The 57671-nt window shown below is 55.1% G+C and carries 52 protein-coding genes and 4 pseudogenes (1 of these 56 running past the window's edge); 40 read left to right on the top strand and 16 right to left on the bottom strand.

Translation table 11 applies throughout. The features are described 5' to 3' along the window. From ALO80_RS19965 to ALO80_RS19955, 3 genes and pseudogenes are all read left to right on the top strand, one after another. Positions 1 to 6789: pseudogene (locus ALO80_RS19965) on the top strand (amino acid adenylation domain-containing protein); its annotated part reaches 1869 nt to the left of the window's first position; the annotation flags it as partial. Between the two features lie 163 nt (positions 6790 to 6952). Then, on the top strand, positions 6953 to 7207 hold the full coding sequence (locus ALO80_RS19960; RefSeq protein WP_055010256.1) for a hypothetical protein: 255 nt from the start codon (positions 6953 to 6955) through the stop codon (positions 7205 to 7207). 111 nt (positions 7208 to 7318) lie between these two features. Further along, positions 7319 to 8173: a helix-turn-helix transcriptional regulator gene (locus ALO80_RS19955; RefSeq protein ID WP_055010255.1), complete on the top strand. Its 855-nt coding sequence runs from the start codon at positions 7319 to 7321 to the stop codon at positions 8171 to 8173. A 321-nt stretch (positions 8174 to 8494) separates the two neighbouring features. Here the strand turns inward: ALO80_RS19955 and ALO80_RS19950 are convergent, their stop codons facing one another. Continuing rightward, positions 8495 to 9325, bottom strand: coding sequence for a helix-turn-helix transcriptional regulator (locus ALO80_RS19950; protein WP_055010254.1), 831 nt, complete (start codon positions 9323 to 9325; stop codon positions 8495 to 8497). A gap of 365 nt (positions 9326 to 9690) precedes the next feature. Next, positions 9691 to 9840: pseudogene (locus ALO80_RS29890) on the bottom strand (tyrosine-type recombinase/integrase); the annotation flags it as partial. 426 nt (positions 9841 to 10266) lie between these two features. Here ALO80_RS29890 and ALO80_RS19945 point away from each other — a divergent pair. Continuing rightward, positions 10267 to 10719, top strand: coding sequence for a hypothetical protein (locus ALO80_RS19945; RefSeq protein WP_162491687.1), 453 nt, complete (start codon positions 10267 to 10269; stop codon positions 10717 to 10719). 364 nt (positions 10720 to 11083) lie between these two features. On the opposite strand, the gene ALO80_RS19940 is transcribed toward ALO80_RS19945, so the two are convergent. From ALO80_RS19940 to ALO80_RS19915, 7 genes are all read right to left on the bottom strand, one after another. Beyond that, positions 11084 to 11710 (bottom strand): LysE family translocator, encoded by a 627-nt coding sequence (locus tag ALO80_RS19940; RefSeq protein ID WP_055010252.1) that lies wholly within the window; start codon positions 11708 to 11710, stop codon positions 11084 to 11086. A 523-nt stretch (positions 11711 to 12233) separates the two neighbouring features. Further along, the gene (locus ALO80_RS19935) at positions 12234 to 13427 is read right to left on the bottom strand and encodes a glycoside hydrolase family 10 protein (protein WP_055010251.1); all 1194 of its coding nucleotides are present in this window, start codon (positions 13425 to 13427) and stop codon (positions 12234 to 12236) included. 219 nt (positions 13428 to 13646) lie between these two features. Next, complete coding sequence (locus ALO80_RS19930; protein ID WP_055010250.1) at positions 13647 to 14942, bottom strand: glycoside hydrolase family 68 protein; 1296 nt, start codon at positions 14940 to 14942, stop codon at positions 13647 to 13649. Between the two features lie 11 nt (positions 14943 to 14953). After that, positions 14954 to 15139 carry a Com family DNA-binding transcriptional regulator gene (locus ALO80_RS19925; protein ID WP_003317600.1) on the bottom strand — a complete coding sequence of 62 codons (186 nt, stop codon included), beginning with the start codon at positions 15137 to 15139 and terminating at the stop codon, positions 14954 to 14956. 354 nt (positions 15140 to 15493) lie between these two features. Continuing rightward, complete coding sequence (locus ALO80_RS31325) at positions 15494 to 15667, bottom strand: hypothetical protein (RefSeq protein ID WP_159420673.1); 174 nt, start codon at positions 15665 to 15667, stop codon at positions 15494 to 15496. Between the two features lie 49 nt (positions 15668 to 15716). Further along, positions 15717 to 16952 (bottom strand): lipase family protein, encoded by a 1236-nt coding sequence (locus tag ALO80_RS19920; protein ID WP_055010249.1) that lies wholly within the window; start codon positions 16950 to 16952, stop codon positions 15717 to 15719. A gap of 155 nt (positions 16953 to 17107) precedes the next feature. After that, positions 17108 to 18070: a tyrosine-type recombinase/integrase gene (locus tag ALO80_RS19915; protein ID WP_055010248.1), complete on the bottom strand. Its 963-nt coding sequence runs from the start codon at positions 18068 to 18070 to the stop codon at positions 17108 to 17110. Positions 18071 to 18370: 300 nt separating this feature from the next. Here ALO80_RS19915 and ALO80_RS19910 point away from each other — a divergent pair, with 300 nt between their 5' ends. Continuing rightward, positions 18371 to 19000 (top strand): hypothetical protein, encoded by a 630-nt coding sequence (locus ALO80_RS19910; protein ID WP_055010247.1) that lies wholly within the window; start codon positions 18371 to 18373, stop codon positions 18998 to 19000. 47 nt (positions 19001 to 19047) lie between these two features. On the opposite strand, the gene ALO80_RS19905 is transcribed toward ALO80_RS19910, so the two are convergent. After that, the gene (locus ALO80_RS19905; RefSeq protein ID WP_055010246.1) at positions 19048 to 19710 is read right to left on the bottom strand and encodes an RES domain-containing protein; all 663 of its coding nucleotides are present in this window, start codon (positions 19708 to 19710) and stop codon (positions 19048 to 19050) included. Positions 19711 to 20086: 376 nt separating this feature from the next. Next, positions 20087 to 20348: pseudogene (locus ALO80_RS32085) on the bottom strand (IS3 family transposase); the annotation flags it as partial. Between the two features lie 73 nt (positions 20349 to 20421). On the opposite strand from ALO80_RS32085, the gene ALO80_RS32080 reads away from it, so the two are divergent. After that, on the top strand, positions 20422 to 21249 hold the full coding sequence (locus ALO80_RS32080) for a TIR domain-containing protein (protein ID WP_055010245.1): 828 nt from the start codon (positions 20422 to 20424) through the stop codon (positions 21247 to 21249). A gap of 161 nt (positions 21250 to 21410) precedes the next feature. On the opposite strand, the gene ALO80_RS19895 is transcribed toward ALO80_RS32080, so the two are convergent. Both ALO80_RS19895 and ALO80_RS19890 read right to left on the bottom strand, forming a co-directional pair. After that, the gene (locus ALO80_RS19895; RefSeq protein ID WP_055010244.1) at positions 21411 to 22520 is read right to left on the bottom strand and encodes a hypothetical protein; all 1110 of its coding nucleotides are present in this window, start codon (positions 22518 to 22520) and stop codon (positions 21411 to 21413) included. A 51-nt stretch (positions 22521 to 22571) separates the two neighbouring features. Next, entirely contained in the window at positions 22572 to 23345 is a 774-nt protein-coding gene (locus ALO80_RS19890; RefSeq protein ID WP_055010243.1) for a helix-turn-helix transcriptional regulator, read from the bottom strand. 108 nt (positions 23346 to 23453) lie between these two features. On the opposite strand from ALO80_RS19890, the gene ALO80_RS19885 reads away from it, so the two are divergent. Then, complete coding sequence (locus ALO80_RS19885; RefSeq protein WP_055010242.1) at positions 23454 to 24554, top strand: polyamine ABC transporter substrate-binding protein; 1101 nt, start codon at positions 23454 to 23456, stop codon at positions 24552 to 24554. Between the two features lie 98 nt (positions 24555 to 24652). Continuing rightward, positions 24653 to 24850 carry a hypothetical protein gene (locus tag ALO80_RS19880; RefSeq protein ID WP_003436803.1) on the top strand — a complete coding sequence of 66 codons (198 nt, stop codon included), beginning with the start codon at positions 24653 to 24655 and terminating at the stop codon, positions 24848 to 24850. 11 nt (positions 24851 to 24861) lie between these two features. Here the strand turns inward: ALO80_RS19880 and ALO80_RS19875 are convergent, their stop codons facing one another. Then, positions 24862 to 25167: a helix-turn-helix domain-containing protein gene (locus ALO80_RS19875; RefSeq protein ID WP_375233006.1), complete on the bottom strand. Its 306-nt coding sequence runs from the start codon at positions 25165 to 25167 to the stop codon at positions 24862 to 24864. Between the two features lie 306 nt (positions 25168 to 25473). On the opposite strand from ALO80_RS19875, the gene ALO80_RS19870 reads away from it, so the two are divergent. From ALO80_RS19870 to ALO80_RS19755, 24 genes are all read left to right on the top strand, one after another. Further along, positions 25474 to 25986, top strand: coding sequence for a transcription termination/antitermination NusG family protein (locus ALO80_RS19870; protein WP_055010240.1), 513 nt, complete (start codon positions 25474 to 25476; stop codon positions 25984 to 25986). Between the two features lie 88 nt (positions 25987 to 26074). Continuing rightward, positions 26075 to 26317: a hypothetical protein gene (locus ALO80_RS19865; RefSeq protein ID WP_017279420.1), complete on the top strand. Its 243-nt coding sequence runs from the start codon at positions 26075 to 26077 to the stop codon at positions 26315 to 26317. Positions 26318 to 26329: 12 nt separating this feature from the next. Continuing rightward, positions 26330 to 27037 (top strand): lytic transglycosylase domain-containing protein, encoded by a 708-nt coding sequence (locus ALO80_RS19860; RefSeq protein WP_055010239.1) that lies wholly within the window; start codon positions 26330 to 26332, stop codon positions 27035 to 27037. Continuing rightward, positions 27037 to 27372 carry a hypothetical protein gene (locus tag ALO80_RS19855; protein ID WP_055010259.1) on the top strand — a complete coding sequence of 112 codons (336 nt, stop codon included), beginning with the start codon at positions 27037 to 27039 and terminating at the stop codon, positions 27370 to 27372. Before ALO80_RS19860 ends, ALO80_RS19855 begins: the two co-directional genes overlap by 1 nt. 12 nt (positions 27373 to 27384) lie before the next feature. After that, positions 27385 to 27873 (top strand): VirB3 family type IV secretion system protein, encoded by a 489-nt coding sequence (locus ALO80_RS19850; protein ID WP_055010238.1) that lies wholly within the window; start codon positions 27385 to 27387, stop codon positions 27871 to 27873. Then, positions 27776 to 30274: a VirB4 family type IV secretion system protein gene (locus ALO80_RS19845; RefSeq protein WP_235812499.1), complete on the top strand. Its 2499-nt coding sequence runs from the start codon at positions 27776 to 27778 to the stop codon at positions 30272 to 30274. The genes ALO80_RS19850 and ALO80_RS19845 overlap by 98 nt, the downstream gene beginning before the upstream one ends. Then, positions 30271 to 30957, top strand: coding sequence for a P-type DNA transfer protein VirB5 (gene virB5 / locus ALO80_RS19840; protein WP_055010236.1), 687 nt, complete (start codon positions 30271 to 30273; stop codon positions 30955 to 30957). Before ALO80_RS19845 ends, virB5 begins: the two co-directional genes overlap by 4 nt. Positions 30958 to 30989: 32 nt before the next feature. Next, positions 30990 to 31343: a hypothetical protein gene (locus tag ALO80_RS19835; RefSeq protein WP_055010235.1), complete on the top strand. Its 354-nt coding sequence runs from the start codon at positions 30990 to 30992 to the stop codon at positions 31341 to 31343. 10 nt (positions 31344 to 31353) lie between these two features. Further along, on the top strand, positions 31354 to 32286 hold the full coding sequence (locus ALO80_RS19830) for a type IV secretion system protein (protein ID WP_055010234.1): 933 nt from the start codon (positions 31354 to 31356) through the stop codon (positions 32284 to 32286). A gap of 67 nt (positions 32287 to 32353) precedes the next feature. Further along, entirely contained in the window at positions 32354 to 32656 is a 303-nt protein-coding gene (locus tag ALO80_RS19825) for a hypothetical protein (RefSeq protein ID WP_055010233.1), read from the top strand. A gap of 37 nt (positions 32657 to 32693) precedes the next feature. Next, the gene (locus ALO80_RS19820; protein ID WP_055010232.1) at positions 32694 to 33482 is read left to right on the top strand and encodes a virB8 family protein; all 789 of its coding nucleotides are present in this window, start codon (positions 32694 to 32696) and stop codon (positions 33480 to 33482) included. Further along, positions 33472 to 34281, top strand: coding sequence for a P-type conjugative transfer protein VirB9 (locus ALO80_RS19815; protein WP_055010231.1), 810 nt, complete (start codon positions 33472 to 33474; stop codon positions 34279 to 34281). The genes ALO80_RS19820 and ALO80_RS19815 overlap by 11 nt, the downstream gene beginning before the upstream one ends. Then, positions 34268 to 35638, top strand: coding sequence for a TrbI/VirB10 family protein (locus tag ALO80_RS19810; protein ID WP_055010230.1), 1371 nt, complete (start codon positions 34268 to 34270; stop codon positions 35636 to 35638). The genes ALO80_RS19815 and ALO80_RS19810 overlap by 14 nt, the downstream gene beginning before the upstream one ends. A gap of 9 nt (positions 35639 to 35647) precedes the next feature. Next, the gene (virB11, locus tag ALO80_RS19805; RefSeq protein WP_055010229.1) at positions 35648 to 36679 is read left to right on the top strand and encodes a P-type DNA transfer ATPase VirB11; all 1032 of its coding nucleotides are present in this window, start codon (positions 35648 to 35650) and stop codon (positions 36677 to 36679) included. Positions 36680 to 36688: 9 nt separating this feature from the next. Further along, a complete protein-coding gene (locus ALO80_RS19800) occupies positions 36689 to 37045 on the top strand; it encodes a hypothetical protein (protein ID WP_055010228.1) in 357 nt (118 codons plus the stop codon). A gap of 125 nt (positions 37046 to 37170) precedes the next feature. After that, on the top strand, positions 37171 to 39585 hold the full coding sequence (locus ALO80_RS19795; protein WP_055010227.1) for an ATP-binding protein: 2415 nt from the start codon (positions 37171 to 37173) through the stop codon (positions 39583 to 39585). 117 nt (positions 39586 to 39702) lie between these two features. Beyond that, a complete protein-coding gene (locus ALO80_RS19790) occupies positions 39703 to 39933 on the top strand; it encodes a hypothetical protein (protein ID WP_055010226.1) in 231 nt (76 codons plus the stop codon). Next, positions 39933 to 41585 (top strand): type IV secretory system conjugative DNA transfer family protein, encoded by a 1653-nt coding sequence (locus ALO80_RS19785; RefSeq protein ID WP_055010225.1) that lies wholly within the window; start codon positions 39933 to 39935, stop codon positions 41583 to 41585. The genes ALO80_RS19790 and ALO80_RS19785 overlap by 1 nt, the downstream gene beginning before the upstream one ends. A 40-nt stretch (positions 41586 to 41625) precedes the next feature. After that, positions 41626 to 41988: a TrbM/KikA/MpfK family conjugal transfer protein gene (locus ALO80_RS19780; RefSeq protein WP_055010224.1), complete on the top strand. Its 363-nt coding sequence runs from the start codon at positions 41626 to 41628 to the stop codon at positions 41986 to 41988. 27 nt (positions 41989 to 42015) lie between these two features. Then, entirely contained in the window at positions 42016 to 44175 is a 2160-nt protein-coding gene (locus ALO80_RS19775) for a type IA DNA topoisomerase (RefSeq protein ID WP_055010223.1), read from the top strand. Between the two features lie 26 nt (positions 44176 to 44201). Next, a complete protein-coding gene (locus ALO80_RS19770; RefSeq protein ID WP_055010222.1) occupies positions 44202 to 44486 on the top strand; it encodes a hypothetical protein in 285 nt (94 codons plus the stop codon). A gap of 27 nt (positions 44487 to 44513) precedes the next feature. Continuing rightward, positions 44514 to 45119, top strand: coding sequence for a single-stranded DNA-binding protein (locus ALO80_RS19765; protein ID WP_055010221.1), 606 nt, complete (start codon positions 44514 to 44516; stop codon positions 45117 to 45119). A gap of 307 nt (positions 45120 to 45426) precedes the next feature. Further along, the gene (gene stbB, locus ALO80_RS19760; RefSeq protein WP_055010220.1) at positions 45427 to 46170 is read left to right on the top strand and encodes a StbB family protein; all 744 of its coding nucleotides are present in this window, start codon (positions 45427 to 45429) and stop codon (positions 46168 to 46170) included. Further along, entirely contained in the window at positions 46167 to 46739 is a 573-nt protein-coding gene (locus tag ALO80_RS19755; RefSeq protein WP_054073153.1) for a hypothetical protein, read from the top strand. The genes stbB and ALO80_RS19755 overlap by 4 nt, the downstream gene beginning before the upstream one ends. A 25-nt stretch (positions 46740 to 46764) precedes the next feature. Here ALO80_RS19755 and ALO80_RS19750 read toward each other — a convergent pair whose 3' ends face one another. Continuing rightward, on the bottom strand, positions 46765 to 47187 hold the full coding sequence (locus tag ALO80_RS19750) for a hypothetical protein (RefSeq protein ID WP_055010219.1): 423 nt from the start codon (positions 47185 to 47187) through the stop codon (positions 46765 to 46767). Positions 47188 to 47517: 330 nt separating this feature from the next. On the opposite strand from ALO80_RS19750, the gene ALO80_RS19745 reads away from it, so the two are divergent. The 8 genes and pseudogenes from ALO80_RS19745 to ALO80_RS19705 form a co-directional block, all read left to right on the top strand. Further along, positions 47518 to 47865 (top strand): plasmid mobilization protein, encoded by a 348-nt coding sequence (locus tag ALO80_RS19745; protein ID WP_055010218.1) that lies wholly within the window; start codon positions 47518 to 47520, stop codon positions 47863 to 47865. A 983-nt stretch (positions 47866 to 48848) separates the two neighbouring features. Then, positions 48849 to 49268, top strand: a complete 420-nt coding sequence (locus ALO80_RS32075; RefSeq protein ID WP_055010216.1) for a hypothetical protein — start codon at positions 48849 to 48851, stop codon at positions 49266 to 49268. A gap of 323 nt (positions 49269 to 49591) precedes the next feature. After that, complete coding sequence (locus ALO80_RS19730) at positions 49592 to 51589, top strand: LPD7 domain-containing protein (RefSeq protein WP_055010258.1); 1998 nt, start codon at positions 49592 to 49594, stop codon at positions 51587 to 51589. A 129-nt stretch (positions 51590 to 51718) separates the two neighbouring features. Next, entirely contained in the window at positions 51719 to 52369 is a 651-nt protein-coding gene (locus ALO80_RS19725; protein ID WP_003407061.1) for an AAA family ATPase, read from the top strand. Further along, the gene (locus ALO80_RS19720; protein WP_055010215.1) at positions 52360 to 52713 is read left to right on the top strand and encodes a hypothetical protein; all 354 of its coding nucleotides are present in this window, start codon (positions 52360 to 52362) and stop codon (positions 52711 to 52713) included. Before ALO80_RS19725 ends, ALO80_RS19720 begins: the two co-directional genes overlap by 10 nt. A 545-nt stretch (positions 52714 to 53258) precedes the next feature. Then, complete coding sequence (locus ALO80_RS19715; RefSeq protein ID WP_003436848.1) at positions 53259 to 54572, top strand: replication initiation protein; 1314 nt, start codon at positions 53259 to 53261, stop codon at positions 54570 to 54572. 138 nt (positions 54573 to 54710) lie between these two features. Beyond that, entirely contained in the window at positions 54711 to 55136 is a 426-nt protein-coding gene (locus ALO80_RS19710) for a LexA family protein (protein ID WP_003436849.1), read from the top strand. Then, a pseudogene (locus ALO80_RS19705) lies at positions 55114 to 55452 on the top strand (Y-family DNA polymerase); the annotation flags it as partial. The gene ALO80_RS19710 and the pseudogene ALO80_RS19705, both read left to right, overlap by 23 nt. Positions 55453 to 55694: 242 nt before the next feature. On the opposite strand, the gene ALO80_RS19700 reads toward ALO80_RS19705, so the two are convergent. Beyond that, on the bottom strand, positions 55695 to 57671 hold a 1977-nt coding region (locus ALO80_RS19700; RefSeq protein ID WP_055010213.1), incomplete at its 5' end, for an AAA family ATPase.

Here is a 57671-nt window from a genome sequence, read left to right as displayed (position 1 = left end):
GTGGCGATTCTGCTGTTTCACCATATGGTGCTGGACCATACGGCGCTGGAAGTGGTGCAACATGAGGTACAGGCGGATCTGCTGGGGCAGGCAGCCGGACTGCCGGATTCGGTACCCTATCGCAACCATGTGGCGCAGGCGCGACTGGGCGTAAGCCAAGCGGCGCATGAAGCGTTCTTCCAGGAAATGCTCGGTCGGGTGACGGAGCCGACGCTGCCATTCGGTTTGCACGATGTGCAGGGTGACGGTCGGGACATCAAGCAATCCAGGCAGGCGGTGGCCGCAGAGCTGGCGGGCAGGATCCGCCGGCAAGCCAAGAGTCTGGGCGTAAGTGCTGCCAGCCTGCATCATCTGGCCTGGGCGCAGGTGCTGGGGCGCACGTCGGGCCAGGAAGACGTGGTGTTCGGTACGGTGTTGCTGGGACGCATGCAGGGTGGCGATGGTGCCGACCGCTCGTTGGGGATGTTCATCAACACCTTGCCGTTGTGCTTGAACGTCGGTGAGCAAGGCGTGCGAGAGGGGGTGAAGGCCACGCATGCCCGCCTGACCGCGCTGCTCGGTCACGAACATGCGTCGTTGGCGCTGGCGCAACGCTGCAGCGCCATTGCTCCGCCGTTGCCGCTGTTCAGCGCGCTGCTGAATTACCGCCACAGCGCCGAGCCGCAAGTCTCGGACCAGGGAGACCGCGCTTGGGGCGGAATCGAGGTCCTGGGCTGGAATGAGCGAACCAACTATCCGCTGACACTGGCTGTGGACGATCTGGGCGAGGGCTTTGCACTGACCGTTCAAGCCACGGCGGGGATCGATCCGCAGCGGGTATGTGCTTACATGGAGACGGCGCTGGAGAGTCTGGTCGACGCGCTGGAACACTCACCTGAGTCGTTGCTGCGCAGTCTGGAGATGCTGCCGCGATCCGAGCGTCAGTTGCTGCAGGAGTGGAATGCGACGGCCGTGGATTATCCGCAAGGCACCAGCGTCCATCAGTTATTCGAAGCGCAAGTAGAAAAAACGCCAGAAGCGATTGCGCTGGTATTTGAGGCGCGCACATTCACTTATGCGCAACTGAATGCGCGCGCCAACCAGTTGGCGCATCATCTGATCGGCCTGGGCATCGGGCCGGATGGCCGGGTGGCGATCTGCGTAGAGCGAAGCCCGGAAATGGTGGTGGGCTTGCTGGGGATCCTGAAGGCGGGTGCTGCCTACGTGCCGCTGGACCCGGCGTATCCGGAGCAGCGGTTGCGCTACATGCTGGAAGACAGCGCGCCGGCGGCGGTGCTGGTACAGAGCGCGACCCGGGCGTTGCTGGGAGAGTTGGCCGTGCCGCTGCTGGACCTGGAAGGCGGGTGCTGGGAAGCTGAGGCTGACCATGATCCAGTGGCGCGAGCCGTCAAGCCGGATCATCTGGCCTATGTGATCTACACCTCAGGCTCGAGCGGCCAACCCAAGGGCGTGTTGATCGAGCAAAGGGGCTTTCTAAACCTGATGCACTGGTATCTGGCCGAGCTGAACCTGGCGTCCGATGATGCCGTACTGCTTGTTTCCTCCTATAGCTTCGATCTGACGCAAAAAAATATTCTCGGTCCGTTATTGGTCGGTGGAACACTGCACCTGGCAAGAGAGGCTTTCATTCCCGAGGTGCTGCTGGAGCAGATTCAACGCGAGCGTATTACCCACATCAATCTTTCACCCAGTGCGTTCAACACGCTCATCGATGCAAACGATTCAAGGCAACTTGACAGCATTCGCCGGGTGGTACTGGGCGGAGAGCCTATTCAAGTCGCCAGGCTGGAAATGCTTCCCGAGCCGAGGCCCGAATTCATTAACAGTTACGGGCCCACGGAGTGTAGCGACGTGGTGGCCTGGCATAGACTGGTTGACGATATCGACTGTTATCGGTCTTCGGTATTTCCAATCGGCCGTCCGATCGCGAACACACGGATTTACCTGCTGGATACACACGGCCAGCCGGTGCCCATTGGGGTCAGCGGCGAGATCCATATCGGCGGTATTGGCGTTGCCCGTGGCTATCTGAATCTGCCGGAACTGACGGCGGAGCGTTTTCTGGAAGACCCGTTCAGTGCCGAGCCGGCGGCGCGGATGTACAGGAGCGGCGATCTGGGGCGCTGGCTGGCAGACGGCAATATCGAGTACCTGGGGCGTAACGACGATCAGGTCAAGCTCCGGGGCTACCGTATCGAGCTGGGCGAGATCGAGTCGAAACTGTCTGAGTGTCCCGGGGTCAGGGAAGCGGTGGTGCTGGTGCGCGAGCACCGTCCAGGCGACAAACGCCTGGTGGCGTACCTGACGGCGCAGGAAGGTGTCGAGTTGTCGGCGGCGCAGTTGCGCGAGCAACTGTCGCAAGGGCTGGCGGAGTACATGATCCCGAGTGCCTTTGTAACGCTGGCGCGTTTCCCGCTAACGCCAAACGGCAAGCTGGATCGTCGGGCATTGCCGGCGCCGGAGGACGACGCTTATGCCAGTCGTGATTACCAGGCGCCGGCAGGTGAAATCGAACATGCGCTGGCGGAGATCTGGCAGGCATTGCTGGGGCTGGAGCGTGTCGGTCGCCACGACCACTTCTTCGAACTGGGTGGCCATTCGTTACTGGCGGTGCAACTGGTGTCGCGTCTGCGTCAGCGCTTCGAAGTCGAGGTGGCACTGCGGGATGTGTTTGCCGAGCCGACACTGCAAGGTCTGGCACGCCAGGTGGCGAACGCCCGGTTCTCGGCGCAGACGCCGTTGACGTTGACGTTGTTGACGCCGGTGGATCGCAATCTGCCATTGCCGCTGTCGTGGGCGCAACAACGCTTGTGGTTCCTCGATCAACTGGACCGTGCGGCAGGGGCTGCTTATCACATCCCGGCGGGACTGCGCTTACGCGGCCGATTGGACAGCGAGGCCTTGCAGGCCACGCTGGACCGGATCGTGGCGCGCCACGAAACCCTGCGCACCCACTTTGCCTTGCACGAGGGCCAAGCGATCCAGATGATCGCGCCGGCGACTCAAGGGTTCGCCCTGATCACCCATGACCTGTGCGCTCTGGACAGCGCGGCGCAACACGAGGCGGTGGAGCGGCTCGCTGGCGAGGAGGCGCTGGCGCCATTCGACTTGTCGAGCGGTCCGCTGATTCGCGGGCGGCTTGTGCAACTGTCGCAGACGGAGCACATCCTGTTGGTGACGCAGCACCATATCGTTTCGGACGGTTGGTCGACGGGCGTTCTGCTGCAGGAAATCGGTACGTTGTACCGGGCCTTCAGCCAGGGGCTGCCCGACCCTCTGCCGGCACTGGCCTTCCAGTATGTCGACTACGCGGCGTGGCAGCGGCAATGGTTGCAGGGCGAAACCCTGCAAACGCAGGTCGAGTTCTGGCGGCAGCACCTGAGCGGTGCACCAGCCTTGCTGGAGCTGCCAACCGACCACCGTCGCCCACTGTTGCGCAGTTATGCCGGCGGGCGTGTGAGCCTGGCCCTGAGCCCGGCATTGACGGCAGGGTTGCGGCAGTTGGGTCAGCGTCACGGTGCGACGCTGTTCATGACCTTGCTGGTGGGCTGGTCGAGTCTGCTGAGCCGCTTCAGCGGGCAGGACGATGTGGTGATCGGCACGCCGGTGGCAAATCGTCCGCGCAGCGAACTGGAGTCGCTGATCGGCTTCTTCGTCAACACACTGGCGCTGCGCATCAGGCCGCAAGGGCACCTGAGCGTGGCGGCGTTGGTGGAGCAGGTCAAGGCGGTCATGCTGGCGGCGCATGCGCATCAGGACCTGCCGTTCGAGCAGGTGGTGGAGGCGCTGCAGCGCCCGCGCAGCCTGGGCCATAGCCCGATCTTCCAGGTCATGCTGGCGCTGAACAACACCCCGGGCGGCGGCGAACTCAGTCTGCCAGAGCTGAGCCTGGAGCCGCTGCAAGCGCCGCACACGACGGCCCAGTTCGACCTGTCGCTTGCGCTGGTCGAGGCGGATGGCGGGTTGATCGGCTCTCTGGAATACGCGAGTGATCTGTTCGAGCGTGCGACGATCGAGCGGATGGCGGGGCACCTGCAAGTGCTCCTGGAAGGCATGGTGGCGGATGATCAACAGTCGGTCGGAGAACTGCCGCTGCTGTCCTGCGAGCAACGTCGGCAGGTGTTGGAGTCGTTCAACGATACGGCAGCGGCCTACCCGTCGGACAAGTTGATTCATCAACTGTTCGAGGAGCAGGTGGCACAACAGCCGGATGCCCTGGCGGTGGTTGATGAAACCGGAAGCCTGACCTATGGCGAACTCAACGCCCGGGCGAATCGACTGGCACATTATCTGATCGGCCTGGGTATCCAGCCGGATGATCGGGTTGCGATCTGTGCGCAGCGCAGCCTGGAAATGGTGGTGGGCTTGCTGGGTATTCTGAAGGCGGGCGGTGCGTATGTGCCGCTGGACCCTGGGTATCCGCCTGAGCGGTTGCGCTACATGCTGGAAGACAGCGCACCGGTGGCGGTGCTGGTGCAGGCCGAGACCCGGAGGTTACTGGGCGAGTTGGCGGTGCGGACGCTTGATCTGCAAGAGGGCGACTGGGAGGTTGAGGCTGACCACAATCCCGTGGTAACGGCCATCACGCCGCAACACCTGGCCTATGTGATCTATACCTCGGGTTCCACTGGTAAACCCAAAGGCGTGGCTAACCAGCATGACGGCGTCGTCAACCGGTTGTGGTGGGCGCAGAGCGAATACCGGATTGGAGCCGACGATCGTGTCTTGCAGAAGACGCCCTTCGGCTTCGATGTATCGGTCTGGGAGATCTTCCTGCCTCTGCTGGCCGGGGCACAACTGGTCATGGCCCGCCCCGGCGGGCATCAAGACCCTCACTACCTGATGGAGGTGATCGAGCGCCGAAGCATCAGCATGCTGCACTTTGTTCCTTCCATGCTGCAGGCCTTCGTCAATCAGACGCCAGCAGGGCGGTGTTCGACGCTCAAGCGAGTACTTTGCAGTGGTGAAGCGCTGCCGCATGCTTTGCTATTGCAAGGCCAGGCACATTTCCCGAAAAGCGAGTTGCACAATCTGTACGGCCCCACCGAAGCAGCCATTGACGTTACTGCATGGCATTACGTGGCAGAGCAGGATATCGGTATCGTTCCGATCGGCCGTCCGATAGCGAATACACAGATTTACCTGTTGGATGCGCACGGCCAGCCGGTACCCATCGGGGTCAGCGGCGAGATCCATATCGGCGGTATTGGGGTTGCTCGTGGTTATCTGAATCGACCGGAATTGACGGCGGATCGTTTCTTGGAGGATCCGTTCAGTGCCCAGCCGGCGGCGCGGATGTACAGGAGCGGCGATCTGGGGCGCTGGCTGGCAGACGGCAATATCGAGTACCTGGGGCGTAACGACGATCAGGTCAAGCTCCGGGGCTACCGTATCGAACTGGGCGAGATCGAGTCGCAGCTTGCGGGTTGCCTCGGGGTCAGGGAGGCGGTGGTATTGGCGCGCGAGCACTGTCCCGGAGACAAACGCCTCGTGGCGTATTTGACGGCGCAGGAAGGCGCCGTGTTGTCGGCGGCACAGTTGCGCGAGCAACTGTCGCAAGGGCTGGCGGAGTACATGATTCCGAGCGCCTTTGTAACGCTGACGCATTTCCCGCAAACGCCGAACGGCAAGCTGGATCGACGGGCATTGCCAGCACCGGAGGATGACGCTTATGCCAGTCGTGGTTACGAGGCGCCGGTAGGTGAAATCGAACATGCGCTGGCGGAGATCTGGCAGGCATTGCTGGGGCTGGAGCGGGTGGGTCGCCATGACCACTTCTTCGAACTGGGCGGGCATTCGCTGCTGGCAGTGCAACTGGTTTCGTGCCTGCGTCAGCGCTTCGAGGTCGAAGTGGCGTTAGGCGATCTGTTCATGCACCCGACAATCTGTGAACTTGCCGCGTCTTGCCATAGCGGTTTGAACAAGGCCCTGCATCCGAATCTAACCACCATTCGCAAAGAGGGAGCTCAACATCCGTTGTTCCTTATTCATGAAGGCTCAGGGGATATCGGCTATGCCCAACAGTTGGCAAAGCAAATTCCCTCTGACATTCCGGTGTATGGATTTTCGGCGAGCGGACTGCAAAGTGGAGAGGAACACCTCACCACTATCGAGGCAATGGCCTCACGCTACATTGAGGGTATCCGCCAGATACAGCCACAGGGGCCGTATCGCGTGGCCGGGTGGTCTGCCGGGGGAACGATCGCCTATGAAATTGCCCATCAACTGATAGGGGCCGGTGCTACGGTAGAATTCCTCGGGCTTGTCGACACCACCAGCGAGTATCGGCATTTGTTTGATGCGCAGGAGGGTGGGTACGCTCATCTTGATGAGAAGCCGGATTTCGACGAGATCGAAGCCTTGTTGAGACTTCTGCCGCCTGATGTACGACAGGGGCCTGTCAGACACTTGGCTGCTGCTCGGGATTTCGAGGCCTTGTTGGCTTTTACGCAAGTTCAAGGTTTGCTTCCTGAAGGTATAGAGAGTGATCTTGCAAAAAGATACCTGGCACTGATCCGCAGTATCGGTCTGGCGCTCTACCGTTACAGGGCGCCTGCGCTACCGGTGCGTGTCACTTTATTCTCAGCAATGGGAGAAAACCGTAGTGATATCAGCATTGGTTGGGAGGCGCTGATGCCCAAGGAGCAGTTGCAAGTCATCTCTATCATGGGAACTCATCACTCCATTGTGAAAGAGCCCGACATTCGCCAGCTGGGGCGGGCGATCCTTGAGGCAGTTACCAATAATGGGAGGGTCAGCCAAACCAGATTGCCTTTGGAAACCGTTTAGTTTCGTTTGACCTTCCCTCTGCCATCACCCGTCGTCCTGGTCTTTGCCGTACGGGATGATGGCCGATAGGAAGGTCAGGCAAGACAAAAACAGGCGAGGCCCGGCCGGAGTCGCGTTCGACCAGAATTAAGCGAGTCACACAACGCCCAGGAGGGCAAAGCAAATGGCTGTGGTTATCGATATCCAATCATTGCTCCCGCGCATTGCTGCCGTTGGTTCTGCGCTTGATGTGTTGGCCAGCGTCACTGATGCGAGTGAGCGTGTGGCAGAAGGCGCACGTGTTAAGCGACTGGGTGTACCCCAGCTTGAAATTGAGGCCACCTATCACTATGCCAAAGGCTTCGTGCAGGCGTTAGCACATGTCGAACTGTGCTCAACGACAGAAGCTGAAAGGCTTTCCAAACAGGTAGGACAATAGGGGCGATTCACTTAATGTAAAAAAAATGTAATAAAAGATCTGGAAGATCTTTATATGCTAATTCAAGGCTGCGCCCTGTGTGTTTTTTTATAGGTAGAAAATGGAATCCCGATGAAAATGCAACAGCTCTTTCAGCATCTCGGCAAACTGATCTCTGGTATTGGAAGCCGCCAGTTTGCCCGCTTGCTCCACGAGATTATCACCGCTTCGCTACCAGTGGACGCGACCCATGTCATTCAGGGAGTCAGTCGATCTAGGAATGAAGTAACCGGCACTCCTACCCTTGGTGCCTTTGGTGAAAGTCTACAAAAGGTGCTCAACCCGGGGATCGAAAGGAGACGTCTGGTGCCGGTTCTATTGAGCCCGACAGAACTGGCAGATAAGCGTGTCGACAGATCCATCAGGTTTGAGTCGTCCGCCTACAACGGGCCAGAAAAGCCAAGTCATTCGCTCCCTCATACATCTCTCCTTCAGATACATATCGCCCACCCGGGAAAAAGTGATTACGTACTGTCGGTCTATCGATCACCTTCAGCCAAGGCATTCACCTGTCAGGAGCGCGCCCGGCTCAAGGAACTGTCTTTGGTCGTATTGCCCATCGTGAAACAGCATATCGCTACCGTGACACCTACCCTTGTTTCGACAAGCCCACCGCCTGTCGCGATAAGCCTTAAAAACATAGAGACCATGGAAGGAATGCGTCAGCGTTTCCTTGGCCGCCTAGATGCATTGGCGCTGAGCCTGTCTTCTCGAGAAACCGAAGTGTGCGTCGGGCTGTTGGCCGGTCTCACGATGCCTCAACTGGCAAACAGTCTTGATCTGAAAGTCACCACGGTGGACAGCTACTACAAGCGCGCAGCCGTAAAAATGGGCCTCTCTGGTCGTAGTGCTCTACTCCGCTGGTTGTATTCCGAGCATCGCGTGGCGCATCCCACCCCTGCCGATATGTTTCAGGCGGCTGTCTGAGCAGAAGACGAATTTGTGGTGAATTGGTTAAGGAGGGGAGCCTAGAGAATTCGAAGGCGCGAGGGAGTTGTGCTATTGCTGATGCGGAGTTGGCCCACACGCCGATTTGGCGTTGTCCCATAAGTATTCAGCCCCAAGTCAGACCTGCTAACCAGCCTGATTACACAGGCTAAGAGGCGTTCTATTCTACAGTTTCCACATCAGCCTTAGCAGTATCAGGTATGCACAAGCACAAGTTTGATGCCCAAAGCAATGAAGGGAAAGCTTAATTTCTACAGTACGTCGGGCTCACTAATACCCGCATCTGGCACTCTGGATTTTTCATTCTGCGCATAACAACCACTTGACCAGTCCATGGCGACCGCTGATACCCAGCTTGGCAGCGGACCGTCTCAGGTAGGTTTCCACAGAACTCTTTTTGAGGCAAAGTTGTTCTGCAATGTCAGCAACTCTGCTGCCTGCCAAAAACTCCAAACAGGCCTCCTTCTCCCGTGCCGAGAGCGAGACGTCGCAAGCACGTAAGCGTACGTTGAAGTCGTATCGCAATTGATCATACTCAAAGGAAGACATGCCATTCGACCGCGAATCACCAGCCCTTTTCACACCGGACTGGCGGTGGACGCGAGCATGACGTTCCGATAAAGGCAGGAGGGCCTCGGAGAGGCATTTCAAAACAGACAGTTCTTGCAACGAATAATCTTTGTCGCCTATCGGGCGGTGCAACGAGATCACGCAACAGCGATTGGCCTTGCGCGAGATCATGTTGCACTGATGTGAGGTTCCAAGGCAGTCATAGCCCATCTCGTTTTTCATCCGGGCATTCATGTGAATCAGCAAGTCGTCTTCCGCCTCCAGCACGCGCTTGACCAGTGGATGGTCGTTGCGGTGTCTGGCACGTGTGGGGCACACCGTTTGCATCTGCGGATTCGGCTCAGTGCCCGCGTGTCCCAGTAGCTGTACTTCGCTCACCGTCGCTTGGCTATCGTCAACGGTCCACTCGCTGAGTTCCACGCGGCTTACAGCCATTGACGTGTTGATGAACTGGTGCATGTTACTCAAAAACTTGTCATCTCCGACGCTGGAAACCAGCTTCCCGAGCTCCTGGTAAATGTCTGGTTTCACCTCATTTTTGGTATTCGCTTGTTGGTTCATTTGTGCCTCGATGAAGATTAGAATCTTTTGACATTCTGTCGATCAGGCCGTGAATTACTCCCTCCTGGATGCTCATGCCTTACGCGCCTCAATATCACTCTCATCCAGCATGACGTGTGAATGTCGCCCCAAGAAACGATTCCGCTAGAGGTTTCCATTATGCTCCGTTGCACAAAATAGATCTGTCACAGGATATCGGGACATCCTTGCACCCGAGCGGATAGCCTTACTGCATCCCACTGTGCTGGACATTCTGAAGCCGCCACGCCAATCTGCCATGCACGGGCATTCAGCGTGAAGCCAATCCTGCGTTGGTATTTCACTTTGAAAGTTGGCGAATCTTCCGGCCGCTGATTGCGCCGGTCTTACAGTCTCGTGGTACTGATGTTGGTATGGCCCAGCCACATCTGGACCTTGGCGATATCGGGGTTATGTTCCAGAGTGTTGGTTACCGCCGTGGCGCGCATGCCATGCACACCCAACTGCTCGACCTCGATGCCTGCCACGTGTGCCCAGTGCTGATCCGGCATCACTTAGAGATCGAGGTGGGTACGGCAGTGTAGCGATTTGATACTGCCATTATAAAGCGCCGTTTGGGATCGCCCCATCTGGAGCAATCATTCGGCCTGATGGCTAGATCTCGGCAGCACGATGCATTTTCTGATAATCGCAGATTGAGTATTTTTACAAATCTCTAACGCAGACGATCACCCTGACCCGCCGATCCAGCCGGGTAGTACCAGTATTTCGGAGCGTCGATGTCGAGCATCCTGTTGCAGCCACAGGCTGACTAGTTGATAAATGTTATGCAGTAAATACCCGAAAATTGTAACATTGCCAACGTAGGTAACAGTCTCAGTACGTTGACTCAACGTCATCTATATAACCAGACGAGGAAAAGTGAAGTGAAATTAATCACAACGGTAACTACCAGTGTGCTAATGCTCATGAGCGGTGCTCACGCCGAAGGACTGACAACTTCGGCGGACGGTAAAGAACTGACCGTCAGCTTCGGTCAGCCCACCATTAAGCAAGTGCTGCATTACCGTAAAATGTATGACAAAAAACCTTTCCCCGATGCCGAAATTTATTACTACGACAACGGCACCTACAAACTCATTTCGCAGGGTGAAAACCACTATGGCGTTTACTCCATCCAGGGCAATGTAGATGAGGAATCTTTCACCGTGCGGTTCATTTCTCTGCCCTCTAGCGACTGGGGGAATAAAACGGCCTTTCATCAGTTAACGTTCGTCCGTGGAGACAAGGAAAACATGTTCATCCAGAACGCTATTGTTGATACCGGCGAGGCCCTTGCCCAGCAGAACGGCACTTATACCCAAGAAAAAAACACCGTCACGAATCCAGTGTCTACCACGTGGAAAAATAAATAGCCCTGATGGCGATTTAATGGTGATTGTAGTTATATACCCGCCTGGAAAGTTTACCCTGATCTCCGTTGCGCATCCCTGAGGAAACAGCGCGCTGTCACGTAGGTTGGGCGTTTCTCTGGAGGTCGGAAGTCAACCTTCAGCACGTGCTCAGCGCCAGGTGGCTATCGGTATCTCTGAATAAGTCTCTCAAAGCGCTGAATATACGAAGTGCGTTGGAGCGAGGCTGACTTACAGGCACGGACGGAAGGTGAGGGACTGCCGTGGATAGCAGGTGTGGCAGCGGTTCGGCGAGCCGGTCAGGAGAACGTGTAAGGGTGTAGCGTCAGCTCGATTTTTTGGACTGTCGGATCCTGTCTAAACGGGTTTAGGTTAACGGATTGCGCAAAAGTATATCAACCGCGAACACGCCCAGTAACGTACCCGACGCCCAACGGTGCGCGCGCATGGCCGTCGGGCGAGCGGCAAGGAAGCGACTGACTCGGACAGCAGCCAGGACAATCAGACCGTTCAATGTAAGTGCAATTGAGATCTGCACCAGCCCTAACTGTATGTATTGCTTCAGGGTCGAGCCTGCCGAGGGATCAATGAACTGGGGGATCAGTGCGGTATACATCAGTGCTATCTTCGGGTTCAGTAAGTTCGTTACCAGTCCCATGGTGAAAAGCTTACGAGGGGAGTAGGGGGGAAGTTCGCGCGGCTCGAATAGTGAAGCACCGTTAAACATATTCCAGGCTAGGTAGCCTAGGTAGCACGCCCCCCCAAATCGGACTACTTCATAAGCCATCGGGACGGCCTTGAACAGCGCTGCCAGACCCAGACCTGAAGCAATCAGGTAGCAGGCGAATCCCAGAGCGACCCCTGCCAGCGAAATCATACCGGCCATACGCCCTTGTGAAATTGCTCTGGACGTTAGGTAGACCATGATCGGGCCCGGCGTCATGACCATACCCAGTGCGATGATCGCCACACCAATTATATTCTCCAATGGCATCTCAATAGGCTCCTGTTCTCGTGCTCAAGTATTTTTGTGGGTAGCGATTATAGAGTTGAAGGTTATTACTCAATGGGTAGCGGCCTGACCATTGCCGATTGCACAATCCCACGCGTGCTGTGTACCATGACTGTTCCTTTTGAATGAATGTATAAAGCTCGCCAGCGTAATGGAATCGAAATGTAGCACGTTAATGACATTTTTTTAAAAGGCGCATTAGTCTATTTTTATACTGTTTTTATCGTGTTCACTGTTGCTGCTGATTGTAGGGGGATTAAATAGATAGGTAACGTTAAAAGATTTTCACATCTGCATCAGCTTTTTGACGCTGTCGAATTAGTATGATTCGATTAAATCCTGAATTAAGCAAGGCCGCGCAGAAAAAGTCTGCAATGGAATACAGGGACATTGCTTAATATGCAGACCGTCATTTTCGTTTCTCACGATCATAAGGCCACTTCAAAGGCGCAGGGCACATACGGGTCGCTGGGTGAGCCGGCAACCAAGTCCAACGATAAAAATATTAGACCCCGGCCCAAAGACGCTTCAGGTAGTCAACCACCTGCTGAGTCTGTGAGGCCCGCAGAAATATATGTCGAAAAAACATGCACCCGGACACCTCAGCCAGAGAATCATTCAGGTCAAGCTGACGAGTCATTTCAGGCACGCCCCCCTCAACCGTCCAGTCGGGCTCGGCTGCTGATGCCGTTCCCACTTTATACAGAGCCATACCAATATATAACGCTGTGCCGGTACCCCTGACGGTATCCGCCCACCACTGTGTGATGACATCATAGCGGGCAACCTCTCGGGCAACCTCTCGGGCAAACGGCCAGTAGACCTGCGGGGCAATATAATCAATGATGCCGTCAATGACCCATTTTCGCGTGTCTGCATACGCGAAGTCATAGTTGGACGCACCGGCCTGCGTATCAGACCCCAGCGGGTCGTTAGATTTATTCCGCCAGACGCCTGCCGGACTGATACCAAACAAGACATCTGTGTTAACGGCGGCTATTTTTTTATGGCATGCATCAACCAGCGAATACGTGTTATTCCGTCGCCAGTCGGCCTTTGTGGTAAAGGTCGTATTGTAGGTCTGGTAGGACGCATCATCATTGAGCAGGGAATCTGCGGATTCATAATAAAAGTAATCATCGAACTGAATGGCATCAACATCGTATCGAGTGACAATTTCTTCAACAATACGACTCACCCACGCCTGAACTTCAGGTATGCCGGGATTGAGCACAAAGCGCTTCGCTGATGTTCCTGTCCATTCAGGATGCAGTTTAAACACACTGGCCGGCGAGTCAGAGGATGAGTTATTCAACTCTTCTATTGTGGCATCACTGGTGTTCATTGATACGCGGTACGGGTTCACCCATGCGTGCAGCTCAATATGACGAGCGTGTGCCTGCTCAACAGCATAAGCCAGTGGGTCGAAGCCGGGATTTTTCCCGAGGGTTCCCGTCAGGTATTTCGACCATGGAAGCAGGTCTGATGCGTAGAATGCATCTGCGCAGGGAACAACCTGGAATATAACCGCATTCATTTTCATTGCCACAAGGTCATCAAGAATGCTGGTCAACTCTTCTTTCTGCGTATTGACACGTGCAGCCTCATCAGTGATGGCCAGAGATGAGACTGACGGCCAGTCAAGATTCGTAACGGTTGCGACCCAAGTCGCCTTGAGATTTTTCTTCGCGGTCGCCATTGCGGCTTCTCCTTTGTGCTGGGGTCTGAGGAAACGAAATACGCTGTCCATGCATGGGCATTTTGAAATGCCTATTCATTAACGAGTACGACACCTTCCAAGACGCTGGTAGGTAACCATGGCCGAGCAGATCATCGCGATGAGCGAGTTGCTGGGCTGAACGCCTGAAGAACGCCTGCTTGCACAGGCGTTCTTCCGGCATCGTACGTGGACGGCGTGTCAGCTCAGTTGCACGTCTTTCATCGCAGGAATGTAACCGTAGTCATATTCTTCCTGCACGAACGAGCGATCCCCCTTCAACAGGACTCTCACCGTCGGCGCCTCGGTGCCGCCGATACGATAATCCTCACCTTCGGTGGGCACGCTGTCGATGAATGAAGTCACCAGGCCGTTCGGCATGACGCAGTGGGAATACGTCTGGAAAGGCTGCTCGGGCGGATTGCCGAGCACCAGGCCGGAAGCGTTCATTGGCCGGTACGGGCCGAACAAATGTTCGCCGACAAAACCGTAGACACCGTCTGGGCCCGTAATACCATCGGCATACGTAAACTTGTGACTGATGGTGAACAAGTAATACTTGCCGTCCTGAAAGACATAGTGCGGGCGCTCGGTCTGATCGTTCACGCCGACGGCTGTCACCAAGGGCGGAAGTATTTCCCACTCTTCACCAGTGAGATCTTTTGCGACCGCCAGGCCGATACAACCTACCTGGAATCTGGCCCCTCCCACGTCTTCATGACCTGGTGGCACAGGACCCAGTTCGACACTCCCTACTGTGTGCGAACCGCGTTCACCGGCGACGTTGCCTTCAAACACCATATACAACTTGCCGTCATGGGGATCAATGAACGGGCTGGGGTCGCGAAAGTTCCAGGTCGAGTTCTGAGCTTCGGTTTGATAATAGGTGCCGTCGGCCTCGAACAGTTTTTTGACCTGGGTAAAGTCTTTCAACTCCACGCCCTGATCGGACGTCACAATACGGCCACGTACTTTGGCGATCGCTGCGCCGGGCGTGACGCAGGTGTAATAAAGATCAATATCGCCTTTGTCATTCAACAGTATGGGAGTGCCCGCCCACTCTCGGGTGGTGGGCGATACACCCTCGGCCATTACGCGACCACCAAAGATCCAGTCCTTGCCAGTACGCGAGTACCAGTAGCACATGCGTGCGCGGCCATGACGATCTTCCCAGTCACGCTTGATGTCATAACGGCCATTGGCGTCGAGGTATTGCGGATCATTGGGGTGACGGTCAGCCGTCAGGGTCAGGATAACCGACCAGCCGTTTACCGAAACCACCGTGCCATCCAGCTCGCGCAGCGGCATGGTGTCCCAGATGAATACCGTATCACTCATGACCGGGAAGTCCGCACTGACCAGTGGCTGCGTGGTGGTCGGGTCATTTTCATTGACCTTCAGCGCGTCGGCGCGGGACCAGACAGTGGGGGCGTATTTGATGTTACCTACGAGAGGACTATTTTTGTGCTGGATTACAGCAGAGCTGCTAGTGGACATAATTGATACCTTTAAATAGCTTTGGGAGGCAGCAGCGACGCTGCTGTACCTCTTTCGCTCAAAGGCGATAACTCGAGGCTCGCGGCCTTCACATGATTCAGCGTCCCGCAGCGGGGGCACTTGATTTGGAGTTCGGTGTAGTCACCCATGCGAGCCAGCAGCTTCTTGCACTGTCCGCATCGGTAGTCTTTCAACATTTGCACGGGTCTCCTTGTATTTCGCCCAATGAAAAACCCCGCCGAGGCGGGGTTTGGGGTAGATCGCAATGTATCAGTTGGCGCTGTTAAAAAGCCCGTATCCGATGGCTGCCCTGAGGCGCAAATCGCATATCGTGGTGTCTTTTTACTCGCATCCGGAAAGTCTGGAAAGAAGCACTTTCGGGGAAGGTCGAGTTTGGCCGGAGTTCAACAAGAGTTCGACCACAGCTGCGCAATGGACCCGGATAAACGGTGCAAGACAGCGCTTTCATTGATGGCGCGGCGTTCCAGAAAAGGAAGCTGCCCATCAATTCACGATACCAGCTTTTTTTCGTCAAGCGCCAATGCTCTATCTTATTTACGCTTCAAGGCCAAGGAAATCACCTCGCTCAGAGTGGTGTCAGCGTACGATTCGTCCTCGGCGATAAACAGCGAGACCTTGACTGTCGTGCGTGGGCTGACGTGAGTGTCCATAGCCTGGTAAATCGAGTAGGTGTAGTGGGCTGAATACTTTTGGGGCAACGCCAAGTCGGCACATGGGACAATTCTGCATCAGCGGTAACACCCGTATTCAGTATCAGCGCTTGGGCATCGGCCCACAATTCCCCGCCATAAGCGCCCCCGAAAATGCCTTCTCGACAAACAGCGTGGAGTCCGGAAGAGAGCCGCTAACAGCACCCGAGTGATCCAGCTGCGGGTAATAATGCCACTCAATGCGGTCGCCTACCTTGCATGCATCCTCGACCAAGGCAATCTGGCTATTAACCGGTGAAACTATATCCTTGCCACCCGTACCGATAAAAATCGGTATGTTCGATTTCAACGTCGGGTAGGAAGACTTGCGATTAACCTGATCAAGCGCAGCATCGGGCGCGCGGCTGAAGCTGTTATTGAACGTCAAACCATCCGAGACTACCTTTCGCTCAATGTCTTGCAGACAATAACGCTGACTAGTTTCAAACGCAGGCATCGCACGAGCGGTCAGATAATCGGTTGGCACGAACGCCGGGTTGATCTGGCCGGCGGTACTAAGCCGCAGCAAATTATAGGCGAAGGATGGCATGACCTGATCTCGTGACGTATCCGCTGCAGTGTTCCCGGGATGCTCTGAAGACATCGGATACGGCGTGCCGGTCGCAACCACACCTACAATCTTCAGCTCGGGTGCATAGGCCCTTTGATAGACAGCCGTCGCGAAAGCAGCGCGCCCACCTTGCGATTGACCGAATACAACGACTCGTGATGACAGATCGAAATCTGTTTTTTGAACCGCACGTATGCTATCGAGAACGCCATATGCTAAGGGACTGCTCAGTCCGAAAGGATGCAATCCTGCCGTTCCTAGCCCTTGGTAGTCTGTAGCGACAATTGCGTAGCCTCGCCCGAGCCAATCATTCAGATATCTAGTATCTCGATCACTGCGTCCGGCGAAGGAAGGTGCGCAAATATCCGCGCTACCGACAGTGCCATGTGCCCAAGCCATGAGGGGCCATCCACCGTCAGGCGGCGTGCCTTTCGGTATAAACAGTGCGCCAGATACCACAATTGGCTTATGGTCAAGCCCGTCGGTGGAGCTGTACAGAATACGAACATTTTGCGCGGCGTTCTTAAGGCTCTGCTGTGGCGTCAACGGCTCGGAACGAAGCATCTGTCCTGGAGTGGAAGGGACGTTCTCAACCCAGGTATAAAAATTGGTGACTCCACTGTCTCCGGGCACAGCTCTAGATATGGTTTTGTGGAGAGTACTGCAGCCCGCTAAAAGCGCGATCACTAAGCAAGAAAGGTTACTTGGTAAGCGCCGCAGGGAATGCATCAGTTTATCTCCATAATCTCTCAAGGATTAAGCTCGATCTTATGCTGGCCAAAACCCTGACTGCAATGGTGCACTTGTTCTGTCCATGTCATAACTCATAAGCGTCGCTGGTGTTCGTCGTCCACCAAATAGCAGCCTGTGGCATGTGGTGAAAGTCAATATTTCACCTTGTAGGTCGGCGAGTCTTCAGGCCGGTTTTCACGTCGATCATAGATCTTGGTCGTGCTAATATTGGCATGACCCAGCCAGGCCTGGACCTTGGCAATATCGGCCTCATGCTCCAGAGCATTGGTGGCTGCGGTTGCTCTAAGTCCGTGGACCCCTAAGCCGTCTACCTCGATCCCGGCCTTTGTCGCGTAAGCTGTCACCACGGTATAGATGCCGTTGGCCGTGATGCCGGCACCGGTCAACCTGCCTCGCAGCGGTATGAAGAGCGCTACTTTCCTGTCGACCAAATGATGCCCTGAGCTTTCCAGGTACTGGTGAATGCGCCCGGCCGCCACCGGGTGCAACGGCAAGTAGCGCACCTTGCCACCCTTGCCGCGGACCCTCAGATGCTGGATCCCACGTCGCTCCTGAATGTCGCTCACCTGCAGCAGCGCCGCTTCTTCGCGGCGTAGTCCGTGGTAGAGAAGAACAGCCAATAGCGCCCGGTCGCGCCGCCCTTTAAGTGTGGCTTCATCCGGCGCTTCGAGCAGCGCCTTCGCTTGGTGATCGCCCAGTGCCGGTGTCTTGCCTTCGTTGCTTTCTATCCTCGGTCGTTTGACCCCATGCACCGGGTTGCCGCCGGCGACGGCATTGTTTTCCAGAAGGTGATCAAAGAGGCTGGCCAGCGCGGCCAGTTTGCGCCGGATCGTGGCGCCCGCCAGACCGCGATGCTCGAGCTGGGCACGCCAGGCTAAAACATGCGATCGGGTCACGACGCGAAACTCATCGGCCGAAGCCAACCCGACAAACCCACAGAAGTCTTCCAGGTCATTTTGGTAGGCACGCCGCGTACGAGGGTTGTCCAGGTTGGCAAACCACTCGACCGCAGCCGGAACCTGGGCCAGCGTCTGAAATTCGACCGACGTGAGCCGACGCTGGTCGTCCTGATGGGCTTTCGTCAGTTCTTGCATATTGCTCTCACAATTGGATCAGTAACGATCACAGGCATTAACTTCAGTCACAAAAGCAGCGCTTTATGCTGCAACTGCTTCCAAAACCGATAAACGGTAATAATTGGTGATAACGTATTTTATCGTTAGTTTTTATACTCGTCGGAGCCGGACCTGTCGATACATTTGAAACTGGCTTTTCAAGCTTCTTTGACTGACTACCTGGACAGATTGACAGGTTGACAGGTTGACAGGTTGACACGCGTGTCAGCTCGAGGTAGGCTCTGTTCATCAGCTCACGATGAGCATGGAGGTAGGCAAATGAATACCGCAATCCTTGAAAGACCTAAAAACTTCGGTAAATCTGTTGAGGATGCCAAGGCGTCGCTGATAAAACGTTTTATGGAGAAAGTCGACAGGGCATCAGACGACCTGATTATTGATGCGATAAAACTTGAAGGTGATAAGGCCCTAGTTAAGATAGTTAAAGAACCTGAAACCGCTAATGAAAAACAGCTTAGCATCAGAGTGCGTAATCAAATTGCATTTGCCAAGCTCAAAGCGGATGCATTTGAAATGGTTAAGAAATCATGCGATTTAATTGAGTCAAACGTTGTGTGCAAGATTCTTGATAAATCAAGGCAGACGCTTAGTGAAAGAGTAAAATCTGGAAAAGTGCTAGCGTACACACATAATAAAAATAAATTCTATCCAGAATTTCAATTTGCTAATAATGACGTGAAGCCTGAAATTGGCTTGCTGATCGAAGAACTTGCCATAGACCCAAAAGATGAGGCAATGATGAATGTCCTGGTAGGCTTCTTGACACACACGATGGATTTTTACGGAGACAGTGACAAAGAGCAGCCCCGTTACAAATTAATTGACAATAAAGATGCATTCAAAATCATTGTAAGAGATTTCAAAAATCGTTTGGAAATGGGCAAATAAAACAGGACTCCCTGCACTGGAGTCCTGTCTTTACTCCACTATTACCGTTATTCGACCTGTACCTTCAAGCGAATTAACATCTCACCAATGGTTTCACCTGTCGAAAACTCGTGATCAATCAGGGGGATATCAGAGTCAAGCGCTAACTGTGGTTTGCGTCTTTCGAACAAGGCAAGGTTACAACCTGCATAGCCGCCTGTTTTCGGATACACTCGGGATGGATAAATAATCCCATCCACATCGCCTAATTGCATGCACGCAGCACTCAAGGCTTGGGAAAGCATATAACCTGATGCTTCTTGACCTTTTGACGCTACGATTGCATCCAACTTATACCCTGAGTTAGCTGCCAAGAGCCCAGCATCAACCAATTTCAGCTTGCGGGCTGTCTTCAATGTATGCAAAGACTTGCTCTCTATTTCAGTCTGCAAGACTGGGCTGCCTGGCCCTGTTTTCCCATGCTGCAACGTCTCGGCTGCGGCTGCCTCACCGCTGCCAGCTACGTAACAGACGCCGACTGTCTCATCTCTATCACCGTATCGAGAGTCCGCACTACGGTTATAATATCGAGAATCGTGACCGCGTGCCGTTGGTTGCACACGGTAGAAAATTACACCCTTCTTAATCACGGTGTACGGTACTTTGTGGTCTGACAATGCTGCCTGAATCAGTTGGTCAACATCGTCGTTTTTGATAACACCTTTCGTCATAAGTCAATCTCCTATAGATAATATATTTTGTGCTCATGGTTTTATTCCATTTGCGGATTTTTGATGCCTCTAAACCAGCAGGCGATTTTTTCCTCTAAACCAGCAGGACTTTGTCTCTAGACCAGCAGACATGTTTGTTGCGAGGTAGATTAAATCTGATTTTTTTCAAAATCTCCACTGGTTTTTTCAAAAATATTAAATTTTTATATACGTGCATACTAAGCACGCAATCGTCATGAGTTTACGAGTCTGATTAACCTGCTTATAGTTTCCATTGGAAAATTCAGCTCCGTAGGTTCGACAAGATAAAGGACGATATGCTCTTTGATTGAGTGTGCTAATTTTTTTAGCCATGAATCGAATCGATCCTTGTTCTCTAGACGCTCTCTACGCTCAGGAAATAGCGTTTCTCATACCCTACTGTAGACAGCTCCTTAGCACTGCTGTATCGGCGTTTGAGTTTACAGAAAATATGGATTTAATCGAAGTATCACTCCGGGCTTCTTCAAGCGTTGTGTAGGTTTTTCGTCGGATTCGCTCATGCTTCAAAATCTGGAAAAGCTCTCGGCCACGGCATTGTCGTCATAGCTTCCCCGCCGGTTGATGTCACTGATTACATTTTTGGCCTTTAAAAAGCTTTACTATGAACTCGCCGGGGTGGAGATCCATATGTGATAATGTCCTTTCTCAAACATTGAAAGGGTTCACCTGATGAATCAAGCAACCCCTGACCAAATACAGCGAGGGATAGCTCGCTTGGGTGACCGCATTGCTGATCTAAAAGCCTTTGATGTGCGTGTTTTGACAAATGTGCCTTCTCCGGCACTCAAAGTTCTCGAAGCCGCCATAGAGGACACGCTGGAACGCTGCTTCGGAAAAGACAGCTCTGCCTTTATACGCCTCAAGTCTGCATCCCATCTGCAGCCCAAATTAAACTACATTAGGGATGACAATTATTACCCCCAACACGCTGAAAAATGCATCGCAAGAGCTATTGCTTTGTTGACGGAGGGACGAAGAACTTTGGAGGAGGATCTAGCTGACTTTGAACTCCTACAACGACTGTCTCCGGTGGTACAGCTTGAGCCACAATCTCTTTCAAGACGAGTCTTTATAGTTCATGGGCATGATGAAGGTGCACGTGAAACCGCCGCCCGTTTTTTAATGCAGTTGGGATTCGACCCTATCATCCTGCATGAGCAGGCAAGCCGAGGGGGCACGGTCATGGAGAAAATTGAAGCAAATGGGGAAGTAGGATTTGCCGTGGTGCTGTTGACCCCGGATGATTTAGGTTGCGCTAAAGACGGTACACCGGAGCCACGAGCCCGACAGAATGTCTTGTTGGAGTTGGGCTATTTCCTCGGTCGTCTGGGTCGCGACAAAGTGTTTGCGCTGAAGCGCGGCACTGTGGAGATCCCCAGTGATTTCGCCGGTGTCGTTTGGGAGTCCATGGACGGCAATGGGTGGAAGCAAACCTTGGGCCGTGAACTCGAAGCCGCCGGACATGCAATTGACTGGAACAAGTTCATGCGAGCGTGAGCCAGCCGCTTGCTATGTCTTCGCTACTTATAGCCTGCCGGGCATTGTGACAGGGGAGCGGGCGCAATGTCCGGCGTCGCGCCTAAATCACCTTGGATGAGGTGAAGCGGATCAGGGGCTTATCGAATCGGCCGCAGCAACCAAAATGCGACGTGTTCCCTTTACGCGCTTTGGTTATTCTTAGGTGCTCTGGCCCGTGGTAGATATTGATTTTGGGCCAACCTGCGTCGTTTAGTCGTTACAAACGGAACTATGTAGGGCATCACCCCACTCGTCATTGCGGCACCTAACGCCATTCCGATGAAAATGCGTATTTCGGAAAATTCATCTGGCACCAAGCTGAGCAGCACAAGAGACGCAAGCGTGATACCTAGCGAGATTTGCCAGACACGGTGATCAATCTTTACATCACGCAGATCGAATACTGCCGTTCGCACTGACTCGTCCTTAAAGTTCTGAGTGGCTACCACCGTTTCCAGGTCTACTACTGCTTCGTCCCCGAATTCTGGATTTCCCAGTGGTGAAGTAATGCCTTTGGGCATAAAAAATGCGAGCTGCACCTGCTTGGGTTCAGGAAAATCACTTGGCCAAGGCACCGGCCCCTTCACGCCATAGGCTTTCATTAAAGGTAGTGTCCAGCTCGGGTTGGGTATGTTCTCAACCCAGCGCCCGTCCAGTACTGCCCATGTCGCAGAGAAGGCACTTACCCGTATGCGATAGATTGTGATTCGTGTTGGTTCCGGGTAAGTACGCTCGTAGACTCTGGCTGGTATCGATTCGACGCCTTCTTCACGGAAAAAGTCGACACGGTTCTTGCCCTCACCAGGCACGAAAAGACCAAGTGGCTTAACCCAGGCATAGGTCGCGTCGTCTACCTTACCGCTTACCATCGCGACGAAGTCAGACAAATGTTCGCGACATTTCTCTGCCTCTTTTTCATCTAGGCTCTTACGTCGCCACCGCCAACTGCACCCAAGTGTGTTTGCGGTAGGTACTGAGGCAAACTGATAGGCCGGGCTGCCGTGATCTGTGCGTTCGCAGGCGCGGTAAAACGGCAAAACACAGCTTACGAACGACATCGGTACGTGAGGACCATAAGCGCCATCATGTAGATCGCGAGCAAGCATACTGGCGCCGTGATAAGCAACTGCACGGTCGATTAGGAACTTGTTGTATACGATAGATTGCACTGCACGATTCAGCTCTTGTGAAACGGCGAGATCAAGTGTGGAATGCGTCTTAGCTGAGGGGGGTAATGATTTTTCAGTCATATTTATACCTGACTGGCTGTTGTAATAACAAGTATGATAATGACGCTGGCATCAACTGATAGTGCTTTGGAAAAAGTAAGCAAAAAGTTCTGATTGCGATTTGATATTGAGCTTGCTGTAAAAGTTTCTTCGATGTACTTTCACTGTTTCCGGAGATACTGATAGCTTTCCAGCAATTTCGCTATTTGAAAAACCACTCAAAGCCAGTTTTAAAACTTCAATTTCACGACCCGTGAGTTGTGGAGCAAGCTCTAAAATCTTGTCCTGCCATTGCTGGGGTCGAGAGCTTTCTTTTTCTTCAATATCAAAAGCTATACGTTGCTTCATCAAAGCCAATACCCATGGTTTGATTAAGTCGAATATAGCAATATGCTCCTGAGTAAACCGACTTTTGCTACCCATGGATAAGCAAAGTGTTCTTTCAGAGTCAAGCTGAACGTTATATTGAACTTCATCTACTGATACAAATTGTTCAAAATAAAGATGATAGTACTCTGTTTCCAGAAAGTGAGTTGGTGCAATATCCAAGAGATGAAAGAAACCGCTTTGCTGATTTTCTCGATTAGCTATGTAGAAGGGGTCAAGCATGTATAGCCCTTTGACATATCGGTTGAGCAGCCCATCTATTTCTTCCTCGTCAGCGGTATCAGGATAGCAAATTGCCTGTACCCCTTCGCTGCCAAACATCAGCACAACCCAGTTGTCGACTGGTGCATATTCCTTCAGCAACCTGACTAGCGAATTCCAAAACTCAGGCCGGTTGAGTTTCTCGATTAGTTTCGCTATCGATCTGTGCCAAATTTGGCCCTGGAGCTGGTTTGGCATCGTCTACCCCTATTGGGTTATTTAAAACCTGACTTGATACGTTTACATTGCGCCCTCATGGATTCGGTACCTGCCAATGGGGACTGACCAATGGCATGGAGTAAGCCTATGAAAAGCGTTCGTATGTTGACCATCATTACTGCCACTTTGTTCAGCGCTGGGCTAAATATTGCGGTTGCGAGCCCACCCAGCGTGCATCTATACAACTGGTATGCCTTCATCGCACCAGATACCCCTAAAGAATTCGAGCACGAAACCGGCAGCCAACTGCTCATTGATTCCTTTGACAGTGCCGAGATCATGCAGAGTAAGGTCATGGCTGGGCGCACAGGATATGACGTAGTGGTAGCTACCTCAAACGTGTTGCCGAGCTTGATTACTGCAGGAGTGCTCCAACCTCTGGATCGCAGCCAGCTCGGCAACTGGTCGCACCTTGATTCCGAAATACTGGCTAAGGTTTCTATTAATGACCCTGGAAACCGGTACGCAGTCCCCTACCTTTGGGGTACTACCGGAATCGGATATGATGTCGATAAGATAAAGTCCGCACTAGGTGATGACGCTCCGGTGAATAGTTGGGATTTGGTGTTCAAGGAAGAAAACATTAGTAAGCTCCAGCAGTGCGGTGTAGCAATGCTCGACTCTCCGAGTGAAATTATTTCGATTGCCTTGCACTACCTTGGTCTGCCTCACAACAGCAAAAACCCAGACGACTATCAGAAAGCTCAAGACTTATTGCTCAAGATTCGTCCTTATGTACGCTATTTTGACTCATCTAAGATTGATGCTGATCTGGCTGATGGTAATATTTGTATGGTTGTAGGATGGGCAAATGGGGCGCTTGCAGCGCAAGAGTTGAATGAGAAAAACAAAACTGGACGTCGAATAGCATACTCCATCCCTCGCGAAGGCGCTTTGGTATGGTCAGAGAATATGGTGTTGTTGAAGGATGCGCCTCATCCTCAAGAAGGCATGACGTTTATAAACTACATGTTGCGCCCTGAAGTGATCGCTAAAACTTCAAATCACACCCTTTACCCTAGTGCTAATAAAGATGCAAAGCAGTTTGTTGAGCCCAAACTCAGAGATAATTCTTCGGTTTATTTGGATAAAGATACTATTAGTAGGCTTTTCCCTTTGGAGCCCCTTCCTTTGAAACTAGAGCGAATTCGCACACGCGCTTGGGTCAAAGTGAAGAGTGGTATTTAATCCGGAAATTTTTGCCGTGAATATTGAGCGCATTTTGCGTAGATTTGTCTAAGTGGACGTGCTCAAGTGATGGTATAGATTCGAGGACAGAATCGGCTATGACTACTTCAGTCGCTGTATTAGAAAAACCACACCGAGATGAAATCAAGGAGCTGGTGCAACTCGTTAGAATGGATGAGAAATATGCTGCGTTGGTTGCAGACGGTTTCTTACCTATAGATGTGCAATCGAGTATATATAACTTTCAGAGAAAAAGCCGTATAAAGGAGTTATCTCAAAAATATGGCCTGATTTAACGAGTTTCCATCTATTCAGACTGCATCTTTTTGGGCGGGTTATTGTATGCGATAAATTTATCGGTGAGCCGGATAATTTCCTCCAGACCTTCAGGAGAATCGACCTGGTTGATTTTTTCTGAAAGTTCTTGTCGGAGCGATATCAATCGCGTGCGGAGAACATCTTGGCCACCAGGTAGCAGCTCTCCTGGAGCGACGTTGAAAACGGTTGCAATTCTTATCAGCTGCTCAATGCCAGGCAGGTTTATGCCTCGTTCGTAACGTCCTATCAGCGGAGCGTCGCAGCCAATCTTTTCCGCCAAGTCCGCTTGGCTCAACGTAGAAGACTTCCGAAGGGCTTTGATTTTTGCTCCTACCACGCTCCTGAGAGTGTCCACAGTGTCTCCAAAAAAAAACCAATAATTTCATCTGCTTGCGCCTTCACAAAGTCATAAATGTGTTTATAAGACACAAAAGTGTTTACTTTTTTTTCTGTTCCATCTATTTTGTTTCCTAGAAATCCGCTCATTGATCGAGGTAGTTCGATCGGAAAGCGGATGTGGCCAGCTCTGATAGCTCCCGTTTTTTCCCTGCGCTCAGCGGTTTGGAAATTCGAAAGAGCGCCTGATCGAAAGGTTACCAGTATGAAAAAATGGCGTGTTTTGATGCACAATTCTTCCGTTTACCAGTCACTTATCACGTCTATCGAGCGATTGGATGTAGAGGTGTTTTCCCCCACCAGAAAAACCTCTCGCAAACGCACGGATCGTCCCTCATCGATAGAGAAAGAGGTGCGCTTGTTTCCGGGGTATCTGCTGCTTCGCTTCGATCCCAAAGTGACGCACACCACCACCATCACAGCGTTAAATGGTGCTCATGGGTTCGTTCAGTTCGGCGGTCAAGCGTGTGTCATGCAGGACAGCACAGTAGAGGGATTGAAGGCAGCGGCTTTGGTTCGTTCCAACCGTGCGCTTGATTGCATCGAGTTTCGTAATTTGCCGACTGAGCTGGAAAAGACGCTGCGTTTGATCATCGACATGAAATCTGAAGCAGCGCGTAGAGCGGCTTTCTTTGCGCTGCTGGCCCAGGACGCAGCGCTGGAGCGCCTTGTTAGACGAACCGGAACTCTTTGCTACTCGATGGTAAGTGCCGCCTAGGCATTACCTCTTCCCACGATTTCCCATTTCACCGCCTGGTCTAGCCAGGCGGTGTTTTTTTGCGTTCTCACAGCCCCTAGGAGTTCCCATGGCGTCATCCGAAGATGAAGCAACCACCAAGACATCAAGCGTATATATCCGACCGATCAGGGTGGAAGCATTGAATAAAGCCGCGATACGGGTGAGTTATGAAACCAACAGCTCCAGGCAGATTTCGCCTTCTGACCTCGCTCGGTATCTGATCGATAACTTTCTTGAGAAGGCCGTCGAGAAGCTGATTGAAGATTCTCAAGGGCGGCCTTCTGGGAAGCCTCTCACTACTACCGACTAGAAGGAATTTGCAATGCTCACCACCAGTGCCTTTCTGGCCCTGGCCATGCAATGCGCTCCCTCGATACACCCTGCCACGCTTACCCCCATCGTCAAAACAGAATCCTCATTCAATCCCTATGCGATTGGCGTGAACGGCAAAGTGTTGCCGCGCCAACCACAAAGCTTGGATGAAGCCGTATTGGCGGTGAAAAAGCTGGTCGCGGAGGGGGCAGACTTCAGCATCGGCCTGGGCCAAATCAACCGACAGCACTTCGACGTTAGCCGTCCCGAACCTGTCTTCGAACCCTGCACCAACCTGCGGATGGCAGCGCGAGAGCTTCAGGCCTGCTATGTAAAGGTCAAGAAAACCGACCCTGACGTGCAAAGCGCTTTGCACAAAGCCATTTCCTGTTATTACAGCGGTAACCCCAAACGCGGCTTCAAGGCTGAGCCCGAATTTGGTGGCAGCAGCCACGTGCAACGTGTGCTGGCCAATGCAGGCGCGGCCACCGTGACGGTCCCTGCGCTGGAAGGCGGAGCACCTGAACCGAATAAGCTCCAGCGCGCTCAAGCCCCGGCGTCCACCGTTGAGCCGACCTATGAAAGCTGGGATGTGCTGCGCCAGTACCCGCGCTATCTGCCACCTGCACCACCGTCTGTTTCTGCTCCACCGGCTGCCCCAGCTCCACCAGCTGTATCCCCTGAAGAAACCTCAACTCTCCCTAAAGAGGATCAATGATGATCAAACGTACCCTTGTGCCCAACAAAGGCGAGCTGGGCATTTTGCTTGTGGCCTTGGCTTGCCTGCCTGGCATCGCCTCCGCCGACTGGCTGAGCACTTTGCAACAGTGGGGCAGCAACATTCGACTGGGCCTTTACCTCCTGGCGGGCACCCTGGGCCTGATTTGCCTGATCTGGTCCGGCGCTAAATGGTTGATTGCGCGTTCTACGGGCGACCGCTCGCACACCTTCATGGACTACCTGGAGTCGATGGGTGTGCTGCTAGTTGTTGGAGGCTCAGTGGCCTTGGGCACGGCGGCCTGGCAGGTATTCGGCACCGGCGTGCCGGGTTGACCAGGAGCGCTTATGGCCAGTAACGAAGTACTCAAGAAACTGACCTTCGAAAGCTACAACGCCATGAGTCGGCCTGCGATGTTCTGGAACATTCCCATCATGCCAATGGTGGGGTTGCTGATGGGCGGCTTGGTCTTCGGTGTTGCCGCGACGTTCCTGCTGTCCTGGGTGTGGGGTCTGATTGCTGCCTCCCCGTTCCTGATTGCCCTCATTGCCTTGAGGGTCGTGGGCCTGATCGATCCTCAGTATTTGCGCCGTATCCGCTTCGCACGGCGGCGTCTCTGGCTGAACCTCAAGTACGGCAAACCGTTATTGCTGACCCCCTTTAACCCGCAATGGAATGAATTTTATGGCGCACGATTTTCACACAAGCGTTATGCCCCCGGAAAAGAAAGTGCCCTTGATGCGCTATCCGGTCCACGAACACATGGTGACGCTGCCCGGCAATCGCCTGGTGAGCCTGATCCAGTTGAAGGGGGTTTCCAGCGAAACCCGCAGTGATGAAGAACTGATCCAACTGTTTCACAACCTCAACCGCTACTTCCTGGCCTTGGGCAAGAAGGAAGGCAAGCACTTGATGCTGCAAACCTACATCACCAAGACGGGCATCGAGCTGGATACGCCGTACACCTTGCCGCTGCCCGCGCTGCAGGATTTTGTAGACGCTTACACCGCACCTTTTCGCAACGGCACCTTCTATCAGGTGGGGTACAGCATTGCCCTGATCCTCAAGTATCGCGAAGTGGATGAAGGGATCGAGCGCATGAGCGACTTGTTGTCGCTGTCCGAAACTTTGCTGGCCGAATATGACCCGGTCATCATGGGCCTGGAGGAAAACGAACACGGTGCGCTGTTCTCGCAGATCGGGCGCTATTTCAGCCTGCTGATCAATGGCCATGAAAAAGACGTACTGGTCAGCGACACCCGCCTGGGTGACGCGATCATTGATAGCGTCACCAACTTTGAAAACTACGATTTTGTCGAGAACCGGCCCAATCGGGGTGGCCAGCGTTTCGCGACTACCTTTGACCTGCGCGACTACCCTAGTGGCGGGACCTACCCCGGTATGTGGGACGAGGCCATCGAGCAGCAGTTCGAGTTCACGCTGGTGCAAACGTTTCTGTTCGAGGACCGTAACAAGGCCAAGGACAAATTCAAAAAGCACGTGGCGGATCTGGGCTCGGTTGAGCGCGATTCAAAGCAAACCGAGGAGCTTGAAAATGCCATCGATGCCATCACCCTGGGCGACAAGGCGTTTGGTCGTTATCACGCCTCGCTGATCGTCTACGGCAACACCCCGGACCAGGCCATCGAGAACGGCACGAAAATGGCGTCGGTGTTTACGGTGCGTGACGCGACCTTTGTGCGTTCGACCATGAGCAACATCGACACCTGGTACACGCAGTTCCCCGGTGTGACCGAGGCCATGTACCCCATGATGAAATCGACTGAGAACCTAGCGTGCAGCTTTTCCCTGCACTCCACTCCCACGGGCAAGGTCAAGGGCAACCCCATCGGTGATGGAACGGGCGTGATGCCGGTGCTGACGGTCAACAAGGCGCTGTATGTCCTCAACGTGCATGACAGCCCGCCCGGCCAGAACAACCTCGGTGAAATGCTGCCAGGTCATGCGGTTTACACAGGCCAAACGGGAGTGGGTAAAACCACCGCTGAGGCCATCCTGCTGACCTTCCTCAGCCGCTTCGATCCGCTGATTATGGGCATCGACTACAACGAGTCGCTCAGACACCTGCTGTGTGCACTGGGTGCCGAGTATTACACCGTGCAGCCTGGGCACTTCACCGGCGTCAACCCGTTCCAGTTTCATGACCGTCCGGGGTTGCGGCAAATGCTGATCGACCTGGTGCTGGTTTGCGCCGGTGGCCCCAAACAGAACGATGACGCTGACCAGCGCACGATCAAGGATTCGGTCGAAGCGGTCATGGCGCATACCAATGTGCGTCTTCGGGGCATGTCGCTGCTGCTGCAAAACATCCCTCACAAGGGGGGCAATTGCCTGCACACCCGGCTATCTAAATGGTGCCGTTTGGCCGGTGAAGGCCGTGAAGGTCAGTACGCCTGGGTTCTGGACTCACCCATCAACCAGTTCAATGCGCAGACCTACCGGCGTCTGGCCTTTGACTGCACGCAGTTGCTCAAGAACGACTACGCCGATAAGCACCCGGAGGTCATGGAAGCGTTTCTGAACACGTTGTTCTACATGAAACGCGAAATGCACGAAGCCCGCCCCGGCAATCTGCTGTTGAACGTGGTGGCCGAGTATTGGGCACCGCTGTCGTTCAAAAGCACAGCGGACGCGATCAAGGAGGTCCTGCAGAGCGGACGTATGCGCGGGGAAATCCTGATCATGGACACCCAGTACCCCGAGCAAGCACTGGCGACGCCTTACGCAGCAGCCGTGATTCAGCAAGTCACAACGCCTATCTGGCTGCCTAACAAGAAGGCCCAGGCCGAGAGCTACGCCAAGTTTGGTGTCACCGGCAAAGTGTTCGAAGCTGTGCGTGATATGGGTCCGCTGAGCCGGGAAATGGTGGTGCAACAGGGTCACCAGACGGTGAGGCTGAAAATGGAGCTGGACGGCCCGCTCAAGTATTGGTTGCCACTGTTATCCGCTACCCAAAAGAACCTAGCGGTGGCTGAGCGTATTCGGCAACACCTTGGCACGACCGATCCCACGGTGTGGGTCGATGCGTTCCTGGTGGCCGAGGCCGTGCGCCAATGGTTGAACACCGACGATCCTGCCGTGTGGCTACCTGCGTTCGACTATGCCGAGGGCCTGCGCCAGTCCCTGAAGACTCGGGATGCACAGCGCTGGATGCCAGCCTTTCAAAAAGCCTGGAAAGCCCTTCAGGAACAGAATGAAATTGAGGATGCGTCATGAAAAAGCATGCAATTGCGGTCGCGCTGAGCGCGCTCATATTGACCGCCGTCCTGCCTGCTGCGCATGCGGCAGTCCCAGGCGTTCCGGTTCTGGACCCGTCCAACCTGCTTGTGCTTAAAGCGAATGCGCTGGCCCAGGCCAAGCAGGCGATGGACGCGTTGACCACGGCCAAGGACGCCATCACCCAGACCGCGCAGCAATACAACCACTACAAAAGCATCGTCACCGGCAACGACATGCTGGGCGGGTTCCTGAACGATCCCGCCTTGAACAAGGTCATGCCCATGGGGGACTGGGCCGATGTCTACGGCACGGCACGTGACATCGCCAGTTTGCGTGACCGCTACGGCTTAACCTCGGATAATGCCAGCGTGCAGGCCAAATTCGACCAGATGATGTCGGTGGCCGATGCGCTGGAGCGCAACTACGACGCCAGCACTGAACGGGTCAAGAACGCCGAGCTGCTACGGGCTCGGCTGAACGAGGTGACGACCCCACAGCAGAAGGAGGATTTACAGCTGCGTTACCAGCAGGAGCTGATCGAGCAACAAAACCAGCAGATGCGGCTGGCCAACATGCAGATGCTTCAGCAGCAGCAAGAGAAAATGGAAAACGAAAAACGGGCACAAGCGTTCCGTGATTACATGAACGGTAAAACGAGCGTGCGGCCCAGCTACGATTGATTAGCTAATAAATTCAAAAGGGAAGATGACCTATGTTGACGAAAATGACAGCTTTGTTCTGCTTTATGTTCTTTGCATTTGCACTGTCAGGATGCGGTGCGGACAAAGGGCAAGGATTTGTTGGACGCTGGACTGGAGAAAATAAAACCAGAATGGGCAGGCCAACCTATGTAATGGATATATCCAAAGATGGAGAGATTTTCCACGTAAACCTTGAAACCACTGCCGATATTGTGGGGTATGGAAAAATGGAAAAAAACCTACAGCGATTTGAAGCCAAAGCGGAGTCGGACAGTGTCCTAAGCATGTCTGGTGGCCTTGCAACCATGCGTATGGAAGGCAAACTTATCTATTTCGACAACACCACCTTTACCCGATCAAAATAACGGAGGCGGCATGGACGTAACCAAAATAGCCCAGACGTTGTTTGATTTCGTTGATGCCGCTCTGCAAAGCGCCCTGGTCACCGGGATGGCCAAGGTGATGCTGGGGCTTGGAGCGCTCTTCGGAACCATGTGGTTGATCCACTTTACACTTCGCAACATGCAATGGTTGTATCGGGGCATGAATGTCGCTTTCGAGGATGTGGCCAAAGAAATTGCGAAAATGGCGTTTATTGCAGGCTGTGCGTTCAACCTGCAATGGTATGTCCAGACGATTGTGCCCTTCGTAACAGGCTTCCCCAACTGGATGGGAGGCATTTTGTCCGGCCAGGAGGGAGTGCAAACCAATCAGATCGACAATTTGATTGCTACGTATACCATCAATCTGCAAGCTCTTATCAGTGCCATGAATTTCAATGTCATTACAACCAGTCTTGCTGATATCTGGTTGGGTATTCAGGGGGTGGTGTTTTATGTGCTGGGAGGCATTCCATTCTTACTGGCCGCCGTCGCCACGCTATTTGTACTTAAGATGTCGACAACGGCTATCGTGGCCGTAGGGCCCTTATTTATCGCTTTTCTGCTGTTTGATCAGACCAAACAGTATTTCTGGGGGTGGGTTGCAGCCATCGGTGGCTTTATGTTGGCTCAGGTACTCATTTCAATTGTGCTTGCTATAGAAATTGGCTTTATCAACACCGTGATGATTAAAGATGGTTCCTTGACCACTACTTTGGCAGGAAATATCACCATCCTGATTGTCTTCTGCACGTTCACAGCGCTGGTCATCGAACTCCCTGGGCAAGCGGCCTCGATCATGGGCGGTGGTCCCTCCGGAGGCGGAATGGTCAGCCGCATTTCAGGATTTGGTGCAGCCAAAGGCATGACACGCGGTGTCGCTGCCGGCATTTCCAGACTGCGGAGGGGACGCAACAACATCAAATAAAACACCGCTTCATCGGCTACGCCCTCTCCCCACTCGCAACACCCTCGCTTTTCTCAGGTACTCCACTATGAATTTCAAACTTGCTTTGAGCGGGCTGCTTTCGGCTGCCTTGCTGTCAGGGTGTGGCTCTGCACCCAAACTGTCCGAACCGGAAGGGCAATGGGAAGACATGCCCTTTACCCATGCCCCTAAGCCTCGCGCTGCCCCTGTGGCAACGCCTGCTCCCGTTCCTGGCCGAGTGCTGCCAGCAGCGAGCCCTGCGCCCAAGGCCCAGCCGCTCAAGACCACCCCTTCAAAGCGTCCGGCAAGCGCCTCACCGGCAAAGCCTGCCGAGGCCCTGCCCAACGATTCCAAATGCTCCGCGAACTGATCCGCGCAGCACGTGTTTGTCCAGGTTTAGGTGACTTATGAAAAAGCTTCGAAAATCCAAAGAGGACGTGATCGAGCAGGAGCGGCAACTGGCCGCCCGTACCAGCATCGACGCGGCCACCGCACAAGAAATCAGCCTGGTTGAACAGGCGTGGATCCATGCAGCGCGGTACTTTGAAAAGAACATCGCCGCCGATGAAAAGGCCAAGACCAAACGAGCAACGCGGTTGAATTACGTGTTTGGGGCCATTGCCGTCATGTCAGTTGCCGCCGTGATGGGCCTGACCCCGCTCAAGACCGTAGAACTTGGCCTGGTCCGTGTAGACAGAAACTCCGGCTACACGGACGTGGTGTGGGCCGATGACAAAGGCAAGCCACCGGAGCAGATCGATGACGAGTTCTGGCTTTCCGCGTACACCCGTTTCCGCGAGAGCTACAACTTTTCGAGTAACGATGCCAATTACGCCATGGTCAAGTTGATGTCCTATGACGAGACCTTTACCGAGTACCGAAACTTCCAATTGTCCTCCAAGGGCTATCTGGAAGTGCTGGGGACCAACCGGCAAATACGCACGGATATCAACAATATCAACTTCCTGGAACGCAAAGATCGGGAAGGCACCGCCCAAGTGCGGATCACCAAAACCGTGCTGGACCGCAACGGCGTCCCCGATCCTCAGCTGCACCCGGTCACCTGGGTGGCCACAGTGACCTACGACTACAAAAACCCTGCCAAAAAAGCCGGTGACCAGTGGCTAAATTCCCGAGGTTTTGGGGTCAAGGCCTACACGATGACCCAGGAAGTGGGGGTGTCCAATGGTAAATAAAGCCGCTTCAGGCCTCACCGCCTTGTTGCTTCTGACGTCCGGCCTGCCCGCCTACGCCGAGAGCATGGGTACTGGCTCGGCACTGGACCGCCGCGTGCAGACGGCCATTTATTCGCCTGACGAGGTTTTCAGGGTGCAAGCGACGATTGGCCGTGGAGCGCTCGTCCAGCTCCAATCCAACGAGACGATCAATCAGGACACCGGGCTGATGGTCTCGGGCGATCCAAAAGCCTGGTCAATTGGCCCCAACAAGGCTGGCAACATGGTCTCGCTCAAGCCGATCACCGATCAGGAACCCGACACGAACCTGACCATTAACACCAATCGACGTACCTATCTGATTGAGCTGAAGCTGGTCGAGCGCACCCAGGACTCGACGTATCTGCTGCGCTTCACTTACCCCGAGCAGCCCAAAAAGACCGGCGATGTACGCCGTGACCCCGGCAATCCCTGTGACGGCCCGGTGCAAAACGGCCCCTATCAAAAGCGCTCGAACGCAGAGAGCAAGTCCATAGGGCCGTATGAGGGCTGGGACAACGGCATGCTGACCTGCTTCCGCTTCACCGGCAATGGACCCCGCCCGGCGCTGTACCAGGTCCTGCCCGATGGCACCGAAACCGTGGCCGACATGCACAACGAACAGAACGTGGTCGTGGTGCATGGGGTCAGCCGATTGTTTCGGTTTCGCCTGAACGGTCTGCTTGTAGAGGCCCGGCCTACTGCCCAGGTGAACACAGGGTACAACTTCAACGGAACCACCACCGGCGAGATTCGGGAGCTCAAGCATGCAGAACAATGACAACGACCAGGCTCCGGAGAACACGCCAGGACCGGACAGCATCGGGCCGCCCGAATCAGCAGCGACCACAGCAGCGGCCCCGGAACAGACACCGGCCTCCGAGCCTGCCAGCACCCAGGCCCGTGGGGCCTTTGACGTGCGGGCCAAACGCACAGGCGATGTCCGAAACAAGAGAGCGCTTTATCTGGGCCTGGCCGCGCTGGTGTTGGTTGGTCTGCTGGGGATAGGCGGACTCTGGTACTTGACCATTTCCCAGATGAAAACCACCGGCTCCGAGGTCGATGAAACCAACGTCAAGAAGGACGCGACCCTGGACGTGAATCTGGGCAGTGACGACAGCATGAAAAAGGCACGGGAAGCCAAACTGGCCGCTGACAAAGCGGAAGAGGAAAGGCGAGCCCGAGCGGAAAGAGAGCGATTGGCCAAGGAGCAAAAGGAGAAAGAGGATGCCGAGCGCGGAAAAACCGGTCAGGACTATGCCGGTAGTGCGCCACCACCGCCCGGCGCGCCCGGCCAAAACACGCCCGTGGAACAGACCCCCCGGCAACGAAAACTGGGACGTGAAATGTTGGTCACCTCGGAAGACGCGCAGGGTACTGGTGCTGGGAATACTCAGCCGCAACAGCCGTCCGGCGAGCAGCTATCACTACCGCCTTCAATGCTGGGTGACGTTCAGGGCGGATCGAGCAGTGGTTTGGGCGGTGAATCGTCCACCAGAAAACGCAGCAGCTTGAGCAATCTGGGCGGCACCACCTTTACCCCGGCTAAGGCTTACCTGGCACCGAATCGCAAGTACCTGGTCAGCCACAACACCTACACGCGCTGCGCGTTGTACAACGAAATCATCAGCACTCACCCAGGGCTGGTGGATTGTCGTTTGACCGATCCGTTGTATTCCGCCGATGGCTCCACGGTGATTGCGGAGGCCGGAGACAAGTTGACCGGCGAGCAGACCGTTCAGGTCGGGCCAGGCGAAACCAGCGTGTTCACCACCTGGACAGAGCTTGAAACCCGATCGGGTGCGCGGGCCAAGCTGGACAGCCTCGGTGCAGGCCCCATGGGGGCCAGCGGGACTGAAGCCTGGATCAATCGTCACTACATGCAGCGCTTTGGCGGTGCGGTGATGTTGTCGTTCATCCAGGACGCGCTCCAAGCCGCGTCCAACACGACACAGAAAAGCTCGGGGTCTGGAGGCTATACGGTGAACAACAGTGAGCAGAACGTGGAGAGCATGGCCAACAAGGCGCTGGACAGCACCATCAACATTCCGGACACCGCGCATCTGCTGCCGGGCACCGTGATTACCGTCATCGTGGCCCGCGACATCGACTTTTCATCGGTTTTCGAGAACCGCTAAGGAGTATTCATGACGCAAGAACAAGGACTCACCGAAGACACCCTGGCCCTGGATTTCCTCGATCAAGCAGACGTCACTGAGCGCCTTAATCGTCAGGGCACCAAGGACGTGGCCATCAACCGGCCTTACGAGCTGTGGGTGGACGGTCCAAACGGCTGGGAATACGAAGAAGCGCCTTGGCTCACCTACAACCTGTGCTGGCGGCTGGCCAATGCGCTCTGTGCGCTGAGATACCGCGTGCTGGCTCCTCACTCACCGATTCACACTGTGAAATTACCTGGCGGGGAGCGGGGCCAGATCGTCATGGCCCCGGCGTGCGAGGAAGGCACCCTGTCGATGACGTTTCGAAAACCCTCTTTGGATCGTTTCACCCATATGGATTACGTCAACAGCGGTCGCTATGACCGGGCCAGGGCCATCGCTTCACCGATACTGACCCTGAAAGCCTGGCAGCGCGACATGCAGGAAGCCCACGCAGCTGGCGAGTGGCACCGATTCATGGAAATCGCCATCGCTAATCGCCAGAACATCATCATTTTTGGCGGGCCAGGGTCGGGTAAAACCACTTACGGCAAGTCGCTGATCGACATGTTTCCGGTCAACCGTCGCATGATCACGATCCAGGAAATATTGGAGGACCCCATGCCCTTCCACCCTAACCATGTGCATTTGCTCTATGGCCATGTGGTGACGCCCAAAGCCCTGGTGGCCAGCGCGATGCGGATGAAGCCTGACCACCTGTTTTTGGCCGAGCTGACCGGTGACGAGGTGTGGCACTACATCGAAATTCTGAACACCGGCACCAAGGGCACCGTGACCACTGCGCACGCCAATGACAGTGAAGCAGGCTATGCCCGTGTGTGCGGCCTGGTGAAGCAGTCACCAATCGGACTCGGCCTGGATTACGCGTACATCGAGCGCCTGGTGCGCACCTCATTCGACGTGGTGGTGTACATGGAAAACACCTACATCGAAGAGGTGCATTACGAGCCTGAACACAAGCTGGCCTTGCTCAATGGCCAGCGTCAACGCGCAGCCTAGGAGAACGCAATGTGGTGGAAAGTCTCGTTATCAATCGTGTTCATGATGGCGGTGTGCTTCGTGATCGGGCTGTACGCAGGGGGTGCTATGTATCTGCACCTGACCCAAGGTCACTTCGCTGGCTTGGCCTGGGACACGCTATGGGAGACCCGCACGCTGGCCTGGAACGACCGGCGGATGCTGTACGTGCCGTGGTCATGGTGTGTGACGGCTGCCCTCACCTTCTTGCCAGTAGGCATCACGCTGATGGCCCTTTTTGTGCGCTTGAAGCCCAAAACCTCGCTGCACGGTGATGCCCGCTTTGCCAACAACCGCGAGCTGCGCCAGTTCGAGTACCAGGGCGAATACAAGAACACCAGCAAGTAGGCATTGCACCCGCATCGCCGCCTGATACTCCCGCATTTTCAAACCATCCCAGTGCACCGCTACGCAGTCGGCTATCAGCTGTCTGGCGTTTGGCTGTGCCTAGTTTTATCCATATGAGGTGTACCGTGCTGCTACCTTTCGAGCTGGACCCCGAAATCATTCAACACATCATCCATAGTCAGGCCGGATCGATCGGCAAGGCCATCATTGAACTGGTGATGAACTCTGTAGACGCCGATGCCACCGCATTACGCCTGACCATGACCAAAGAGGGTTTTCACTGCGCTGATGACGGTCGCGGATTTGCCAGCCGCAATGACGTGTTGCGTTACTTCGGACGCTTTGGCACACCGCACCAGGAAGGTGATGCCACTTATGGCCGGTTCCGCCTGGGCCGTGGCCAGATCATGGCGCATGCCAAAACACGTTGGACGTCCAACGATTGGCAGATGACCGTTGATACCCGCTCGATGGGCTACAACTACGAGCTGGACGATCTTGAACACGGCACACCAGGTTGCTCCATCGAGGGCACCTGGTACGAACCGCTCAACGATTTGGAGTTGATGTCTGCCGTCCAGGAGATTCGTGACCTGGTGCGCTACACCCGCATCAGCGTTGAACTCAATGGCCGTCTCATTACCCGCGATCCTGCAACGGAAAAGTGGGACTTTGAAGACGAATACGCCTATTACCGGGCCAAGGAAGAAGGCGCGGTTTCGATCTACAACCAAGGTGTGCTGGTCCGTCACGATTCCTCGCACCTATGGGGGGCTGGAGGCCTGATCGTGACCAAGCGGGCTATTGCCCTCAACGTCTCCCGTAGCGAGATACTGCGCAAAACCTGCCCGGTCTGGAGAGCCATCGCCAAGGTGTTCGGCCCGTTGGCCGACAAGGTCTCGGGGGAGTTGGGAGGACGCCGCAAGACAGAAGCACGTCGAGCGCGATCAGCACTTTCGTTGCTCAGCGGTGCAGCTGATGTGGGCAAAATATTTTGCTATGAAGAAGTCATCACGGTGCTGCCAGGCAAACGGCATATCACCCTGAAGGATTTTATTGATAAGGCGTTCCGTGAACACAATGGCACCTACACCGTTGTTTTAAAGGGCAGTGACATACCCAAAGGCGAAGGCATTGCCGGGCAGCGCATCATCCAGGTGCTGCATCCGCAAACGCTCGACCGCTTCGGTTGCCATAGCGTTGAAGATTTTGAAGATGTGTTGGAGCGGGTGATTGCCAACGCCAGACCTGCCGTCAGCCACTGGTACCGAGAACTGAAAGTGCCCCAGTGCGCCGCTTTTGCGACCGTCAAGAAGGCTTACGTCGAGCGAACATCGATCGTTGATGAAAAAAAGGCGCTGGACAAAGAAACGCGCCGGGCTTGGATCGCGTTGCGCTGGTGCCTGCAACACTACGCCGGTGCGTGTGTGGGGGCTGAACGCTGGAATGACGGCACCGTTCGATATAGCAAAGACCGCCTGGATGTGTTGCTCGGCGAGTCGAACACCAGCGAAGCGTGGACGGACGGTAAAACCTACCTGGCCATCAACCGCACCATCGTGCAACGGCTCAAGTCTGATCCCATGAAAACGGCAGCCTACATCTTCGGGCTGGTCGAACACGAGGTGGCGCACCAGGGCGACAGTATGGCGTGCGGGCATGACGAAGCGTTCTATCAGCGCTTCCATGACATTTCCCTGCGCATGGCACCCGAGCGTCAGCGGTTCATGCACAAGTGGTTGATGAAATACACCACTAGCATGGAAATGGAAGGCAAGAGGGCAACCGGTAATGCCTGGGGAGAGCTTCACCTGGTGAGGCGTGTGGGCACTGGCCGTATGAAACGCGGCTTGTCGGATGCCATCGAGGACGATTCGGAGGACCCAATCGTTAGCACGCCGGTGCCGGAGCAGGACATGGCGTTGCTCAGCAGGATCAATGCCGGGTTGATCGACAAGGGTGTCTGCCCACCGCCGCCCGACTGGAGCAGGGTCATCGAGCAGGCCAAGGCCGACCAGGTGGCAAACAGCGAGCGTTTGCGCGCTAAGCGGGAAGCCGATGAGGCTGAATATGAGCGGATCAGTCAGGCGCTTGATGAGGCCACTGAGAAAGCGAAGCCCGAAGTCGCCCGGATTCTGGACATGCCGCTGGCAGACATTCCAGCCGGTGCCCTGGGCTACCTCGCTCATTTGCTGGCCACTGGAAGCGATGAACAGGAGATACGCAGCGAATGGGAATGCCAGTTCGGGCAGCCGGACTTCGATGATGATCCCTATGACTATTTCACCGAAGAGGAGCTGGCCGAAGAGCAGGCACGTAGCGACCAGTTCAATCAGGAGCAATTGGCTGCTGAACAGGACGATCCACGCCGTAAGTTAGCTAAGGAATACCACGCCATGGTCGAGCCTGGCGAAACCTGGTGGGTGCTTGAACGCAATGCTGCCGCTGCCGGTTTCTGGCGTGTCGAGGACTACTTGAAGTGGCGACATGCCGATCAACAGCTACTCGATAACTCAAGCGAGGGCTGTGCAAATAAGTAGCCGCATCGCCGCCTGATACACCCGCATTTACCAACCCTTTCCATGCACCGCCACGCAGACGGCTATCAGCCACCTGGGGCCAAGCTGTGTCCGGAAGCACCTTGCAGGAGATTCCCAATGGAACAATCAAAAGAGTCGAAACCCCTCCTCTTTCTGGGTTTGCCCTTGCCCATTGCGCTGGGCGTTGTCTTCGTCATTGCCGCCTGGCTGGGGATTTGTATCGCACTCGCCCAGCTCAATGAGATCAGTACATCGCTCAGGCAGATCCAGGCCAATCAGCAGGTGGCCATCGCCCTGCAACAAAGCCTCGACGCCCAGGCGATTGAGCGTCGAGCTGGGAGTCGCTGATGGCCAAAGCCAAATCGCTACCCATCAGCCCGACCAATCCCCAAAAACGGATCGATGAACACCCCGCGTTCCTGCTCGGCAAGCACCCCACGGAGGATTCGTTTCTGGCCAGCTACGGGCAACAGTTCGTGATGCTGGCCGCACCACCTGGCACCGGCAAAGGGGTCGGGGCTGTGATCCCCAACCTGCTCAGCTACCCCGATTCCATGGTGGTCAACGATCCGAAATTTGAAAACTGGGAAATCACCTCGGGGTTTCGCGCAGCAGCTGGTCACAAGGTCTACCGCTTTTCACCGGAGCGTCTGGAGACGCATCGCTGGAACCCCCTGAGCGCGATCAATCGCGATCCGCTCTACCGGCTTGGGGAGATTCGCACGATTGCCAGGGTGCTGTTCGTCTCCGACAACCCGAAGAACCAGGAGTGGTACAACAAGGCGGGCAATGTCTTCACCGCCATGTTGCTGTACCTGATGGAAACGCCGAGCATGCCGTTTACATTGCCCCAGGCCTACGAAATTGGCTCATTGGGTACGGGTATTGGCATATGGGCACAGCAGATCATCGAGCTGCGCAGCGGTGGCCCTAACGCGCTGTCAGTCGAAACCCTTCGAGAGCTCAATGGCGTGTTCGAGGCCTCGAAGAACAAGAGCAGCGGTTGGTCCACCACGGTGGATATCGTGCGCGACGTGTTGTCGGTGTACGCCGAGAAGACGGTGGCCTGGGCTGTATCAGGGGATGACATCGACCTGTCTAAAGCCCGGGAAGAAAAGATGACTGCGTACTTCAGCGTCACCGAGGGTTCGCTGAAGAAGTATGGCCCGCTGATGAATTTGTTCTTCACCCAGGCCATACGGCTCAACTCCAAAGTCATACCGGAGCAAGGCGGACACTGTGCAGACGGCACGCTTCGGTACAAGTACCAGCTGGCCCTATTGATGGATGAGCTGGCCATCATGGGCCGCATTGAAAGCATGGAAACCGCGCCTGCGCTGACCCGAGGTGCCGGTTTGAGGTTTTTCCTTATCTTCCAGGGTAAGGATCAGATCCGCGACATTTATGGCGAAGAAGCTGCCAACGCCATCATGAAGGCGATTCACAACGAAATTGTGTTCGCCCCCGGTGATATCAAACTGGCCGAGGAGTACAGCAGGCGCTTGGGCAATACCACCGTGCGCGTCCATAACCAGTCGTTGAACAGGCAGAAGCATGAGGTGGGTGCGCGAGGCCAAACAGACAGTTACAGCGAACAACCCCGGCCTTTGATGCTGCCGCAAGAGATCAATGAGCTGCCTTATGACAAACAGTTGATCTTCGTACAGGGGACCCAAACCACCCCCGCCTTGAAAATTTTGGCTCGCAAGATTTTTTACTACGAAGAAGAGGTGTTTAAGTCACGCGAAAAGCTGCCGCCACCGCCCTTGCCCGTGGGTGACGCCTCCAAGATCGACGCGCTCACCGTGCCGGTGCGCACCGTCGAAGCCAAGGTTGCAGTGGCCGACCCTAAGCCCATGCAGGCCGAACAGCGGCAGCGCTGGAACCCTAAAGACACCGCGTCCCAACCAGTCCAGGCCGAAGCGGACACGGCTCAGCCTCCCGAGGTCGAGCCAGATCCCGAGCCTGCGCAGGCTGACGAACCCCCCGAAACGATGTAACACCCCCACCGGCGCACCCAAGCGTCTGCAGGAGCAACACATGAATACCTTCAATAAAACGGCTGACCGCCAAGGTCATGCCGCTGGCGACGCCGTGCCCGGTCACGGCAAAACGCGGGTCTGCGCTCTGTTCGTGGTGTGCCTGCTGGGCAGTGGCCCAGCCTTCGCTGGTGACCCATGCAAATCCGTGCTGTGCATGTTCGGCATGTTCACTGGCAACAGCGGTGGCAGCGAGTGCCGCAGCGCCGAGCAAGACTACTTCAGCATCCTGGTCAAGAAGCACGGGAACATCAAATGGAGCCAGACCGCCACGGCGCGCCTTGACTACCTCAATAGTTGCCCCGGTGCCGATCAGACCTACACCCAAAAAATCAACGACAAGTTTGGCAAGGTCCGGGGTTAAGCCCCAGATCCTGACAAGGAGAACACCATGCGAGTATTCATTGCGGAAAAGCCTGCCTTGGGCCAGGTCATTGCCGAGGCGCTGGGCACCGTCATACGCAAGGATGGCTATTTCGAGTGCGGCAGCAACGATATTGTCACCTGGTGCATCGGCCACCTGCTCGAACTGGCCCCGCCCGAGGTACACAACCCTGATTACAAAAACTGGGTTCAGGCTGATTTGCCCCTCAAGCTGCGCCCTGCCAAGTACCAGCCCATTGCGCGCACCCGCGACCAGCTCAAGGTGGTCCAGCAGCTGGTCGGTCGTGCTTCGGAAATCGTCCACGCCGGTGACCCAGACGACGAAGGCCAGCTGCTGGTCGAGGAGGTCCTGGAGTATTTCGGCAACACCGCACCGGTCAAACGCATCCTGATCAACGACATGAACGCCAACGCCGCCCGCAAAGCGTTGGACGGCCTGCGCGACAACCGCGAGTTTTACGGCCTGTACCAGAAGGCCCTGGCCCGCAGCCTCGGTGACCAGTTGTACGGCTTCAACATGACCCGCGCCTGCACCTTGGCCGGTAGAGCCAAGGGCGTCAAAGGCGTGTTGTCAGTGGGCCGCGTGCAAACCCCCATTCTGGGGCTGATCGTGAACCGCTACCTGGCCAACAAGAGTCATACCAGTGCGTATTTCTACACGGTGGCGGCAAGCCTGGCCGTTGGCAGCAGTCGTCCCCAGGCCCGACTCGTGGTGGCTGCGGATGCCCCGATCGATGACAAGAACCGCATTATCGACGAGGCCTATGCCACCCAAGTGGCAGACGCGTGCAGAATGAAGCCCGCAGATGTGACCGAAGCCCGTGTGGAAGAGAAGCAAACAGCGGCACCCTTGCCGTTCGCGTTGCTGAACCTGCAGGTGTACATGAGCAAGACCCACAGCATCGATGCGGAGAAAACCCTGGCCCTGACCCAGGCGCTGCGCGAGAAGTACAAGGCCATCACCTACAACCGGTCCGATTGCAGTTACCTGACCGACGAACAATTTGGTGAGGCTCCGCAGACCTTGAGCCTGCTGAGCGAAGCCCTGCCGGACCTTGCCGGCATGTTTACCGAGGTGAACTCAGAACGCAAAAGCCGGGCGTTCAACGACAGCAAGGTGTCTGCCCACACTGCGATCATCCCCACAGCGGTGAAGATCGACGTTGCCCAGCTGAGCGCCGATGAACGAGCGGTGTACTTGGCTATTGTCAAACGCTACGTCGCGCTGTTCTTGCCCGAAAAACGCTACCTCAGTGCCAAAGTGTGTTTTGGCGTGAACGGCCACACCTTCGTGGCGCGCTCCACCAAAGTGACGCAGCTCGGCTGGACTGCTCAGATGGCCGAGGAAACAGAGGAGGAAGACAGCCAGGAAGACTGTGACCCCTTGGTTTTCGATGCCTTGGCGGACTTGAAAGTCGGTGACGCCGGGGTGTGCGACGGCATCACTGTCGCGAAGGAGAAGACCAAGCCCCTGCCGCTCTACACCGAAGCTGAGCTGCTCAAGGATCTACGGCGTGTCGCCAAGTATGTGCAAGACCCACGCATCAAACAGCTGCTGATCGCCCGCGACCAAGGTAAGGAAGGCGAGAACGGCGGCATCGGCACCCCGGCGACCCGAGGCGCAGTGCTGGCCAAGCTTCAGGAGCGAGGTTTTTACGCGGTCGAGAAGAAAAAACTGATCCCCACCCAGTTGGGGCTGGAGTTCATTGCCGCGTTGCCAGCGATTGCCACCACGCCGGACATGACCGCGCTCTGGCATGAACAGCAACAGATGATCGAGGCAGGTGAACTGACCGTGGACGCGTTCCTGGACGAACTGGAGGACTTCATTGCCCACCAGGTGCACAACGTCGATCTGGGCAACGTGCAGGGTGACGGTAAGCCGGTGCTGGATAGCCTGAACGCCCATTGCCCCATGTGCGGCAGTGACCTGGCCGTCACCCCGCGAGTGATCGGATGTCGCGCCTGCGCTTTCAAGTTCTACCCGGAAGTCAGCGGCAAGATGCTGTCCCCCGGCCAGATCGGGACACTGCTGACGACGGGCAAGACGGGTGTACTGAAGGGTTTTCGCAGCAAGAAAACCGGCAAGTCATTTGATGCGGCTCTAAAGCTCAACCACGAAGCCAAGCTGGAATTCGTATACAGCCGCAAACCCACGCGCGCATGACCCCCTCTACAAAGGAGGCTTTGGCTATGCCAGAGGAACAACAGCCCAAGACGGCGCAGTGGCCAGACGGCGAAACGATGACGGCGCACTGCCCCAACTGCGAAACCCCTGCGACGGTGGACATCGTCAACGTCAAAGCGTGGGAAATGACCTGGCGTCCGGTGGATTGCGACCACTGTTTTGCAGAGTTTGAGTTGTCGGCAGACGGTTCAACGGCATTGCTGCTGGGCCCAGCTGAGCAGACCACAACCTGTGGCCGAGAGCTTCTGAGCACGATATTCGTGTTTGACCCGAACGAAGACACCCCTTAACGACCTCATTGAAGAAGGAGCGCAATCATGGCGCGTGGCATCAATAAAGTGATCCTAGTAGGCACCTGCGGACAAGACCCTGACTGTCGTTACCTGCCCAATAGCACTGCGGTGACCAACCTGAGCCTGGCCACCAGCGAGCAACGGACCGACAAACAGACCGGTCAGAAGGTCGAAAAGACCGAATGGCACCGAGTGTCGCTGTTTGGCAAGGTCGCAGAAATCGCCGGCGAATTCCTGCACAAGGGCTCGCAGGTCTACATCGAGGGCAAGCTGCAAACCCGCGAATGGGAAAAGGACGGCATCAAACGCTACACCACGGAAATCGTCGTGGACATGCAGGGCACCATGCAGCTGCTGGGTGGTCGTCCACAGGGCGACGCCCCACAAGGGCAGAACAGCCATGGCAGCGGCGGCAGTGATCACCAGGAACCCCCTCGGCAGCAAGCTCCCCAGCAGGCGGCACCGGAAAAACCGTCCGGCAAGGGCAAAGCGGCACCAAAACCGCCACGTGCATCAGGCAAGCAGGCACAGGCCAAAGCGCCCGAACCGCAACCCGCTGGGGATTTTGACGGAGGTGATGACAAGATCCCGTTCATGGACCCCTATCGGTTCAACTGGATGCTGGTCTGACCCATCCGCACAGCGATCTTGCCCCAAGTCAGGTGCCGCGCTCCCGGCTCGTCGTGACGCGCTTTATCGTCGCGGCGAACGGAAGCACGGGCGCAGCGCACACTTGACGCTACCTCGTTTAGAAAAGGCTCACCTTGGGAGTGTGGGGTAGCTTCACCACCCCGCGCTCCCGAGGTCAACGCGGCCGTTGCGAGATGACAAGGGCCGCGCCCTTGGTGTTCAAACCGCCCGACATCAACATTTTTCAGATCAAGCACACCGGGTGGTGTTTACCCGGTGCGAACCCCTCTATTCAAGGAATACCCAAATGAAAGCGATCAGTTGGTTTAAAAAGAAAGTCGTCGTCATTAACTACACCGGCACCGTAGGCAAAACTACCATTGCTGCCAACCTGCTGTGGCCACGTATGGGCGGCGCTCCGCTCTATGCCATTGAGTCCATCAACGAAACGGCGGAGAACCTTGGCCTGGATGTAGAGAAGCTACGTGGCAACGCATTCCGTGAGCTGTTCAAACGACTCATGCTTGAGGATCAGGCCATCATCGATGTCGGAGCATCCAATGTGGAAGACTTCATGGCCAACCTGGAGGAGTTTGACGAAGCTCATGAAGAAGTCGACTACTTCGTGATCCCGGTCACCTCGGGCACCAAAGAGCAAAAAGAAACGGTCAGCATGATCGGCAGCCTGGCCTCTCTGGGCGTACCTCCTGAAAAGATTCTTGTATTGTTCAATCGTGTCAAAAAGGATGTTAATGCAGAGTTTCCGATTATCTTTGCTTATCACCAGCGCGCCGGTGCATTCACGTTGAATCCAGAATGTGCCGTGTTCGAATCAGAATTATTTGACGCTCTGTCTATCCACCGCATTTCAATGCAAAGCGTCATGGACGATGACATCGACTACAAAGCACTTCTTAAGGACAAAGACGCTAGCGCACAAGAGCGTGATCGTTGGTCTGACATGTACGGACTCAAGCTCTTGTGTAAAGGCGTCAATCGCAAGCTTGATGCGGTGTTCACAGCGCTGTTTGGTATTGAGGTGATCAAATGAGTGAACTTGAAGCTGTCCCAACTACTGCGCGTGATGCTTTGATCATTGAGCTTCTGAGCGATGTTGGTCGTTTGCACGATGATGTAAAACGCATACCGCAGTTGCTTGAGCTATCGATGAGAGATTCTCTGGATATTGTGGCCGACGCTGTAGAGGATGCGGAAGACACGGCGTTGCTTTTGCAAGAAACGACAAAGGAAGTCATTCAAGCGACTGCCGCCAAAGCAGGTGTGGACGTTGCTTTGGAAATGTCCACGGCCATTCACCAGAGTTTAGAGCGAGTGTTCGAACCTGCATTGCAGCGCGCAGCGATCAAAATCGATGACTTGGAAAAGCGAGTAAGTGCTTTATCCGGTAATTTCCGTGATACGCAGGCTTCACGGTTCAATTACATCGTCTTGGCGGGATTTGTGGCCTTAAGCATCGTGGTAGTGTCCGCAATGGGTTGGGTAGCGATAAAGGCTCAGGACGTTAATGAAACCAATCGATGGTTCTACCACGAATACAAAAAACAGCAGGCTGTCATTGATACGCTACCATCCGCCATTAAGAAACAGTTCGCGCCGTAACTACGGAGTTAGCAACCATACCCTGTCATGGCTTTGAAGTTCTGTTCGCGTCACTGATGACTTTGGCCCAGTCCGTGTTTTCCACCTCCTCCCTGATCTCCTTCATGCTTTGCCTGATGTTGGCTCTTGGCGTGGTTTTTTCGCCATTCAGCAATGGGGGTTTGCTGACCGCTGCGCTGTCGTTTTTTTCAGGGAGGGGGTGTTTAACCTGTCTGGCTCGTTTATGGCTTTTACGGATTCGGTACAGCGCCTGGTCGAAGTGACGAAGGCTGACTGCAAGTCCGGTATCAACCAGTTTTTGGTGGATCACCGTCCTGCTTACACCTGAGTCCAGGGCGTTTTCGATCACGTCATACAGGTCGCGGATCTGCGCAGTGTACGACCTGGCTTTGCTGTCCTGTGCCAGTTCTGCCAACGCCTCACGCCGGTTTTCGGTTTCTTGAGCCACGATTGCCCCTTGCTGCGTACAAAGTGATGTAATTCTGATGTAAATCTGTCGTATTCGAGCGTAACACTGATGCATAAAAACGCAATGCCAAGCATTCCTGACGTAATAGCGAGCATTTCTGATGCAATTCTGATGTAACCCGTGGGTTCACCCTGCTGACCCCCTATCTCGAATTCGCTAAACAGGCACGTTGACGATTGTTTACAAAAAGAGCTTCGCCTTTTTGAAAACATCGTCCGTGCCAAAGGGGATACCCCTTTGAAACCCCGCAAAGCGGGAAAGCGTCGTCTGTCATTTGTTGTTGTCGGTTGGTATCCGAGAGGTGGTCCCATGCTCAAAAAACGCAACAAGGATCGCGTAGTGTCCTTTCGGCTGACCGAAGAACAGTACGCACCCTTTGAAAAAATCATGCAGCAGTCGGGCACCAAGTCTTCGGTGTTCTTCCGCGAGCTGCTGCTCAACAAAACTCCGGTATTCAAAGCGGCTTCGGTGGACCAGGAGCGGCTGGTTTTCATCTTCAACAAGTCCAGTAACAACCTCAACCAACTTGCCAAGCGAGTTCACCAGGCCCACCACAGAGGCATTGTTTCAGAGGGGTTGTTCTTGAAAATCTCAAATACCCTCATGTCGATTCGAGACTTGCTTTTAGCTGGGGTGGACCGTGCTGATAAGAGTTAGAGGCTACAACGCTGGTGTTCAAGAGTATTTGGAGGAAGGGACAAAGTCTGGCCGTGAATTTACCCGAGATGAACTTGATCATCGCGTTATTCTCTACGGCGATCTTGACCTGACCCGCGTGGTGTACGAAAGCATTGAAGACAAAGGCCAAGATCGCTACTTGACCATTACCCTCGCGTTTCGTGAGGATCATATTCCGCACAATGTGCTTAATAGTATTACGCAGGAATTTCAGCAGTTCATGATGTACGCTTATAAAGAGGAGGAATTTAATTTTTACGCAGAGGCTCATCTGCCCAAAATAAAAACGCTCGCAGATAAAAAAACAGGCGAGCAAATAGAGCGCAAGCCGCACATTCATATTGTCATCCCTAAGAAGAATCTTTTGTCTGGAAATATATTTGACCCTGTCGGGTCAAATTACTCGCAATCTGAAAAGCATTTGGAAGCGTTTCAGGAGTATGTAAACCACAAGTATAACCTTTCTTCGCCACGGGAACATGTGCGGGCTGATATTAAAGACGCCGCCAGTGTGTTATCACGCTACAAGGGCGACGACTTTTATGGGAAAAATCGCCAGTTCAAACAAGACCTGGTAAAACAGGTTATTGAGCAAGGTGTACAAACCCGTGTTGGGTTCTATGAGTTGGTTAGAGAGCATGGGGAAACTCGCGTTCGCAATGAAGGCAAGCCAAATGAATATATTGCCGTCAAGTTACCTGGCGATGCGAAATTTACCAATCTTAAAGATACGATTTTTCAAGATGATTTCATCGTCCGTCGAGAGTTGAAGAAACCCCCGCTTGATCCAAATGTTATTCGTGATCGCTTGCTGGAATGGCCGCAACGAGCCAAAGAAATTAAGTATGTCAGTAAAGCAGGGCCCGACTTTCGGAAACTGTATGTGGCGTCTTCACCTGAAGATCGGGTGCGAATCCTAAACGAATGTGAACAGAAATTTTATAAAACTTACGGAGAATCCCATGACAACGTACACACCGGGCAACGACAGAGAGATCACCAGCGAAGTCCTGCTGAAACTACAGGGCGACGCACTGCGGCACCTGCCGATGGCTTGCAAGACCTGTCCGTCAGCGATGTGGCAGATCACAGGCAAGCCGGACCGACCCGAAGCCGTGACGGTGCGTTGTTACTGCCCAGTGATGCACACGTTCACGTGGGACAGTCGCAACCAGGAGGAGATTCTGGATTGCGATCATCTGTACCAGGAGGAGGACGAGGAAGGCGGGTCGGGTCCACAGCTGAGCGAGGAAGAGGAGGAAGCCAACCTGCCGCCGTTTCTCAAGAAACAAAGGGAACAGCAACGCCTGCAGGCGCAACAGGCCGACGACGAGCCGGAGCTGGAAAACCCCGAAACACCCGAGTACGAGCTGGACGTGTAGTCCCGCCTTATGCCCAGAACCCCCACCGTGTCGCCACCATCGCTGACATCGAGGAGCGGGGCCGACGCCTGTTTGACCCGCTCAAGCGGCCTTCTGACAACGCGCTGGTGTTCTATCGATCATCCAGCCACCCACACTTGGCCGACCAGTTGCCCCAGGCGACGGCTGCGACGACAACGCCTGTCCAATCTACTGCCGGACGCAGGCCCCGGAGTTCAGGCAAGCCCCGCCCTCCCCGTCAATGGCGGCCTGGTGCTGTCCCGCCTTACGCCAAGAACCCGCTTCGGGTCGCGACGGTGGCTGACATCGAGCAGCGCGCCCGGATGCTGTTCGATCCGCTCAAGCGACCTGCAGACAAGGCGCTGGTGTTCAAGCGGGCTTCGATCAAGGCCCTGACCGTTAACAAACACGCCTCCACGGTGGCCGCGTATTTCACGCGGCAGGCGCAGCACAACCAGATCGCTCCGGCCCACCGCCGGGCCATACGTCGGCTCGATCAGCAGTATTTCGCGCTCAGGCGCGCCGTGTTCTCCGATCAACGCTTAACCCGCCAGGACAAGGCGCAGCTGGTTTCCGTGCTGACCTTTGAACGGCTCAAAGCACGTGAACAGTTCCACAACCCCCAACCCAACATCGAGGTAAATCTCATGGGCAGTGCAGCCATACGCAATCTCTTAGACGATGAAAAGGAAGACCCAGGCTTCAGCATCAGCGGTGCGAGGGGCCCAGGCCGAGAAGGCGTGCGTGACCAGGTGAAGCGGGTCATGGATCGCTTCGCCAAACAGGTTGATCCAGCCGCCGCCAGTGAGCGGGCCCGCGACCTCAGCGCCAAGGATCTTTACACGCGCAAGGCCAAGTTCAGTCAGAACGTGCATTACCTGGACAAACAGACCGACAAGACTTTGTTTGTCGACACGGGTACCACCATTTCCATGCGCCGCACGGGCATCACCGAAGCCGGTGTGTCCGTAGCTCTCCAGCTGGCCCGGGAAAGGTTCGGCAGCACACTGACGATCAACGGCACTGCCGAATTCAAAAAGCTGGTGATCGAGGCGGTGGCCAAGAATGGCCTGGACGTGCATTTCACCGACAAGGCCATGAACCAAAGCCTGGCGGACCGCCGTGCAGAGCTGGACATCGAGCGCGGTGGCCAGAGCATTGGTCCTGCCACCGACTTGCCTCGGCACGTTGATGACGCCACACGGGACGTGCGGGACCAGGCGGATCGCCTGGGCGTTACCGTGCCTATCGAAGCACTGTATGGCCAAGGAAAAACGGCTGACCAGGTTAGCCAGGCGCTCGCCGCGCAGCTGGACACCGTGCCAGAACCGGAGCGCATTGCGTTCGTGGAGACGGTGGCCATCACCCTGGCCATTCCAGTGCGTGGCGAGCCCAAAGGCGACCAGGCGTTTGCGCAATGGCAGGCGCAGCGTGCGCAACCGGCAGCGGATTCCGCAGCAACGGCTACAGCAGAAACGCAGACCCGCGTGCCAACGCCTTCAGGCGCTGCGCCTGAACCGGTGATCCCAGAAGCTGCGAAGCCTGCTCTTGCCACCGACCCGGCCCTGCAGAGCCCCAGCGAGCTGGTCAGGCTTGAAGCGCAATGGCGTCGGGATTTTCCGATGCCCGAAGCGGATGTCAGGGCCTCTGATACGGTCATGGGCTTGCGAGGTGAAGACCATGCCGTCTGGATCATTGCGACGAATGACAAGACGCCTGAAGCCGCTGCCATGCTGACGGCTTACATGGAAAACGACAGCTATCGTGAAGCGTTTAAAGCCAGCATCGTAGCTGCTTACAAGCAAGTCGAAAACTCGCCTAAGTTGGTCGACGACCTGGACCACCTCACGGCGATGGCTGCCCAGATAGTCAATGAGGTGGAAGAGCGTTTGTACCCGGCCCCTCAAGCGTCATCCGAGTCCACGAACAAGATCATCGAGGGCACGCTTATCGAGCATGGGGAAGCACCGTATCAGCACAATGACGACAACCAGATGAGCTACTTCGTGACGCTCAAACCAGAGGGCAGTAAGCCTCGCACGGTGTGGGGCGTAGGGCTGGCAGAGGCCATGAGCGACGCAGATCTGAAGCAAGGCGACCAGGTCCGTTTGCAAGACCTGGGCACCCAGCCGGTCGTGGTGCAGGTCATCGAAGAGAACGGCACTGTGACGGACAAAACGGTCAACCGCCGCGAATGGTCAGCGCAGCCGGTCGCGCCTGAACGGGAAGTGGCCGAGACCACGCCCAAGGGGCAGGCCGCAGCAGCAGGTACACCGGAGCTGTCATCCCCTGATGAAGATGATGGTATGAGTGTGGATTGAACCGAGTGAAAACCCACCTCCTTGTATGGAGGTGGGTCCTTTCCAGGCGACTCAGCAGATTCCTCGTAGCAAATATTTCATAACTTATGTAAGTTATGTCACTTCAATAATCAGTATCAAGGGCAGTTCATGATCTTACTTTTAGGTGGTGAAAAAGGCGGCAGCGGTAAAAGCTGTCTGGCTCAAAACCTGGCCGTCTGGCTGCAGGCTCGCGGAGGTGACGTCCTGCTTCTAGATGCCGACCCTCAGGGCACAACCGCAGACTGGGCTGCTGAACGCTCTGCACAGGGAGACCTCCCTGCGATTCCTGTTGTGCAAGCACACGGCAATATTCGTCAAACGCTGACAGACCTTCGGGGCCGGTACAGGCAAATTGTGGTCGATGCTGGAGGATCTGATTCGGAGGCACTGCGGTCAGCTATGACGGTAGCAACTCATATGTTGATCCCTTTCCGGCCCAAGCGACGAGATCTTAAGACCCTTCCAAAGGTCGACAACCTGGCACGATTGGCTACTGCAGTGAACCCAGCATTGAACGTGCGTGCAGTGATCACCCAATGCCCTGCCCTTCCTAGCCAGATACAACGGATATTGGATGCCAAAGAAGCATGCCGCTCCTTCGGCATTCAACCTCTTGACGCTATTACTACAGCTCGCAATGTCTACGACGATGCGGATGAAGACGGATGTTCGGTCTTGGAAAGCAACTCTGACGCACGTGCTAAAGAAGAAATAGAGACGCTGGCAGCAGAGCTTTGGGGGGCTGCAAAATGGGATTGAAAGATTTGATTCGTAAGCCAGAGCAGGTCTCCCCGTCTTCGGAGACCAACGACGAAGCAGCACTGGCATTTATATCTGCTGCACCTGTTAGTGCCACCCCCGAGCCTAAGCGTAAGCGTAAGAAAGCTTCTACGTTCGTGCGTACTACTTTTTCCCTTTCCAAAGACGTCAACAAGCAGATAGATAAGATTTCTCTATTGCCACGGACCTTCCGCATATCTCGATCCGATGTAATTCGGGCTGGGATCATGGCCCTCCAGGAGCTGGATAAGGCTGATCTGATTGCGTTGCTAGAGAATGCATCGAATGCTGAACCCATCACCGATTTTACGGAAGACGAGTAAGTGTCTTAACTTACGTAAGTTATTTCAGTTGCATAAATTACTTCACTTGTATTGCTGAGAGCCACGTGCCGCAAGGCCTATAGCCATTCGCACTATGATAAAAATCTGTGCAATATCAGCTGTAAAAAATGGCATTTTCATTGCGGATGGAGAACCCGGGTGGTAGTGTTCACGCACTTTGCCTGCCCACTGTTGCTGGCATGCCACATTTTTCATGCTCGAATGAGCGTAGACGGGAAAATTTCTAACGATTTAGCCAAATAGCAGAAACCAAAAAGCCCCGGTTGGCGCCGGGGCTTTTTGGAAAAACTTGAACAGGCCGTTTGGTTGCGGAGTACCTGTTCAACACACATAACGTGAGCTGATTATGGCGTTCACTACGGCTTTGTGCAAGCCGTCAAAAGTGAAGCCTTCAGTTCACCGCTGAACGGTGGACTTATGGAAAAGATTCTTCAGCGGCTGCGCGTCCTCGATGACAGCACCCTGCCCTCCCAGTTGGCCCCTTGCGTCACACCCTTTCACCGCGTTGGCCAAGGCGGTGAAGCATGAGCCACGACAACGCGATCACTCTTGCCCTCGCGACCTCACCCACGGCCAACGCCGATCCGCTGGCCACCAGCACCCACATGCCACCGGCCCGTTTCTTCGAAGACGGCACTGCGCTCAACCGGTTGTTGCTGGAAGCGCCGTACCTGGCGCGGTGCAGCGACGACAAAACCGCGACCCGCGTTCGTCCTCGTGAATACGCGCTGCGTTACCCCTACATGCAGGTCAATCGTCCTGGCATGGTGTCCTGGCTGGTGTTCGACCTGGACCACGTCAATGCCCTGGCCTGGGACGATGCCGGGTTGCCCGCGCCGAACCTGATGGTGCGTAACCGAAAAAGCGGCCATTCCCAGTTGTTCTATGCCGTGCCGTCCGTGTGCACCACCGAGAACGCACGGGCCAAGCCGATTCAGTACATGAAAGCGATCTATGCCGCGTTTGCCGCTCGCCTCGACGCGGACGTGGACTACCACGGTGGCCCGGTGGCCAAAACACCCGGTCACCCCTGGTGGGAGACGACCGAATTCCACAGCCACGTCTATGAACTGGGTGAACTGGCGAGCGCGGTAGAACTGACCGTCAAACCCTGGGCCACAGGTCCCAAGCTTGACCAGGTCAGCCATTCGCGGCACTGCATCCTGTTCGAGCAGCTGCGTTATTTTGCGTACAGCATCGTCAATCGCGAGCGCGAGCTGGGGTCGTTTGAGTCTTTCATGCGCTCGCTCGATGCGTATGCGTACAACCACAACAGCTTTCTAAAACAGGGTTTTTCGGAAAACTTGCCGCTGTCGTCGATACGCGCCACGGTCAAATCCGTAGGTCGCTGGACGTGGGATCGGTACACCGGTGATCGTCGTTGCCATCGAGGTGCAATGCAGCTCGATGGCAGCTTGTCGCTCACCGAGCGGCAGAGCCTGGCTGCGAAGCGCACCAATGAGCTGCGGCACAAAGCCACTGAATCGAAGATCCGTGCTGCGTGCAGGCAGCTTCAAGACCAGGGCAAGGCATTGGTACGTTCTGCCATTGCGACAGTCGCCGGCGTTTCGGTGAGAACGGTGGCCAGCTACACGCACATTCTCACTGAAGTCTCTCAACCATCCACTGTGAGCGTTCTCAGGGTCACCCGTCAGCCTGCTATGGCTGCGTCTGGTGCACCTGGCCAAGTCGATTCAACTACCCCCCAACCCGCTCCGGCTCGGGCTGCTAATCGCAGTGCTCCGGGTGTGCAATCCGGTGTACATCAGATATCTGCGGTCCCGCAGGGGCCGCAAGCCGGAGAGCCCTTAAAAAAAGAACATGACGATTGCTCATGATGGGGCGTGGTTGAATGAGTTTGGTGCGATAAGAGAACGGCTTATGTGCTGTTGGTCGGCTTGAGTTGACGGGAATCCGCAGCGCGCCGTTAACTGTGCGTCTATACAGTAAGCTCTGTTCTCAGTCAGGTTCGCGTCATGAACGTCAAAATACTTGGTCGGTTGTGCGAGTCCGGAAAGGTCATCCCGCTCTACTCCTTTAAAATCCCTGCTGGTTTTCCTAACCCAGCAGCGGATCACATCGAGCAGGACTTTTCATTCGACCGGCTGATGGATTTGCGTGCGCCTCACATCTACGTGGCCAAGATCGATGGCGACAGCATGGAGGGTGCGAAGATTTTTCATGACAGCCTGGTCGTCGTAGATCGTTCGCGAAAGCCATCCAGTGGCAGCATTGTGATTGCGGCACTGAACAACGAGCCGCTGTGCAAAATCCTTATCCTGCAGGGCGATCATGTGGTGTTGAAGTCAGCCAACCCCGCCTATCCGCCTCGGCATATCCTGGAAGGTGAAGAGCTGTCGATATGGGGCGTTGTGCGACATGGCGTCACAAGCTTTGAGTAACAAGCCAGCGCCGGTCTTTGGCCTGGTCGATTGCAATTCGTTCTACGCCAGCTGTGAGCGCGTTTTCCGACCTGACTTGGCCAAGGTGCCTATTGTGGTGCTCAGCAATAACGATGGCTGCGTTATTGCCCGCAGCTACGATGCAAAACCCTACGTGAAAATGGGCGCGCCTTATTTCCAGATCAAGGATGTTTTGCGTCGACACGGAATCCAGTCGTTCAGCAGTAATTTTGCACTCTACGGCGACATAAGCCAGCGCGTGATGGCCATCATTGAATCCATGGTCCCTGCCGTCGAGGTATACAGCATCGATAAGAATAAGATACGTACTGTGGACACCCAAAGTTAGATAGTGCACCCATGGACATTCTTGTTTCTTTCTGAGGCATTGAATGGCGACGTTAGAACGGATTCTTCTCGTTCCCCACCACCTGGCGCACCAGCTGGACGCCGTCACCTACTCTCGCAGTAACAGCCCCTCGTCCAGCGAGGGCCTGTCAGCTCGAAATATTTGAAAGGAATACGACCATATCCGACCAGCCGGTACAATATGTCGATCTAGCTGCCGAAGAGGTTCTTGCGTTGCATAGTCCGATCCCGACGTGAATTCTCGTAGGCAGTTCGGCGTTTAGCCGCGTTTTTAATCAATTCTAGGACCTGGGCAATATCCCTGAGAAGTTCTTCACGCGCGGGGAGCGGCAGTTGGCGTTCGCCTGGGGTGTCGTGGGCCTCAGTCGCTTCGCAGGCCCGCGCATACACTGCCAGCAACTGCTCCCATTCCTCTGCGGGGTGGCCAATGACAGCACCAAATGCTTCTACGCTCACGACATCGCTGAACGGCTGGACGGTATTGTTCAGAAAAACTTCGCGGATTGCGCGTTCGACAGTGCCTCGGAGGCTTGAATATCCCGATGCAATTTGACGTTCAAGTTCGTCGTCTGGGTCGCTGCCGACTGGAACGTTCAGCGCTTTTGCACGATTTTCAAGATCGCTTAGACGTGCCTTGGTGTCCATCGTTGCCCATGTCAGCCCTTCGCTCACCAGTCCTGGCGACTCGTCCCAACCGATGGTCTTGTAGCTGGCCGAACGATCAGCGTGCTGAAGCGCCATCGCTAGCTCGGTCAGGAAAACCGCATCATGGGTGAACACCAGTACTTGACGGATCTCAGCCAGCGCTACTAAACGCCTAGCTATGGCCCGACGATATACGTGATCCAGCGACGTAGATGGATCGTCGAAAATGACGGTCGAATTATGTGGCAGTGATTCGAGCTCGGCGAGGAACATAGCCATACCTAACGCGCGCTGTTCCCCCTCCGACAGCACCTTGGAGGCTTTCGCAGCAATTTCCTGCAAGCGCAGCGTGACTTTAGTCACTCCCAGCTCTGTGCGCCCGCTTAGGTCGGGTTGCACGCGTCGCTTATAGCCCAAGGCTTTCAACTCAGCATTCATGGAGGCGGCCAGAGACTCAGTAACATACGTCGCCGCCAGGGACGTCAGTTTGCGTGACACGGCCGCTGGGTTAAGAGCGGCATGGCAACGGCTCAACGTGGTATTGGTCTGACTGTCCTGAACGAAGCGCTCCACCGCGCCAAGCTGGTTGGCGAGGCGTTGTCGGGCTTCTAGCTCTGCCAGTTCTTGGATCAGCGCCAAGCGTACAGCGGGATCGACAGAGGTACGCAGGGTATTGGCGTCAACTCGGAGTGAAGCAGCTTTGGCAGAGAAGAGGTTATCGAGGTTTGCTTCGATAGGAAGCGACTCGGACTCTAGGGACCAGTGGCCATTTTGCAGGGTTTGGCTGACCCAAGTATGCCGAGCGGCCCAGATCAATGCCGCTGCGGTGATGGCAGCATGTAGGTCGGGCAGTCGCTCCTCCACGTCAGCTCGTGTTGGCACATCCAGAATGTTTAGATCGACAGCCTGCACCTTCTTTAAAGCGTTTGTGCGCGCAAGCTTGGCGGCTTCAGCATCCGCCGTGGCATTGTCGGCGACAAATGCCGCGAAACGCCGCATGCGATCCGAGGCATCCGTTGAATAAGATTGTTGGCAGAGTACACAGTAAGCGTCGGGTTCCAAGTGCGGGAAGGGATGTTCAGGGTATGCCGTCTGCTGAGAGAAAGCTTCAGCGGCTCGGTACATTGTTTGCCAGAGTTCATCCCCTGTACCTTCCAGCAGTGTAGCGGTGGGTGAGGACGTTACCTGCGGCTCCATGGCGTTCAGTACGTCTTGACCTTGAAGACGCGCTTGCGCCAGTTGCATGGCGAGATGCGCAGTTTTTTGCTTTGTAATCAGTTCCTTTGCCCGTGCTACGGCACGATCACTCACCCAACGCTGGGTTTCCTCGGCTCTGCGCTGAGCCTGTTCTAAGCGTGTCGCCAAACGTTCCAATGCCAGCGCCTGCGGCACAGGATCGGTTTCCAGCAATGTCCGCTTCAGGAACTCCAGGCGCCGGAGTTCATCGTCACTGACCGCCCCTAATCGAGCAAGCACGGCGCGGTCCGAGTCCCCCCCTAATTGTAGCGGCTCGATAACATC

The organism is Pseudomonas caricapapayae (assembly GCF_001400735.1).
Lineage (GTDB): Bacteria > Pseudomonadota > Gammaproteobacteria > Pseudomonadales > Pseudomonadaceae > Aquipseudomonas > Aquipseudomonas caricapapayae.
This window is presented reverse-complemented; position numbering and strand designations above follow the sequence as displayed.

Excerpts from the sequence above, each read along its gene's own strand:
- ALO80_RS19960 (WP_055010256.1), top strand. The coding sequence starts at position 6,953 with ATGGCTGTGGTTATCGATATCCAATCATTGCTCCCGCGCATTGCTGCC.
- ALO80_RS19955 (WP_055010255.1), top strand. The coding sequence starts at position 7,319 with ATGAAAATGCAACAGCTCTTTCAGCATCTCGGCAAACTGATCTCTGGT.
- ALO80_RS19950 (WP_055010254.1), bottom strand. The coding sequence starts at position 9,325 with ATGAACCAACAAGCGAATACCAAAAATGAGGTGAAACCAGACATTTAC.
- ALO80_RS19945 (WP_162491687.1), top strand. The coding sequence starts at position 10,267 with ATGCTCATGAGCGGTGCTCACGCCGAAGGACTGACAACTTCGGCGGAC.
- ALO80_RS19940 (WP_055010252.1), bottom strand. The coding sequence starts at position 11,710 with ATGCCATTGGAGAATATAATTGGTGTGGCGATCATCGCACTGGGTATG.
- ALO80_RS19935 (WP_055010251.1), bottom strand. The coding sequence starts at position 13,427 with ATGGCGACCGCGAAGAAAAATCTCAAGGCGACTTGGGTCGCAACCGTT.
- ALO80_RS19930 (WP_055010250.1), bottom strand. The coding sequence starts at position 14,942 with ATGTCCACTAGCAGCTCTGCTGTAATCCAGCACAAAAATAGTCCTCTC.
- ALO80_RS19925 (WP_003317600.1), bottom strand. The coding sequence starts at position 15,139 with ATGTTGAAAGACTACCGATGCGGACAGTGCAAGAAGCTGCTGGCTCGC.
- ALO80_RS19920 (WP_055010249.1), bottom strand. The coding sequence starts at position 16,952 with ATGCATTCCCTGCGGCGCTTACCAAGTAACCTTTCTTGCTTAGTGATC.
- ALO80_RS19915 (WP_055010248.1), bottom strand. The coding sequence starts at position 18,070 with ATGCAAGAACTGACGAAAGCCCATCAGGACGACCAGCGTCGGCTCACG.
- ALO80_RS19910 (WP_055010247.1), top strand. The coding sequence starts at position 18,371 with ATGAATACCGCAATCCTTGAAAGACCTAAAAACTTCGGTAAATCTGTT.
- ALO80_RS19905 (WP_055010246.1), bottom strand. The coding sequence starts at position 19,710 with ATGACGAAAGGTGTTATCAAAAACGACGATGTTGACCAACTGATTCAG.
- ALO80_RS32080 (WP_055010245.1), top strand. The coding sequence starts at position 20,422 with ATGAATCAAGCAACCCCTGACCAAATACAGCGAGGGATAGCTCGCTTG.
- ALO80_RS19895 (WP_055010244.1), bottom strand. The coding sequence starts at position 22,520 with ATGACTGAAAAATCATTACCCCCCTCAGCTAAGACGCATTCCACACTT.
- ALO80_RS19890 (WP_055010243.1), bottom strand. The coding sequence starts at position 23,345 with ATGCCAAACCAGCTCCAGGGCCAAATTTGGCACAGATCGATAGCGAAA.
- ALO80_RS19885 (WP_055010242.1), top strand. The coding sequence starts at position 23,454 with ATGAAAAGCGTTCGTATGTTGACCATCATTACTGCCACTTTGTTCAGC.
- ALO80_RS19880 (WP_003436803.1), top strand. The coding sequence starts at position 24,653 with ATGACTACTTCAGTCGCTGTATTAGAAAAACCACACCGAGATGAAATC.
- ALO80_RS19870 (WP_055010240.1), top strand. The coding sequence starts at position 25,474 with ATGAAAAAATGGCGTGTTTTGATGCACAATTCTTCCGTTTACCAGTCA.
- ALO80_RS19865 (WP_017279420.1), top strand. The coding sequence starts at position 26,075 with ATGGCGTCATCCGAAGATGAAGCAACCACCAAGACATCAAGCGTATAT.
- ALO80_RS19860 (WP_055010239.1), top strand. The coding sequence starts at position 26,330 with ATGCTCACCACCAGTGCCTTTCTGGCCCTGGCCATGCAATGCGCTCCC.
- ALO80_RS19855 (WP_055010259.1), top strand. The coding sequence starts at position 27,037 with ATGATCAAACGTACCCTTGTGCCCAACAAAGGCGAGCTGGGCATTTTG.
- ALO80_RS19850 (WP_055010238.1), top strand. The coding sequence starts at position 27,385 with ATGGCCAGTAACGAAGTACTCAAGAAACTGACCTTCGAAAGCTACAAC.
- ALO80_RS19845 (WP_235812499.1), top strand. The coding sequence starts at position 27,776 with ATGCGCTATCCGGTCCACGAACACATGGTGACGCTGCCCGGCAATCGC.
- virB5 (WP_055010236.1), top strand. The coding sequence starts at position 30,271 with ATGAAAAAGCATGCAATTGCGGTCGCGCTGAGCGCGCTCATATTGACC.
- ALO80_RS19835 (WP_055010235.1), top strand. The coding sequence starts at position 30,990 with ATGTTGACGAAAATGACAGCTTTGTTCTGCTTTATGTTCTTTGCATTT.
- ALO80_RS19830 (WP_055010234.1), top strand. The coding sequence starts at position 31,354 with ATGGACGTAACCAAAATAGCCCAGACGTTGTTTGATTTCGTTGATGCC.
- ALO80_RS19825 (WP_055010233.1), top strand. The coding sequence starts at position 32,354 with ATGAATTTCAAACTTGCTTTGAGCGGGCTGCTTTCGGCTGCCTTGCTG.
- ALO80_RS19820 (WP_055010232.1), top strand. The coding sequence starts at position 32,694 with ATGAAAAAGCTTCGAAAATCCAAAGAGGACGTGATCGAGCAGGAGCGG.
- ALO80_RS19815 (WP_055010231.1), top strand. The coding sequence starts at position 33,472 with ATGGTAAATAAAGCCGCTTCAGGCCTCACCGCCTTGTTGCTTCTGACG.
- ALO80_RS19810 (WP_055010230.1), top strand. The coding sequence starts at position 34,268 with ATGCAGAACAATGACAACGACCAGGCTCCGGAGAACACGCCAGGACCG.
- virB11 (WP_055010229.1), top strand. The coding sequence starts at position 35,648 with ATGACGCAAGAACAAGGACTCACCGAAGACACCCTGGCCCTGGATTTC.
- ALO80_RS19800 (WP_055010228.1), top strand. The coding sequence starts at position 36,689 with ATGTGGTGGAAAGTCTCGTTATCAATCGTGTTCATGATGGCGGTGTGC.
- ALO80_RS19790 (WP_055010226.1), top strand. The coding sequence starts at position 39,703 with ATGGAACAATCAAAAGAGTCGAAACCCCTCCTCTTTCTGGGTTTGCCC.
- ALO80_RS19785 (WP_055010225.1), top strand. The coding sequence starts at position 39,933 with ATGGCCAAAGCCAAATCGCTACCCATCAGCCCGACCAATCCCCAAAAA.
- ALO80_RS19780 (WP_055010224.1), top strand. The coding sequence starts at position 41,626 with ATGAATACCTTCAATAAAACGGCTGACCGCCAAGGTCATGCCGCTGGC.
- ALO80_RS19775 (WP_055010223.1), top strand. The coding sequence starts at position 42,016 with ATGCGAGTATTCATTGCGGAAAAGCCTGCCTTGGGCCAGGTCATTGCC.
- ALO80_RS19770 (WP_055010222.1), top strand. The coding sequence starts at position 44,202 with ATGCCAGAGGAACAACAGCCCAAGACGGCGCAGTGGCCAGACGGCGAA.
- ALO80_RS19765 (WP_055010221.1), top strand. The coding sequence starts at position 44,514 with ATGGCGCGTGGCATCAATAAAGTGATCCTAGTAGGCACCTGCGGACAA.
- stbB (WP_055010220.1), top strand. The coding sequence starts at position 45,427 with ATGAAAGCGATCAGTTGGTTTAAAAAGAAAGTCGTCGTCATTAACTAC.
- ALO80_RS19755 (WP_054073153.1), top strand. The coding sequence starts at position 46,167 with ATGAGTGAACTTGAAGCTGTCCCAACTACTGCGCGTGATGCTTTGATC.
- ALO80_RS19745 (WP_055010218.1), top strand. The coding sequence starts at position 47,518 with ATGCTCAAAAAACGCAACAAGGATCGCGTAGTGTCCTTTCGGCTGACC.
- ALO80_RS32075 (WP_055010216.1), top strand. The coding sequence starts at position 48,849 with ATGACAACGTACACACCGGGCAACGACAGAGAGATCACCAGCGAAGTC.
- ALO80_RS19730 (WP_055010258.1), top strand. The coding sequence starts at position 49,592 with ATGCTGTTCGATCCGCTCAAGCGACCTGCAGACAAGGCGCTGGTGTTC.
- ALO80_RS19725 (WP_003407061.1), top strand. The coding sequence starts at position 51,719 with ATGATCTTACTTTTAGGTGGTGAAAAAGGCGGCAGCGGTAAAAGCTGT.
- ALO80_RS19720 (WP_055010215.1), top strand. The coding sequence starts at position 52,360 with ATGGGATTGAAAGATTTGATTCGTAAGCCAGAGCAGGTCTCCCCGTCT.
- ALO80_RS19715 (WP_003436848.1), top strand. The coding sequence starts at position 53,259 with ATGAGCCACGACAACGCGATCACTCTTGCCCTCGCGACCTCACCCACG.
- ALO80_RS19710 (WP_003436849.1), top strand. The coding sequence starts at position 54,711 with ATGAACGTCAAAATACTTGGTCGGTTGTGCGAGTCCGGAAAGGTCATC.